The 57504-nt window shown below is 63.0% G+C and carries 45 protein-coding genes, 1 tRNA gene and 2 pseudogenes; 23 read left to right on the top strand and 25 right to left on the bottom strand.

Translation table 11 applies throughout. The annotated features are described in order from the left end of the window. Positions 1–250 (top strand): hypothetical protein (locus tag AC0L2K_RS30715; protein WP_473533170.1); only part of this gene is annotated, 250 nt, incomplete at its 5' end. Positions 251–342: 92 nt separating this feature from the next. On the opposite strand, the gene AC0L2K_RS30710 is transcribed toward AC0L2K_RS30715, so the two are convergent. Next, positions 343–1686, bottom strand: coding sequence for a DUF3422 family protein (locus tag AC0L2K_RS30710; RefSeq protein WP_287173163.1), 1344 nt, complete (start codon positions 1684–1686; stop codon positions 343–345). Positions 1687–1885: 199 nt separating this feature from the next. Between AC0L2K_RS30710 and AC0L2K_RS30705 the strand changes: the two genes are divergently transcribed. The 3 genes from AC0L2K_RS30705 to AC0L2K_RS30695 are packed head-to-tail and all read left to right on the top strand — an operon-like array spanning position 1886 to position 4684. Continuing rightward, on the top strand, positions 1886–2689 hold the full coding sequence (locus AC0L2K_RS30705; protein WP_127318954.1) for a FadR/GntR family transcriptional regulator: 804 nt from the start codon (positions 1886–1888) through the stop codon (positions 2687–2689). 49 nt (positions 2690–2738) lie between these two features. Then, positions 2739–3875 carry an alpha-hydroxy acid oxidase gene (locus AC0L2K_RS30700; protein WP_023800346.1) on the top strand — a complete coding sequence of 379 codons (1137 nt, stop codon included), beginning with the start codon at positions 2739–2741 and terminating at the stop codon, positions 3873–3875. A gap of 26 nt (positions 3876–3901) precedes the next feature. Further along, complete coding sequence (locus AC0L2K_RS30695; protein ID WP_051407863.1) at positions 3902–4684, top strand: metallophosphoesterase; 783 nt, start codon at positions 3902–3904, stop codon at positions 4682–4684. Between the two features lie 5 nt (positions 4685–4689). On the opposite strand, the gene AC0L2K_RS30690 is transcribed toward AC0L2K_RS30695, so the two are convergent. Further along, positions 4690–4821: a hypothetical protein gene (locus AC0L2K_RS30690; RefSeq protein ID WP_473511478.1), complete on the bottom strand. Its 132-nt coding sequence runs from the start codon at positions 4819–4821 to the stop codon at positions 4690–4692. 283 nt (positions 4822–5104) lie between these two features. After that, the gene (locus AC0L2K_RS30685; RefSeq protein ID WP_473533173.1) at positions 5105–5803 is read right to left on the bottom strand and encodes a type 1 glutamine amidotransferase; all 699 of its coding nucleotides are present in this window, start codon (positions 5801–5803) and stop codon (positions 5105–5107) included. Between the two features lie 87 nt (positions 5804–5890). Between AC0L2K_RS30685 and AC0L2K_RS30680 the strand changes: the two genes are divergently transcribed. The 4 genes from AC0L2K_RS30680 to AC0L2K_RS30665 all read left to right on the top strand — a co-directional run bounded on the left by AC0L2K_RS30680 (position 5891) and on the right by AC0L2K_RS30665 (position 9973). Continuing rightward, the gene (locus AC0L2K_RS30680; RefSeq protein WP_287173162.1) at positions 5891–6583 is read left to right on the top strand and encodes a hypothetical protein; all 693 of its coding nucleotides are present in this window, start codon (positions 5891–5893) and stop codon (positions 6581–6583) included. 31 nt (positions 6584–6614) lie between these two features. After that, positions 6615–7349: a 16S rRNA (uracil(1498)-N(3))-methyltransferase gene (locus AC0L2K_RS30675; RefSeq protein WP_023800341.1), complete on the top strand. Its 735-nt coding sequence runs from the start codon at positions 6615–6617 to the stop codon at positions 7347–7349. A gap of 248 nt (positions 7350–7597) precedes the next feature. Continuing rightward, the gene (locus tag AC0L2K_RS30670; protein ID WP_023800340.1) at positions 7598–8971 is read left to right on the top strand and encodes a glutamate--cysteine ligase; all 1374 of its coding nucleotides are present in this window, start codon (positions 7598–7600) and stop codon (positions 8969–8971) included. A gap of 114 nt (positions 8972–9085) precedes the next feature. Further along, on the top strand, positions 9086–9973 hold the full coding sequence (locus AC0L2K_RS30665; RefSeq protein WP_473533169.1) for a DUF937 domain-containing protein: 888 nt from the start codon (positions 9086–9088) through the stop codon (positions 9971–9973). A gap of 152 nt (positions 9974–10125) precedes the next feature. Here AC0L2K_RS30665 and AC0L2K_RS30660 read toward each other — a convergent pair whose 3' ends face one another. Continuing rightward, positions 10126–10416 carry a DUF1127 domain-containing protein gene (locus AC0L2K_RS30660; protein WP_023800338.1) on the bottom strand — a complete coding sequence of 97 codons (291 nt, stop codon included), beginning with the start codon at positions 10414–10416 and terminating at the stop codon, positions 10126–10128. A 176-nt stretch (positions 10417–10592) separates the two neighbouring features. Here AC0L2K_RS30660 and AC0L2K_RS30655 point away from each other — a divergent pair, with 176 nt between their 5' ends. Further along, positions 10593–11543 (top strand): LysR substrate-binding domain-containing protein, encoded by a 951-nt coding sequence (locus AC0L2K_RS30655; RefSeq protein ID WP_023800337.1) that lies wholly within the window; start codon positions 10593–10595, stop codon positions 11541–11543. 3 nt (positions 11544–11546) lie between these two features. Here AC0L2K_RS30655 and AC0L2K_RS30650 read toward each other — a convergent pair whose 3' ends face one another. Next, on the bottom strand, positions 11547–13760 hold the full coding sequence (locus tag AC0L2K_RS30650; RefSeq protein ID WP_473533168.1) for a putative bifunctional diguanylate cyclase/phosphodiesterase: 2214 nt from the start codon (positions 13758–13760) through the stop codon (positions 11547–11549). 115 nt (positions 13761–13875) lie between these two features. Here AC0L2K_RS30650 and xseA point away from each other — a divergent pair, with 115 nt between their 5' ends. Both xseA and AC0L2K_RS30640 read left to right on the top strand, forming a co-directional pair. Further along, the gene (gene xseA, locus AC0L2K_RS30645; protein ID WP_287173152.1) at positions 13876–15441 is read left to right on the top strand and encodes an exodeoxyribonuclease VII large subunit; all 1566 of its coding nucleotides are present in this window, start codon (positions 13876–13878) and stop codon (positions 15439–15441) included. Positions 15442–15450: 9 nt separating this feature from the next. Further along, positions 15451–16569, top strand: a pseudogene (locus tag AC0L2K_RS30640) (DmpA family aminopeptidase). A gap of 60 nt (positions 16570–16629) precedes the next feature. On the opposite strand, the gene AC0L2K_RS30635 reads toward AC0L2K_RS30640, so the two are convergent. From AC0L2K_RS30635 to AC0L2K_RS30615, 5 genes are all read right to left on the bottom strand, one after another. Then, a complete protein-coding gene (locus AC0L2K_RS30635; protein WP_287173149.1) occupies positions 16630–16884 on the bottom strand; it encodes a DUF768 domain-containing protein in 255 nt (84 codons plus the stop codon). Positions 16885–17375: 491 nt separating this feature from the next. Next, entirely contained in the window at positions 17376–18131 is a 756-nt protein-coding gene (locus tag AC0L2K_RS30630; RefSeq protein ID WP_128175238.1) for an ATP-binding cassette domain-containing protein, read from the bottom strand. After that, the gene (locus AC0L2K_RS30625) at positions 18124–19176 is read right to left on the bottom strand and encodes an ABC transporter permease subunit (protein WP_027156329.1); all 1053 of its coding nucleotides are present in this window, start codon (positions 19174–19176) and stop codon (positions 18124–18126) included. The genes AC0L2K_RS30630 and AC0L2K_RS30625 overlap by 8 nt, the downstream gene beginning before the upstream one ends. Positions 19177–19272: 96 nt before the next feature. Then, a complete protein-coding gene (locus AC0L2K_RS30620; protein WP_128175240.1) occupies positions 19273–20253 on the bottom strand; it encodes an ABC transporter substrate-binding protein in 981 nt (326 codons plus the stop codon). A 464-nt stretch (positions 20254–20717) separates the two neighbouring features. Beyond that, a complete protein-coding gene (locus AC0L2K_RS30615) occupies positions 20718–21623 on the bottom strand; it encodes a sugar-binding transcriptional regulator (RefSeq protein ID WP_023800329.1) in 906 nt (301 codons plus the stop codon). Positions 21624–21907: 284 nt separating this feature from the next. Here AC0L2K_RS30615 and AC0L2K_RS30610 point away from each other — a divergent pair, with 284 nt between their 5' ends. From AC0L2K_RS30610 to AC0L2K_RS30600, 3 genes are all read left to right on the top strand, one after another. Beyond that, complete coding sequence (locus tag AC0L2K_RS30610; protein WP_473533167.1) at positions 21908–22813, top strand: tagatose-bisphosphate aldolase; 906 nt, start codon at positions 21908–21910, stop codon at positions 22811–22813. Between the two features lie 268 nt (positions 22814–23081). After that, positions 23082–24566: an ROK family protein gene (locus AC0L2K_RS30605; protein WP_473533166.1), complete on the top strand. Its 1485-nt coding sequence runs from the start codon at positions 23082–23084 to the stop codon at positions 24564–24566. A gap of 231 nt (positions 24567–24797) precedes the next feature. Then, positions 24798–26705: a putative bifunctional diguanylate cyclase/phosphodiesterase gene (locus AC0L2K_RS30600; protein ID WP_473533165.1), complete on the top strand. Its 1908-nt coding sequence runs from the start codon at positions 24798–24800 to the stop codon at positions 26703–26705. A gap of 49 nt (positions 26706–26754) precedes the next feature. Here AC0L2K_RS30600 and AC0L2K_RS30595 read toward each other — a convergent pair whose 3' ends face one another. Further along, positions 26755–29070: an acetamidase/formamidase family protein gene (locus AC0L2K_RS30595; protein ID WP_473533164.1), complete on the bottom strand. Its 2316-nt coding sequence runs from the start codon at positions 29068–29070 to the stop codon at positions 26755–26757. A gap of 329 nt (positions 29071–29399) precedes the next feature. On the opposite strand from AC0L2K_RS30595, the gene AC0L2K_RS30590 reads away from it, so the two are divergent. Then, the gene (locus AC0L2K_RS30590) at positions 29400–30851 is read left to right on the top strand and encodes an acetamidase/formamidase family protein (protein WP_023800326.1); all 1452 of its coding nucleotides are present in this window, start codon (positions 29400–29402) and stop codon (positions 30849–30851) included. Positions 30852–31105: 254 nt separating this feature from the next. Here AC0L2K_RS30590 and AC0L2K_RS30585 read toward each other — a convergent pair. After that, positions 31106–31182: transfer RNA gene (locus AC0L2K_RS30585), tRNA-His, on the bottom strand. Positions 31183–31624: 442 nt separating this feature from the next. Next, the gene (locus AC0L2K_RS30580; protein ID WP_128166139.1) at positions 31625–32083 is read right to left on the bottom strand and encodes a phasin; all 459 of its coding nucleotides are present in this window, start codon (positions 32081–32083) and stop codon (positions 31625–31627) included. Positions 32084–32337: 254 nt separating this feature from the next. On the opposite strand from AC0L2K_RS30580, the gene AC0L2K_RS30575 reads away from it, so the two are divergent. Continuing rightward, entirely contained in the window at positions 32338–36012 is a 3675-nt protein-coding gene (locus AC0L2K_RS30575) for a PAS domain S-box protein (protein ID WP_473533163.1), read from the top strand. Between the two features lie 382 nt (positions 36013–36394). On the opposite strand, the gene AC0L2K_RS30570 is transcribed toward AC0L2K_RS30575, so the two are convergent. Further along, a complete protein-coding gene (locus AC0L2K_RS30570) occupies positions 36395–38377 on the bottom strand; it encodes an acetoacetate--CoA ligase (RefSeq protein ID WP_473533162.1) in 1983 nt (660 codons plus the stop codon). 279 nt (positions 38378–38656) lie between these two features. Between AC0L2K_RS30570 and AC0L2K_RS30565 the strand changes: the two genes are divergently transcribed. Continuing rightward, a complete protein-coding gene (locus tag AC0L2K_RS30565; RefSeq protein ID WP_473533161.1) occupies positions 38657–40507 on the top strand; it encodes an AsmA family protein in 1851 nt (616 codons plus the stop codon). A gap of 67 nt (positions 40508–40574) precedes the next feature. Here the strand turns inward: AC0L2K_RS30565 and AC0L2K_RS30560 are convergent, their stop codons facing one another. The 6 genes from AC0L2K_RS30560 to AC0L2K_RS30535 all read right to left on the bottom strand — a co-directional run bounded on the left by AC0L2K_RS30560 (position 40575) and on the right by AC0L2K_RS30535 (position 47599). Continuing rightward, entirely contained in the window at positions 40575–41393 is an 819-nt protein-coding gene (locus tag AC0L2K_RS30560) for an ABC transporter permease (protein ID WP_473533160.1), read from the bottom strand. Positions 41394–41397: 4 nt separating this feature from the next. After that, positions 41398–42372, bottom strand: a complete 975-nt coding sequence (locus AC0L2K_RS30555) for an ABC transporter permease subunit (protein ID WP_473533159.1) — start codon at positions 42370–42372, stop codon at positions 41398–41400. Between the two features lie 9 nt (positions 42373–42381). Beyond that, on the bottom strand, positions 42382–43521 hold the full coding sequence (locus AC0L2K_RS30550) for an ABC transporter ATP-binding protein (RefSeq protein ID WP_473533158.1): 1140 nt from the start codon (positions 43519–43521) through the stop codon (positions 42382–42384). Positions 43522–43595: 74 nt separating this feature from the next. Continuing rightward, positions 43596–44693, bottom strand: a complete 1098-nt coding sequence (locus AC0L2K_RS30545) for a polyamine ABC transporter substrate-binding protein (protein WP_473533157.1) — start codon at positions 44691–44693, stop codon at positions 43596–43598. Positions 44694–45051: 358 nt separating this feature from the next. After that, a complete protein-coding gene (locus tag AC0L2K_RS30540) occupies positions 45052–46002 on the bottom strand; it encodes a DMT family transporter (protein WP_287307789.1) in 951 nt (316 codons plus the stop codon). 148 nt (positions 46003–46150) lie between these two features. Further along, entirely contained in the window at positions 46151–47599 is a 1449-nt protein-coding gene (locus AC0L2K_RS30535) for a helix-turn-helix domain-containing protein (RefSeq protein WP_473533156.1), read from the bottom strand. A gap of 245 nt (positions 47600–47844) precedes the next feature. On the opposite strand from AC0L2K_RS30535, the gene aceA reads away from it, so the two are divergent. The 4 genes from aceA to AC0L2K_RS30515 all read left to right on the top strand — a co-directional run bounded on the left by aceA (position 47845) and on the right by AC0L2K_RS30515 (position 50772). Next, positions 47845–49134, top strand: a complete 1290-nt coding sequence (gene aceA, locus AC0L2K_RS30530) for an isocitrate lyase (protein WP_287246535.1) — start codon at positions 47845–47847, stop codon at positions 49132–49134. A gap of 64 nt (positions 49135–49198) precedes the next feature. Next, complete coding sequence (locus AC0L2K_RS30525; protein WP_027156310.1) at positions 49199–49441, top strand: SMc00767 family acetate metabolism repressor; 243 nt, start codon at positions 49199–49201, stop codon at positions 49439–49441. Positions 49442–49719: 278 nt separating this feature from the next. Next, positions 49720–50133 carry a response regulator gene (locus AC0L2K_RS30520; RefSeq protein WP_473533172.1) on the top strand — a complete coding sequence of 138 codons (414 nt, stop codon included), beginning with the start codon at positions 49720–49722 and terminating at the stop codon, positions 50131–50133. Between the two features lie 195 nt (positions 50134–50328). Further along, positions 50329–50772: a Fur family transcriptional regulator gene (locus AC0L2K_RS30515; RefSeq protein WP_287223349.1), complete on the top strand. Its 444-nt coding sequence runs from the start codon at positions 50329–50331 to the stop codon at positions 50770–50772. A 137-nt stretch (positions 50773–50909) separates the two neighbouring features. On the opposite strand, the gene AC0L2K_RS30510 is transcribed toward AC0L2K_RS30515, so the two are convergent. The 5 genes from AC0L2K_RS30510 to AC0L2K_RS30490 form a co-directional block, all read right to left on the bottom strand. Beyond that, positions 50910–51755, bottom strand: a complete 846-nt coding sequence (locus AC0L2K_RS30510; RefSeq protein ID WP_287307793.1) for a metal ABC transporter permease — start codon at positions 51753–51755, stop codon at positions 50910–50912. Further along, complete coding sequence (gene sitC, locus AC0L2K_RS30505; protein ID WP_473533155.1) at positions 51752–52609, bottom strand: iron/manganese ABC transporter permease subunit SitC; 858 nt, start codon at positions 52607–52609, stop codon at positions 51752–51754. The genes AC0L2K_RS30510 and sitC overlap by 4 nt, the downstream gene beginning before the upstream one ends. Beyond that, on the bottom strand, positions 52606–53511 hold the full coding sequence (locus tag AC0L2K_RS30500) for a manganese/iron ABC transporter ATP-binding protein (protein WP_473533154.1): 906 nt from the start codon (positions 53509–53511) through the stop codon (positions 52606–52608). The genes sitC and AC0L2K_RS30500 overlap by 4 nt, the downstream gene beginning before the upstream one ends. Continuing rightward, a complete protein-coding gene (locus tag AC0L2K_RS30495; protein WP_473533171.1) occupies positions 53508–54389 on the bottom strand; it encodes a metal ABC transporter substrate-binding protein in 882 nt (293 codons plus the stop codon). The genes AC0L2K_RS30500 and AC0L2K_RS30495 overlap by 4 nt, the downstream gene beginning before the upstream one ends. Positions 54390–54708: 319 nt before the next feature. Beyond that, complete coding sequence (locus AC0L2K_RS30490; protein ID WP_287238015.1) at positions 54709–55422, bottom strand: HAD family hydrolase; 714 nt, start codon at positions 55420–55422, stop codon at positions 54709–54711. Between the two features lie 148 nt (positions 55423–55570). Between AC0L2K_RS30490 and AC0L2K_RS30485 the strand changes: the two genes are divergently transcribed. Together AC0L2K_RS30485 and AC0L2K_RS30480 are read left to right on the top strand one after the other, a co-directional pair. Beyond that, positions 55571–57007 carry a glutamine synthetase family protein gene (locus AC0L2K_RS30485; protein ID WP_287377877.1) on the top strand — a complete coding sequence of 479 codons (1437 nt, stop codon included), beginning with the start codon at positions 55571–55573 and terminating at the stop codon, positions 57005–57007. A 53-nt stretch (positions 57008–57060) separates the two neighbouring features. Further along, positions 57061–57425, top strand: a pseudogene (locus tag AC0L2K_RS30480) (four helix bundle protein). Positions 57426–57504 lie beyond the last annotated feature (79 nt).

Here is a 57504-nt window from a genome sequence, read left to right as displayed (position 1 = left end):
TTCCCGATCCCGGTCCCGGGGGGGGGGGGGGGGGCGCCCGGGCGGGGGGGGGGGGGGGGGGGGGGGGGGTTTGGGGGGGGGGGGGCGGGGGGGGGGCGGGGCGCGCGGGGATATGATAGGGCCGGGGTTGGGATTGGGGTTTGGGGGGCCCCCGGGGGGGGTGGGGGGGGGGGGGGGGGGGGTGTGGTGTGTCAGCCCCCCCCCCCTGGGGGGGGGGGGCCCGCCCGCGCCCCCCGAGGGGGTCGTCTAACGCAAATCGCCAACGTCGTGTCCCGCCGCGAAACGAGGTTGGCGCTCTATGCGATACGACCCCCCTCTGGCCGCTTCGGCGACATTTCCCCCTCAAGGTGGGAGATTGCCTGACTGCTCGCCTGCCGGCTTGGCGGGTTCGGAGTGGAGGCGGCGCACTCGGCGCACGCCCCACCAGACCAGCAGGATGGCGAGCGGCACCGAGGCGGCGGTGACGACCTCGGGCGCGACGGCATGGCCGAAGACCGAGGCGCCCTTGGCGAGGTAGCCGATGAGCCCGACGACGTAGTAGGAGACGGCGGCGACCGAGAGACCCTCCACCGTCTGCTGCAGCCGCAACTGCAGGCGGGCGCGGTTGTTCATCGACGCCAGCAGATCGCGGTTCTGCTTCTCGACCTCGACGTCGACCCAGGTGCGCAGCAGCGTGGTGGCGCGGGTGAGCTTGGTCGACAGATTGGCCTGACGCTCCTCGACCGAACGGCAGGTGCGCATGGCGGGGGCGACGCGGCGCTGCAGGAAGCCGCCCCAGGTGTCGTAGCCGGGCACCGCCTCTTCCTCCAGCGCCTCCAGCCGTTCGCGGACGATGCCGTCATAGGCGCGGCTGGCGCCGAAGCGATAGAGGCTGGAGGCTGCATCGGCCTCCAGTTCGGCGGCAAGCTCGGTCAGGTCGGCAAGCAGCGTCTGGTTGTCGCGGGTTTCGGCGACCTTCATTTCCAATGTGGTCTGCGCCAGCCGGTCTTCGATGCGGCGCGCGCGACCGGACAGCATCAACGCCAGCGGCAGGCCAAGCATGGCCAGCGTGCGGTAGGTTTCGATATCGATCAGCCGCTGCGCCAGCGCGCCGGTGCGTGCCGGCGTCAGGCCGCGGTCGAGCACCAGCATGCGGGTCATGCCGTCACCGTCCTGGCGGAAATCGGTGACGATGGCGGCGTTGCCGCGCTCGACCAGCGAATAGCACAGGCTGGTCGGGTCGAAGCCGGCGATCAGCCTTTCGCTCGCCTGCGTCCATTTGCGGATTTCGAGCCTGATGCCGGAAATCACCGTTCCCGGCGGCGAAAAGCCGTTGCCGAAAGGCGAACCTTCCTGGCGCTGGCCGCTCTCCGAGAGCGGTCCTTCCCATAGATAGGTGGAGAATTCCGTATGCCGCTCCCAGCGCAGCGAGCCCTTGCCCCACTTCATCGCGTGGTGGCGGGCATGAGGGTCAGGCGCGGCGATGCCGAGGCGCCGCGACAGTTCGGAAAGCACTGCCTGGTCGACGCCGGAGCCGGCTTCGGTCATGAACGAAAGCTGCACCAGCACGCGCGGCTTCTCGACCAGCGGATGCGGACGGGCGTGAACCTCGCCGAGCGCGCCAGGCCGTCCCTCATGCGCGGGAAAGCCCATGACGCTGCCCTCGACGCGCGGCTGGAATTTTGGATTCGACGGGTCATCTGCCACGGCTGGCCCCCCGGGCCTGGTGCACTCGCGTCCCTCTAGAGCCTATTGCCGGGGCACGCAAACGACAAATTAGCCGAAAGCGATATGCCGGGACGACGTCGGACCCGGCCAAGTGGGCGAACTGGATAAATAATTTGACCAGTTGCCGACACAGGCTTTATCCTGCGCGACACCGGTTCAATCCCCCAGGCCATCCCCGTTGAGCGACATTTTCTCCAGGATCGAGCATTCCCGCACCGCCGACGAGGTGGTGCAGCAGATCGAGAGTCTGATCCTCGAAGGCGTTCTGCGCACCGGCGACAGGCTGCCGGGCGAGCGCGAGCTGGCGCGCCGGTTCGAGGTGTCGCGGCCGATCCTGCGCGATGCGCTGAAGGCGCTGGAGGGGCGCGGGCTTTTGACGACCCGGCCCGGCGGCGGCACCCATGTCGCCGATGTCATCGGCCAGCTGTTCACCAAGCCGGTGACGGACCTGATCTCCATGCATCGCAAGGCGGCGACCGACTATCTGGAATACCGCCGCGAGATCGAGGCGGTGGCGGCCGAGTACGCGGCGCGGCGCGCCACATCAGACGACCTGGCGCTGCTCGACCGCATCATGGCGCGCATGGACGAGGCGCACCGGACCGGCAATTTCGACGACGAGGCGGAAATCGACGTCGAGTTCCACCACGCGATCTGCGAATGCGCGCACAACATCATCCTGTTGCACACGCTGCGCTCGTGCTACCGGCTGCTGTCGGAGGGCGTGTTCCAGAACCGGCTCCTGGTGTTCAACGTGCCGGGCGCGCGCGAGGCGCTGCTTTCGCAGCACCGGGCGATCTACGCAGCGGTCAAGGCCGGCGATCCGGCGGCCGCACGGCAGGCGGCGATGGACCACATCACCCATGTCGAACGCACCATGGCCGAGGCCGAGCGCAGCGGCGACTGGCAACGCGTGTCGCGGCTGAGGCTGATGCAGCGCTCCGAAGCCGGCGACAGCGAGCCGGCACGGAAACGCTCGTGAGCGCCGGCCAAGAATTGCGACGAATTAGCGAACCATCAGCGGGAAGCCCATGAGCATGATCCTCACCATCGCCGATCTCAAGGACCTGGCGCGCCGCCGCGTGCCGAAGATGTTCTTCGACTATGCCGATTCCGGTGGATGGACCGAAAGCACCTACCGGGCCAATGAGGAGGATTTCCAAAAGATCAAGTTCCGCCAGCGCGTGCTGGTCGACATGAGCAACCGCTCGCTGGAATCGACCATGATCGGCGATAAGGTGGCGATGCCGGTGGCGCTGGCGCCGACCGGCATGACCGGCATGCAGCACCCCGACGGCGAGATGCTGGCGGCGCAGGCGGCGGAGGAATTCGGCGTGCCGTTCACGCTGTCGACGATGAGCATCTGCTCGATCGAGGATGTCGCATCGGTGACCAGGAAGCCGTTCTGGTTCCAGCTCTATGTGCTGCGCGACAAGGATTTCGTCCTCAGTCTCATCGACAGGGCGAAGGCGGCGAAGTGCTCGGCGCTGGTGCTGACGCTCGACCTGCAGATCCTCGGCCAGCGCCACAAGGACATCCGCAACGGGCTGTCGGCGCCGCCGCGCTTCACGCCGAAGCATGTCTGGCAGGTGGCGACCAGGCCGGGCTGGTGCCTTGGCATGGCCGGCACCAAGCGCCGGACTTTTCGCAACATCGTCGGCCACGCCAAGGGCGTCGGCGACCTCACCTCGCTGTCGTCGTGGACGACGGAGCAATTCGATCCGCATCTGTCGTGGAAGGACGTCGCCTGGATCAAAGAGCGCTGGGGCGGCAAGCTGATCCTGAAGGGCATCCTCGACAAGGAGGACGCGCTGATGGCGGCCAAGACCGGCGCGGACGCGATCATCGTCTCCAATCATGGCGGACGCCAGCTCGACGGCGCGCCGTCGTCGATTTCGGTGCTGGAAGAAATCGCCGACGCGGTCGGCGACACGATCGAAGTGCATATGGATGGCGGCATCCGCTCTGGCCAGGACGTGTTGAAGGCGCTGTGTCTCGGCGCCAAGGGCACCTATATCGGCCGGCCTTTCCTCTACGGCCTCGGCGCGCTCGGCAAGGATGGAGTCACCAAAGCCTTGGAAATCATCCGCAAGGAGATGGACATAACGCTGGCACTGTGCGGAAAGCGTCTGGTGACTGACATGGGCAAGGATCAGCTTCGGCGTTAGACTCCCGTGGCGGCATGATCACGGAGATGGAAGCATTGACTGCCCTCGGCATCCACTTTCTCGACGCGCGCGGACCGGAAGGCATGCGCATCTATGCGGTCGGCGACGTGCATGGCCGGCTCGACCTGCTCGCCGCCATGTACCGCCGGATTGCGGCCGAGATCAGCCAGGCGCGGCCGGTCGACTGGCGTGTCGTCCATCTCGGCGACTATGTCGACCGCGGCCCGGACTCCAAGGGCGTCATCGATTTCCTGATCGAAGTGCGAAAACGCGACCCGCGCCACCTGATGCTCGCCGGCAACCACGACATCGGCTTCCTCGACTTCCTCGACACTCCCGATGCGGACGGGCTTTTCATGCGCTACGGCGGCATCCAGACCGCGCAATCCTATGGCGTAGCGCTCAATGAAGGTGGCGGCGCGTGGTTCGGCAGGTCCGAGGCGGCACTGCGGCAAGGCCATGCAGCACTTGTCGAGGCCGTGCCGAAAAGCCATGTCGAGTTCCTGCAGTCGCTGCCGTTCTCACTGACCTTCGGCGACTTCTTCTTCTGCCATGCCGGCATCCGGCCGGGCATTGCGCTGGAAAGTCAGAGTGCGCAGGACCTGATCTGGATTCGCGATGTCTTCCACACTCATTCCGGCCTGCATCCAAAAATCGTGGTGCATGGCCACACGCCGGTGCCGGAGGCCGAGGTGATGGTCAACCGCGTCAATATCGACACGCTCGCCTACCAGACGGGAAACCTCAGCGCGCTCGTCGTCGACGGAGCCGACAAGCGTATCCTGGTGGTGTCAGGCGAGAGGGGTTAAAGCGCTTAGCGAAGCGCGGCGGTGACGCCGTAGCCGTCGACGGCGTTGTGGTTGTTGGCTGCGTCGCCGGCATAGGTGCCGAGGCCGCACAAGAAGATGGCCGACAACATGACAAAGGACAGAAGCGCTGCTTTCACGGACGTCATCTCTTGGTTAGGCTTTCTGCATCTGTGCACGGGGTGGGTTACGAATGGGTTGAAACGGAAAAGCGTCTCAAAGTTTCGACGATTTCGCTGCTTTTAGGCATGTTCTGTATCGGCGATGTGTCGCGCGGGTGACCCAAAAGGTTCATCGCGTTGCACGGATGATGCAGAGCGCGTGCCTTCTAGGGTGGCGGGCGGTCACAAGCCAAGCACGAAACATGCTGTCCACAGCGGATTTTTGCCGGCGTGCCAAATATGCAACGTCGGTACTGACTGATCAGATCGTCGCCACCCAGGCGCGGGCGATGGCCAGCCCGGCGGCGTCGGCAGCCGCTCCGTGGCGGGCCATTTCGTCATCGAGCCGATCGCTCCAGTCCGGGTGCCGCTCGGCAATGAGCGATGCGAAGGATGCGCTCCAGTCGCGGACCATCGGCCCGTCCGCCTCGAAATGGAACTGAAAGCCATAGACGGCACGGCCGATGCGAAACGCCTGGTTCTCGGCGACTTCGTTGCCGGCGAGCCGCACGGCATTTTCGGGCAAGACAAAGGTGTCGTCGTGCCATTCGAAGATCAGGAAATTTTCGGGCAGCGCTGCGAGCACCGGATCGGCCGTCGCCGCCGGCGTGAGCGAGACCTTGTGCCAGCCGAATTCCGAGGCGCCGCCGATCCGGTTCTCGCCGCCGAAGGCGCGCGCCACCAGTTGGCTGCCAAGGCAGATACCGAGCACGGCGCGATCCTTGCCGGCGAAATCGCGCGTCAGGTCGAGCAATTCAGGAAAATACGGGCAGATCTCGTCGTCCAGCGCATTCTGGGCGCCGCCGAGCACGACCATGGCGTCGTGCGCAGCGCTGTCCTGCGGCAGCATCTCGCCACCATAGGGCCGGCGCAGATCGATATCGGCGCCTGCCTCGACAAGCGCTGCGCCGATCTGGCCAAGGCCCTCGCTGTCGAAATTCTGGACCACCAGCACCCGCATCGAAAAACCTGCTGACATGAAAACGATGCGACGAGCGATATCATGCCGCCGTCATTCCGGCCAAGATACGTATTCGGGGAGAAAGCTATGCCACTGCAGAATCGGGTCGACCCGTTCGGCGTCATCCACGCCGTGCCGGAGCGCGGCCTGTTCATGGGCAATCGCGGCATCATCCATGACCCCGAAACGAAGACGCTGCTGAAAAAGCGCTGGGCGCTGCAGGCCTGGATCATCTGCGTATGCGGATTCCGCGATGTGCGGCGCGAACCGATGGGCCGCAACAGGCAAAGCGACGACCAATCGGTGGGCAAGGCCGGCTGGACCGAATTGTTTTTCCTGGACGAGGTGACCGCACTCTCGGCCGGGCATCGGCCCTGCTTCTTCTGCCGGCGCGAGCGGGCCAGGGACTTCGTCCGGCGCTTCGGCATGGCCTTCGGCATTGCCGCGCCGCGCGCACCGCAGGTCGACAAGCGGCTGCATAGGGAGCGGCCGGCGTCGGGTGGGCAGGCACCGGTCGTATCCGTAGAAGAGCTTGCCGGGTTGCCGGACGGCGCCATGGTTGCGGACGACGGCAATGCCTATGCGATGCGCGGCGGCAAGGCGCTGCGCTGGTCGTTCGCAGGCTATGGTGATCGTGTGGGGGGCGATCCGGTGGACGGCGATCCCGTGGGGTTCGGCGGTTTTGCCGACCGTCCAATCCGCCTGCTCACGCCGGCGACCACCGTTGCCGTGCTGAGGCAAGGCTATTTGCCAGTGTGGCATCCGTCGGCCGAGACTTGACGCCAAGAGCCGGCTCGCCCATTCCTCGGCGATGCGCGCCAATTACAAGATGCAGCGGCTGTTCGTGCCGGACGACCTCGGACCGGATATCGAGTTCGAGGCGAGCCCGCAGCAGGGCCATTACCTGATGCATGTGCTGCGGCTCGGCGAGGGCGCCGAAATCCTGTTGTTCAACGGCCGCGACGGCGAATGGTCGGCTTCTATCGCCGCCAGGTCCAAAAAGACGGTGCGGCTGAAGGTGCTGGCATTGCAGCGGCCGCAGCCTCCGCTGCCCGATCTCGTCTACTGCTTTGCGCCGCTTAAGCAGGGTCGGCTCGACTATCTGGTGCAGAAGGCGGTCGAGATGGGCGCCGGCGTCCTGCAGCCGGTCATTACCCAGCACACGCAGGTGGCAAAGCCCGGCATCGAACGGCTGCGCGCCAATGTCGTCGAGGCCGCCGAACAATGCGGCATCCTTGCGGTGCCGGAAGTGCGCGAAGCGGAAAAAATCGAGCGCCTGCTGGCCGGCTGGGACAAGGAGCGGCGGTTGATCTTCTGCGACGAGGATGCTTCCACCAACAATCCGCTGCCGGCGCTGCAGGCGGTGCGGGAGAAGAAGCTCGGGCTGCTGGTCGGCCCCGAGGGCGGATTTTCCGACGAGGAACGAAGGATGCTGCGGGAGCTGCCTTTCGTAACCGCGATTCCTCTCGGTCCGCGCATCCTGCGCGCCGATACGGCTGCTGTGGCGGCGCTGGCGGTGATACAGGCGACAATCGGAGACTGGTGAGGCACTTCCCTTCTCCCCTTGTGGGAGAAGGAAGAAGCAGCCAATCAATTCCAGTTACCCTGTGGCTCAGGATTTTTCGCTTGATCGCCTACTGACATTTCGTCCATCTAGCGCCGGCGGTCGTCCGACCACCTACAGCGCCGCGCGTCCTTTCGGACGCGCAAAGGACGCTGTAGCACTTGATTGGGCACATGATCCTTTCCGAAAATCGAAGCCGATTTTCGGGGTCATGTGCTAGAGGACTTGTAATGGCGCGCGACACAACCGATTTCCGGCCGATCGAAGGCGTCGACGAGCTTGTCGAGCACCTGGCTGAAGGCAACAAGCCGCGCGACAAATGGCGCATCGGCACCGAACACGAGAAATTTCCATTCTATGTCGACGGCAATGCGCCGGTGCCCTATGGCGGCGAGCACGGCATCCGCGCCATTCTTGAGGGCATGCAGGAAAAACTCGGCTGGGATCCGATCATGGATGCCGGCCGCATCATCGGCCTGGTCGAGCCGACCGGCCGGGGCGCGATTTCGCTGGAGCCCGGCGGCCAATTCGAACTGTCCGGCGCGCCGCTGGAAACGATCCACCAGACCTGCCGCGAGGGCAATGCGCATCTGGCGCAGGTGCGCGAGATCGCCGAGCCGATGGGCATCCGCTTCCTCGGGCTCGGCGGCAGCCCGAAATGGTCGCTGGCCGAGACGCCAAAAATGCCAAAGTCGCGCTACGAGATCATGACCCGCTACATGCCCAAGGTCGGCACCAAGGGCCTCGACATGATGTACCGCACCTGCACCATCCAGGTGAATCTCGACTTCGAGAGCGAGGCCGACATGCGCCGCAAGATGCAGGTGTCGCTGAAGCTGCAGCCGCTGTCGACGGCGCTATTCGCCAACTCGCCGTTCACTGAGGGCCGGCCCAACGGATTTCAGAGCTGGCGCGGCGACATCTGGCGCGACACCGACAATCAGCGCTCGGGACTGCTCGACTTCTGCTTCTCGCCCGATTTCGGCTTCGCCGACTATGTCGAATGGGCGCTCGACGTGCCGATGTACTTCGTCATCCGCGACGGCCACTACCACGACATGACGCACGTCTCCTTCCGCCAGTTCATGGCAGGTGCGGCCCGCAACGAGATTTCTGACGGGCTGCCGACGATGGGCGATTGGGCGAACCATTTGTCGACGCTGTTCCCCGACGTGCGACTGAAGCGTTTCCTTGAAATGCGCGGCGCCGATGGCGGACCATGGCGGCGCATCTGCGCGCTGCCGGCTTTTTGGGTCGGGCTGCTCTACGACGCGGCGGCGCTCGACGCGGCCGAGGCGCTGACCTCAAGCTGGAGCTATGAAGAGGTGCTGGCGATGCGCAACGCCGTGCCGGAACAGGGCATTTCGGCGCCGTTCCGCAATACGACACTGCGCGAGATCGCCCGCGACGTGCTCGTCATCTCGCGCATGGGGCTGAAGAACCGCGGCCGCAAGAACCGCGACGGCTACGACGAAACGTCGTTCCTCAGCACCCTGGACGAAGTCATCGCGCGCGGCACCACCAGCGCCGAGGAACTGCTCTCCGCCTATCATACGCGCTGGGGCGGCTCGATCGAGCCGGTGTTCATGGAGTATGCGTATTAGCCGTTTGCTATCGGCTTGGCTGACAGTTCGGGAAACGCGCTTTCCGAAATCGATTCCGATTTTCGGGCCGATGCGGTAGGCTCTTCTACGAGGATTTTCCCGAGGAGAAAACCAATGGCTTCCTTGTTCGACATTCTGGCGCAGGCGCAGAACGGTAACGGCATGCAGGCCCTGGCCCAACAGTTCGGCCTTTCGCAGCAGCAAGCGCAATCGGCGGTCGAGGCGCTGCTGCCGGCCTTTTCACAGGGGCTGAAGCGCAGCACCTCCGACCCGTACGGGCTCGGCGCGTTCATGACGGCAATGGCCAGCGGCCAGCACGCCAAATATTTCGAGGACGCAGGCCGGGCCTTCTCGCCGCAGGGCGTCGATGAAGGCAACGGCATTCTTGGCCATCTGTTCGGCTCGAAAGACCTGTCCCGCGCCGTTGCCAGCCAGGCAGCGCAGGCGAGCGGCGTCAGCCAGCAGATCTTGCAGCAGATGTTGCCGGTCGTGGCTTCGATGATGATGGGCGGCCTGTTCAAGCAGACCACAAATCAGATGCAGGCAGCAGGCGGATTCGGCGGCGGCAGCAATCCGCTCGGCGAGATCATCGAGCAGATGATGCGGCAGGCCGGTGGCGGCGCACCGGCGCCGCAACAGCGCCAGGCGCCGCAGCCCGGCCCGATGGACAATCCGTTCGGCAAGGTGCTGCAGGACATGTTCGATGGTGCGCAGCAGCCGCAGGGTCAGCCGCGGCAGGCGCCCAATCCCTACGGCGACAATCCGCTCGGCAAGGTGCTGCAGGACATGTTCGGCGGCGGCGCGCAGCAGCCGCAGCCGCGTCAGGCGCCGCAGCAGCGCGAAACGCCGCAGCCGCAGACCAATCCGAGCGGCAGGCCACGCAATCCGTTCGACGATTTGTTCGGCAAGATGTTCGAGGCAGGTGCGCAGCAGCGTGACGACTACCAGAAGGGCATGGAGTCGATCTTCGATCAGTTCAAGCGAGGCATGGACCGGCGGTAGCGTGAAGCTGGCCTTCGGCTGATTTCAAAAAGAAAAATGCCCGATCCTTGGGAGGACCGGGCAGTGCGCAGGCGGGCCGGCGGGGAAACCGGCAGGGAGTGGGAGCCTGCGAAATCCAAGCACCGCGCGCCCTAAGGGCACGCAACCATCGATCAGGTCACTTTGCGGGCAATATCCTCGATCGTGTCTGTGCGATCGGCTGCGATAATGCGAAGCCTCTCGGTTGGATCGCGGCCAAACGGCACGTCGATGGCGACGTGGAGATCGGCTCGCGTCAAGCCGATGTCGGCAAGTTCGGCGTCCGACATCTCGCCAAGGCGATAGAAGGCGCGGCGGTTTTTCCAGGCGCGATAGACGCTGGAGATGGTGTTGACCACGCGCGTCGCAATAGCCGGACGCGACGTGATGCGCGAAGTCTCGGTGGCGAAATCAAACGTAGCCATGTCAGTCTCCTTCATTCGAACGGACGAAGACGCGCGATCGGCGCTGGCAACAGCGGCCGTTCCGGTCCCGATTCACATGCTGTCATGTGGACAGTCGTAAATTTGCCATCGTTCGATTGATTAATCCAACGAATGTTTCTAATCTTTAACATCAACACTAGTGATGGATGGGACCGATGAAAGCGCCACTCGATCTCGATCAATTGCAGACCTTCGTCTCGATCGTCGACACCGGCAGCTTCACCCGCGCGGCGGAAGCGGTGCATCGGACCCAGTCGGCGGTGTCCATGCAGATGCGCCGGCTGGAGGAGCGGATCGGCAAGCCGCTGTTCGAAAAGGACGGGCGCACCAACAGGCTGACCGAGGAAGGCGACAGGCTGCTCTCCTACGCAAGACGGTTGCTGTTCCTCAATCGGGAAACGCTGGCCGCCTTCGACGACCGGCGGCTCGAAGGCACGATCCGAATCGGCACGCCGGACGACTATGCCGATCGCTTCCTGCCCGAGATCATGGCCCGCTTCGCCCGTTCCAACCCACGTGTCGAACTGACCGTGATCTGCGAGCCGACGCCGGGGCTGGTCGAGCATATCAAGCGTGGCAATCTCGATCTGGCACTGGTGACGCATAGTGACGCGCACGGCCAGTCGGAAGTGGTGCGGCGCGAACCGCTGCTGTGGGTGACTTCGGCCAACCATGCGACGCATGAACAGGACGTTCTGCCGATGGCCTTCGGCCGGCCGAACTGCATCTGGCGGCGGGCCGCGGTCGACGTGCTCGACCGGCAGAACCGCGACTACCGCATCCTGTTCACCAGCTTCTCGGCGACCGTCATCACCGCCGCGGTGCTTTCCGGCCTGGCGATCTCGGTGCTGCCGGAATGCGCGCTGCGCCCCGGCATGCGGGTGCTGGGCGACGCCGACGGATTCGGCGCCCTGCCCGATTGCCGCATCGGCATCATGCGCGGCCAGACGTCGCGGCCGGAGATCGTCGACGCGCTGGCCCGTCACATTTCGGAAAGCCTCGACAATATTTCCGTGCCGCTCGGCGAAGAGACGGGAAGCTTCGACTTCGCAGCCTTTTCGAAGATGAAGCGGGGCAAGCCGAACCAGATCGTGCCGGGCTGGTAAGGATCAGGCGGAAACTGCTGCCGGCGTGCTGTCCTTGCCAGGCAAAAGGCCGGCCAGCCGCAGCAATTGCGCCGGCTCCAGCGGCAGCGACAGCAGATGGCCCTGAAACTCTCGGCAGCCCATGGCGACGAGCAGCGCCTTTTGCTCCTCGGTCTCCACGCCTTCCGCGGTGACGCCGACGTTAAGAGCGTCGGCAAGATCGACAAGCGCCCTGACGATCGCCGCTGAACTCTCGTCGCGGCCGAGGAGGTTCACGAAGGAGCGGTCGATCTTGAGCTTGTCGATAGCGTGGCGGCGCAGATAGTTCAGCGACGAATAGCCGGTGCCGAAATCGTCGAGCACTATGGCGATCCCCGACCGGCGCAAGGCAGCCAGAGCCGTCCTGGTCGTATCGTTGTTGTCCAACAGCACGCCCTCGGTGATCTCGAGCTGCAGGCGCCCTGGCGCCAATCCGGTCTCGGCGAGAACCGCCGCAAGCTGCTCGGCGAAACCGGCGTCGCGCAGTTGCAGCGGCGACACGTTGACGGCCACCCAAGGCAATTCGGTGCCGACAGCGAAGCGGCAAGCCTCTTGCAGCACCCATTTGCCAAGCTGGCCGATCATGCCACGTTCTTCGGCGATGGCGATGAATTGTGCCGGCGGCAAGCCACCGTGGACCTCATGTCCCCAGCGGATCAGCGCCTCGGCACCGAGGATCGTGCTGCCGTCCGCCGCAAAGATCGGCTGATACGCCAGCTTGATCCCGGTTCCGCCATTCAGGGCATGGCGAAGCTCGCTCTCAACCTGGCGCTTGCGCAACAGCAGGTCGTCCATGTCGCCGGCAAAGACCTGGTAGCGGCCGCGGCCGTTCTTCTTGGCTTCATAAAGCGCGATATCGGCCTTGCGCAGCAAGTCGTCCGCATCGGCATCCGGACCGGTCGACAATGCTATGCCGATGCTGGCGCTGACAAAAACCTGGTCGTCGGCCAGCTTGAACGGCTCCTGCAGCTTTTGAAGCAGACCCTCCGAAACATCCTCGGCGCCTCGGATGTCGTCAACATCAATCAGCATCATGGCGAACTCATCACCGCCGAGCCGTGCCACCGTGTCGACCTCCCGGATTGCCTGCTGGAGCCTCGCGGCGGTCTGGCGGACAAGCTCGTCGCCGGCAGGATGGCCAAGCGTGTCGTTGACATGCTTGAAACGGTCGAGGTCGAGATAAAGAAGCGCCACTTTGGCTGTTTCGTGACTGGCCGTGAGCAAAGCGCGCCGGAGCCGGTCCTCGAACAGCGCCCGGTTGGGAAGGCCGGTGAGCGTGTCGTGGAAGGCGAGATACTGCGCCTCGGCCTGACTGGTCTGCAGCGCCGACGATGCACGGCGGAGGCGGCGCAGCAGGAATGCCAGGACACCTGCCGCGAGCAGCGCGCCACCGATCAGGGCCGGCCCTGCCTCGCGCACAAGCGCGCTGCCGGGCCGCTCCTGATCCCAGCCGGCATAAGCCAGGATGACGCCGTGTGAGTCGACCAGCGGAATGGCAGCCCCGCCGACCGGCTGCGACAACGGCAGCAGGCGGGCGCCCGCCAACAGATATTGCCCGGCGATCTTGGCCAGCAGCGCGTCGGTGATGAAGTCCACCGAGATATGAAGGTATTCGCTGCCAGGCGTCTGGATGACGCGGTCGGAACTCGGCACCAGCGGCATGATGCTGAGGATGGCAGGTTTTCCGTCAAGCTCCACCAGATCCCCTGCGGCCAATTTGACCGGACCGCCGGCCAGGTCTTCTTTCGCCGGCTCGCGGATCAACCGGCGCACCCTTTCGACCGTGGGCAACAGAACCGGCTCATCCTCGCTGTAACGCGCCGGCGCCAGCACGTTTCCTTCACGCATCGCATGGACCGGACGATCGGCGGCATCCAGTACATAGACCCGATCATGCCCATAGTAGGAATACATCCAGACGCTGATGTTATCGATCATCCAGTCCACGTTGCCGGCCTTGGCATTGATGACGGAATCGTCCCAGACTGCGATGCTTTCCTGCTCGCGATCCACCGCCGCCATCCGGTCCCGCATGCCGTTGGCGAAAAGGATTTTCTGCCGCTCGAGGGAGACGCTATCCGCCTGCACAGTGGCGTAAAAGCCAAAGCCGACGACCATGGCAAGCGCGAAAATGGCAAGCGCCATCACCGTCAGCGTGACCTGGAACGTTAATGGGCTGCGTTGAAGACGACGGCTCATGCGTCCTGGCCACTCTCTTTTCCACACAGTCATCAGATCGGGTTAAGATCGAGTTATGACATCGGCTACGAGCGACGGCCTTGACGCCGGCCAACAACCGCCCCCCAATCGGCTAATGAGCGACGCTGCATCCGAATCACGTACCAACGCCACCGAATACACGGTCAGCGAGATTTCCGGCGCGCTGAAGCGCACGGTCGAGGACGTCTTCGGCAATGTCCGGGTGCGCGGCGAAATATCAGGCTATCGCGGGCCGCACTCCTCCGGCCATGCCTATTTCTGCCTCAAGGACGACCGCGCACGGCTCGACGCCGTGGTCTGGAAGACCACAATGGGCCGGCTGAAATTCCGCCCTGAAGAAGGCATGGAGGTGATCGCCACCGGCCGGCTCACCACCTATCCCGGAAAGTCCACCTACCAGATCGTCATCGACAATCTGGAGCCCGCCGGCGCCGGGGCGCTGATGGCTCTGCTGGAAGAGCGCAAGCGCCGGCTGCAGTCCGAAGGCCTGTTCGATGCCGGCCGCAAGCGCTTGCTGCCGTTCATGCCGTGCGTCATCGGCGTCGTCACCTCGCCGACAGGCTCTGTCATCCGCGACATCATCCACCGGATCAAGGACCGGTTTCCGCTGCATGTGCTGGTCTGGCCGGTGCGAGTGCAGGGCGAAACGGCCGGCGCGGAAGTAACCGCCGCCGTCAACGGCTTCAACGGACTGGCGCAGGATGGCGTCATCCCGCAGCCCGACCTGCTGATCGTGGCGCGCGGCGGCGGCAGCCTCGAGGATCTTTGGGGGTTCAATGACGAGGCGCTGGCCCGCGCCGTCGCCGCCTCGCGCATTCCGGTGATTTCCGCCGTCGGCCATGAAACGGACTGGACGCTGATCGACTTGGCGGCGGATGTGCGGGCGCCGACACCGACGGGTGCCGCCGAAATCGCCGTGCCCGTACGCGCCGACCTCGAAGTGACGCTTGCCGGCCTTGGTGCGCGGCTCAAGGCCGCGGTGTCGCGCAATTTCGAGCGCAAGCGCCAGGCGGTGCGTGCCGCCACCCGGGCGCTGCCCTCGCCCGACCAGTTGCTGGCATTGCCGCGCCGACGTTTCGACGAGGCGACGAGCCGGCTTGGCCGAGCGCTGTCCGTCAGCGTCCAGCGCAAGCGAGCCAGGCTTCAGGCGCAGCGGCTGACGCCAGCCACCCTGTCGCGACGCATGAACGAGGCCCGCACACTGGCCGGCCGCGACCTTGGCCGCGCGCAAGCGGCGTTCTTCGCCATCGTGCGCGAGCGGCGAACGCGGTTTTCGCGCACCGCGGCGCGGCTGTCGCCGGCGCCGCTCGCAAGGCGGCAGAAATTGCAGGCAGATGCCCTGACGGCGCTGTCGCGGCGGCAGGACCGGGTGATTTCGGTGCGGCTCGAGCGTTTGCGCGGGAAACTGACCCAGGCCGACCGGCTGCTGGCGACGCTGTCGCACAAGGCGGTGCTGGCGCGCGGCTTCGCACTGGTGAAAGATGCCGACGGCGCAGTGATCAATCAAGCGGCGGAAGTGGCGCCGGGGATGGCACTTTCGCTGGAGTTCGCCGACGGAACCGCCGATGCGGTTGCGACCAGCGGCGCGGCACGGCCGAAAACTGTTGCAAAGCCGGCCCCCAAAGCCAAGGAGCCTGGCAGCCAAGGCTCGCTGTTTTGAGCGCCGATGATTTCCGGCAATCCACATCACCAGACGACGCCTTCCGGCAAGCAGCGCGCGCGAGCCTTCGGCATTCGTTTGACGGCACGCCCGGACCGTTCAACGCCATCACCGATGTGGCTGGCGTTGCGGTCGGTTATTCGACGCTGATTTCGGGCGAAGGTGCGCTGGTGGTCGGCGAGGGGCCGGTGCGCACCGGCGTGACCGCCATCCTGCCCAGACCGCGCGCCGAACTGGCCACGCCGGTGTTTGCCGGCATTTTCGGCCAGAACGGCAATGGCGAATTGACCGGCTCGCACATCATCGAGGAAACCGGTGCCTTCGATTTTCCGATCACCATCCTGCGGCGTTTCACGCGACGGAACGCTGCGCTGGATGCAGCGCGTGCTGCCGGCCGCGCTCGACAGCGGCTGGGGCCTGCCGGTGGCGGCGGAGACCTATGACGGCTTCCTGAACGACATCAATGGCCACCATCTCGGGTTTGAGCATGTCGCCGCGGCCCTCGATGGCGCGACCAGCGGATCGATCGAGGAAGGCAGCGTCGGCGGCGGCACCGGCATGATCGCCTTCGGTTTCAAGGCAGGCTCCGGCACGGCATCGCGCCTCGTCGAATGGTACGGCCGGCGCTACACGGTCGGCGCGTTCGTGCAGGCGAATTTCGGCACGCGGAGCAATTTTACCATTCGCGGCCTGCGCGCCGGGCCCGATCTCGTGGCACCGGCGATCCACGAAAGCACGCCGCGCGCCGAGAAGGGCTCGATCATCGGGATCGTCGCCACCGATGCGCCGTTGCTGCCGCATCAGATGAAGCGCTTGGCACGCCGGATGCCGCTCGGCGTCGCCATGACCGGCGGCTTCGGCTATCACAGCTCGGGCGATATTTTCCTGGCCTTTTCGACCGCCAACCGCGAGGCGGCGCTGGCGCCGCCAGGCCGCATCGCCAGCGCCGACTTTATCCCGGATACCGACATCGATCCGTTCTTCGACGCCGTGATCGGAAGTGTGGAGGAAGCGATCCTCAATGCGCTGGTCGCCAATGACGACATGACCGGGCGCGACGGCAATTTCGTGCCGGCGCTGCCAAAGGCATGGCTCAAGAGCAAATTCGGGGCTAGGCAGGGAAAGTAGAACTGTGTGGCGTGTCACGCGTCGTACAGGTGAATAGACGCCTTTTGCCGGGTCGGCATGTCACTCGGCAGGCTTGTCCGAATTCTTTTCGTCCTGGTCGGCCTCAGCCGCCTCTTCCAGCCTCGACGCGATAAGTTCCTGAATGTCGCCGACCTCTTCCTGGATATCCTCCAGCGGTATGCCGGCCTCAGCAGCCTTCGCCGCGCATTCCTTGGCGAGGGTCTCGGCCTGCTCCTCGATCCTGTCCAGCGAGGACTGGCAGTGGACCTTTTCGCCGATCCACTCCTGCAAGAACTCGATCGCGTGTTCGCTCATGCTGCTGTTCCCTGGCGGCTGCGCCGGTTGGTAATCATAAACGCCGGCATCCCCGAAAAGATGCACGCTCCTATTCCAACCGAGTCGCCGTCACCCGGCAAGCCGATCTTGCCCAAGCTCCACAGGGCTGACGGAAATCGAAGGTTCAAGGAGCACATTCTAATTCTGAAGGAGATTCTATTTTCCTGAGCAGACTGGCACCGTTGGCTGGGATCAGGTGCCGGATCGCGCCATTGTTTCTACTTGTTATTTTCCGGCAAACCAGTCAATTTGTATGACAATAGGTATCACATTACGCGGCACGTTTGCGGCGCCATTCGCTGCGCAACCCTAGGGTACGCGGCCAAAGCCGCCGCTATATAGTGACATCCTCAGGCAATGTCGACCCTGCTCGCCGTCCTGCTTCCTTCCGCCGCGCCGAGCGTATCTGGATGGCATTTTGTCACCGTCGGGGCGAGCATGTTTCGCCGGAAATCGGGCGGGCGCTCGGCCTATCCGCCAACCATAAGCTTGACGACTTCGTCATGATTAGTCTCCGAAATCTTGCGCTCGCCGGCCTGGATGCCGCGGCGCAGCACGACGATACGGTCGGAAACGGCGAAAATGTCCTGCAGATTGTGCGAGATGAAGATCACTCCCCGGCCTTGCGCCTTGAGCTGGTGGATGAGCGAGATGACCTTGCGCTGCTCCGGCACCCCGAGGGCCGCGGTCGGTTCGTCCATGATCAGGATCTGCGCATCCCAGTAGACGGCCCGGCCGATGGCAACGGCCTGCCGTTGACCGCCGGAGAAATTGCTGACCGGGGCGTCGAGCCGGCTGACATGGAAGTCCAGCCGTCCCATCGTCTGCTTGGCGGCGACGGCCATCGCCTTGCGATCGAGCACCGGCAAGAAACCGAAAGCCTTGCGCATGGGTTCACGCCCGAGGAAGATATTGGCGCCGATGGACAAATTGTCGGCGAGAGCGAGATCCTGATAAATGGTCTCGATGCCTTTTTCGCGCGCCTCCTGCGGCGTCGCGAAGGTGACCGGCTGCCCCCTCAGCAGAATTTCACCGCCGGTCGGCTGAAAGACGCCCGATATCGCCTTGATCAGCGTCGTCTTGCCGGCGCCGTTGTCGCCGGCCAGCGCCACCACTTCGCCCGGCCGCACGGCCATGGAGAAATCGTTCAGCGCCTGTACCGCGCCGAAATGCTTGGAAAGGTGCCGGACTTCGAGGAGGGGGGCGGTTTGTTCGGAACTATTCATCCTGGCGAGCTCCACTGAACCGGCGCTGCGCCTGGTCGATAAGGACGGAGATAATGATGACGAGGCCGACGGCGATGAACTGCCAGAACGGCTCGACATTGACGAAAACCAGCCCGTATTGAATGACCGCGATGACCAAGGCGCCGGCGACCGTCCCGAAGATGGTGCCTGAGCCACCGAACAGGCTGGCGCCGCCGATTACCACGGCTGCCACGCTGTCCAGCAGCAAGGGTTCGCCGGCCTGGGCGGCGCCCGCGGTGAAGCGCGCTGCATAGAGCGCGCCCCCGAGGCCGGCGCACATCGCCGAAAGCACGTAGAGGCGCAGGATGTGGCCCCTGATGTCGATGCCGGCGCGGCGCGCCGCCTGCACATTGGCGCCGATGGCGTAGTTATGCTGGCCGAACCGGGTCTGGCTCAGGATGTAGTGCATCACCACGACAAAGACGGCGGCAATGATGACGAGATAAGGCACCCCGTAGAACCTGCCGTTGCCAAGCAGCGCGAACCAGGAATTCTGGACCGGCACCGTCGTGCCGCCGGCCAGCAGGAACGCAGCGCCGCGCGCCACGCCAAACATGCCAAGCGTGCCGATAAAAGGGGGAATTCTGAGGCGCGAGATCAGCAAGCCATTGATGACGCCAGGCACGCCGGCGACGATCACGGCCGCCAGAATGCCCAACATCATGGCCAGAGGCACCGGCATGGCGACGCCAGCCATATTCGTAGCGTGGGCGGCGACGACGGCCGCGAGACCCATGATGAAACCCAGCGAGAGGTCGATGCCTCCCGAAATGATGACGAAGGTCTGCCCGGTCGCCAGCAGCAACGGCGCCACGGCGAATATCGCAATGGACTGCACGTTGAACGGGTTGAGCACGAAGGTCGCGCCGAAGGAGAGCCTCGACCAGACCTCGAAACAGATGATCAGGCCCGCAAGGAACAGCCAGGCGCGCCCTTCGGCGATGCGTGCGAGCCAGCTCCTGGCCGGATCACCGTGATCCGCCTGAGGAGCGACATGCGTTTCGGTTGGTGATGTTGAAGTCATGGATGGTTCCGATCCGCAGAGCGGCCTCCGACAAACAGGGTCAAAGCGACCCGGCGCAGGTCTCCTTCCGGCAGGCCGGAAGGAGACTGGCTGGACTTATTCGGAATAGAGGTATTTCGAGATGTTCGGGTCGGCGATGTTGGCCTTGTCCATGATCGTAAAGCCGGTGCCGATCGCAACCGGGATCGACTGGCCGGTCAGATGGGCATAGGCCGACACGACGCCGAAATAGCCGATTTCCGCGGGATGCTGGGCAATCGCGACGTCGACAAGGCCAGAGTTGATGTTGTCGGCAATGCTGGTCGGCGCGTCGAACGCCACGACCTTGACGGTGCCGGTCTGCCCGGCCTGCTGGACGCCATTCGCCGCGCCAAGCGCCGAGAACAGGTTTGCGCCGAACACCCCGACGAGATCGGGATTGCGCGCGAACACAGCCTGCAGCTGCGAGGCGGCCTTGTTGGCGTCATTGTCGTTGAACTGGGTTTCGAGAACGGTGATGCCGGTATGGTTGGCCGCCATCTCCTTCTTGAAGCCCTCTTCACGCTGGTCGGTGGTCGAAATGCCGGGCTTGACGTTCGAAACGTAGACCTTGCCCTTGTCGCCTATGGCCTTGGCCAATGCCCGCGCGGCGATCTCGCCGCCCAGAATGTTGTCGGAGGCAATATAGGACAGTGGGAAATCCGCCTCGCCGGCGCCGGTCTGGTAGACGCCGCTGCCGATGAAGGTGTCGACGGTGATCACCGGAATGCCGGCGTCATGGGCCTTGCGCAGGGGTTCGACCAATTGAACCTTGTCGGTCGGCGCGATCAGGATGGCATCCGGCTTCTTGGCGATGACCGCGTCAAGCACGGGGACTTGCGTTACCGGATTGAAATCCGGGGCGCCCTGGAAAACCAGGGTCACACCAAGGGCATCGGCTGCCGCCTGGGCTCCCTTGCGCATGGTGATGTAAAAGCCGTCGGTGGTAAGACCCGGAATGAGCGCAATGGTGTATTTTTTGTCCTGCGCCAATGCGGGCGTGACCAGCGCCGCTGCGCAGATGGCGAGAGCCGCCAGAGCGGCAACAATCTTCTTCATAACATCCTCCTCCTAATGTTGGCAGATTTTGCCGTTGCGAGTCGTCCCGGCTCTGTGAAGTGCTGGCGGCGAGAAGCGGGTTTCGCCTGCTTGCTGTTATGGGGCAGCCTCCTCCCAAGCGCCCCAGTCATTAAATCGACCGTCGAAACCGACCACCCTGCTGCGCAGTCCCGTTACGAGCCTCCGCAAGGTGCAGGAAAATGCGCCGGTCGGCGCGCATGCTTGCCTAGCTGCTATGTTGTAACACTTTGCTGAAAGAAATTGCAACCGCATTTCCGGGTCGAAACGCTTTCAAACCGGACACCATCTGTCTGCTCCGCAGAGCCCCTCCCGCAGACTATTGCCCCAACGCCTTGACGACACAACTGATGATTTCGCGGCGATGATTTCGCGGCTGCGGGTTGGGTGTCGATCGGTCTGGAATCGATCAGCCGTGCCGATGTCACGTATCGGCGTGCCCAGCATTATCGGGGCAAGAGAGCCTCGAGAATGGCCTGGGCCGTCTTCGTGTCCGTCACCAGAGCATTGATGAGCCTGGCGCGGACGGCACCTATGATCGCCTTCGCCTTCTCCGGCGAGGCGGCAACGCCGATCACCAGCGGGACGGCTCGAAGCTGGGCCGGCGACATTGCGATCATCCGGCCCTCCCCCTCCCACGGGATGAGCTTGCCTTCGGCGTCGAAGTAGTGGCGGATGACGTCTCCCGCCGCATGAAACAAGGCCTGTTCGCTCAGCGTGGCCGCGCTCGCTTCGGGCGGATTGATGGCATGGGGCAGGCCGATGCCGACGATCGCAACGTCGGTCCGGTCCCAAAGCGCGACGCTGTCGCGGATGGCCGCATCGCCGAGGAAGACCTCACGCAATTCGGACGACGGCAGATAGGGCGCATGGATGAAATGCGGCGTCCCGCCCAGCTCTTCTGCGGCCAGCCGCACAAACTCGTTGATCTGAAAATGCGCCGCCTGCTGCTGCATGCCGCCGGTGGCAGCGACGGTAAGAACGCCGGGAATGCGCGGCAGGCCTGCCTGGATCACCTCGCGAATGGCTCGCCCCCAGCCGATGGCGACGACCTTGCCGGCCGTCAGTCCCGCTTGCTTGAGCAAGGCGCCGAGCGGCGCAGCGAGCGCCGCCAGCGCACCGGCTGACGGCGTTTCGATGACCGCCGCGTCACGCAGCCCGAGTGCCTCAACCAGTTGCGTGGTGATGCCTTCGGGGGTTGCAAGATCGAGAACTTCGATCCGCACGATGCCCTCCGCTCTCGCCCGCTGCAGGAGGCGCGATATTGTCGCGGTGGAGACGCCAAGCCGCCGCGCGATATCGACCTGCGACATGTCCGCCTCATAGTGCAGTTTGGCGACCGTATGCAGCATCGTCCGCGATGCGGCTGCATCTTGTGCGGGAGGTGCAGACAGCTTGCAATTCCTTTCAGCAATGTGTTACAGACCCATCGACCGATGGGAGTTATCGCGCAAATCCGGCTGACTCGCAACGTGGGCTGGTTTCCACGGCAGATTGCGGCCAAGGCCGAATTTCTCGGTCCGATAGCGCAGCAAAGCGGCAAAACCTCCTGTCGGGAGGCAGGTAAAACTGAACCTTTCTTGTTTCCACTGATCTGCGCCCCGGTGAATGGGCGCCAACATCGGACAGAAGACCCATGACAAAGATGACGACCGCAGAGTTGCGCGGCTACCAGCAGATATGCGGCAAGGACGGGGCGATGATGGCCATCGCCTGTGACCAGCGCGGCGGCATGCGGAGCTTGCTTGCGGCGGACCCTGAAGAACAGGCCAAGATCACCGACGACATGCTGGGCGACACCAAGTCGGACATCACGCGATACCTCGCCAGCCAGGCATCCTGCGTGCTGCTCGACCCGCTCTGCGCGGTGCCGCGGGTTGTCGATGACGGGGTGCTGAGCCGCGATACGGCTCTGCTCATCGGCCTCGACGCTTCGGGCTTCGACGTCTCGCCTGCCGGCTACCGCCTGTCGCGTCTCGTTCCCGGCATCGGCGCGCGCCGCGTGCGCGAGCTCGGCGGCACCGGCGGCAAGATCATGGTCTATCTCAGGCCCGACAGGCCTGAGGCGAACGAGCATAATGTCGCCATTCTGCGCCAATGCATCGCCGATTTCGCGCAAGAGGACCTCCTGCTCGTCGTCGAGTTCCTGACCTATCAGCTCGAAGCGGAAAGCCTTGAAGAGTATACGGCCAAGATCCCCTGGCTCGTCGAAGAGGGCACCCGTATTTCGCTGGAATGCGGGGCAAAGGTGCTCAAGCTTCCTTATCCCGGAACGCCGGAAGCCTGCGCCAGGATCAGCAGCATGGCCGGCGAGGTGCCTTGGGCGGTCCTCTCCGCCGGCGTCAACCACGCAACCTTCCTGGGCCAGGTCGAGATCGCGATGCGGAACGGCGCGTCAGGCGTCATCGCCGGCCGGTCGCTGTGGAAGGACTGCATCTCGCTCGACCGTGACATTCAGCGTGAAAGGCTCAGGACTATCGCGGTGTCGAGATTGCGCGAGCTTCAGGCGGTGATCGGAAACTACCGGCAGCAAGCCGCTTAGCAGATGACCCCGAACCGAAGGTCCGCGGATGCAAAATCGAAGTCGATCTTCGAAAAGGATCATGCGCAAATCAAAGTACTATAGCGTCCTGTGCGCACCAGGATGCGCGGCGCTGTAGCTATCCGACGTTCACACCAGGCACGCACGGGACGTCATGCCTCTGACCATGATCCCGAAAAGTGGGGACCGGTTTTCGGAGAAGATCATGGTCAAACAGCAAGATAGAGCCCCATTTCGATTTAGTCGAAATGGAACAGGCTCTGGTTCGATGGCCATAGGAATCGATATCGGCGGCACCAATCTGCGCGCCGCCCGTGTTTCCGGCACGGGCGAAATCCTCGAGCGCATTTCCGAGAAAAGCGCGCCGGACCCCGAGCTCGTGCTCTCCCGGATCGCCGAAATGGTGCGCCGGCTCGATTGTCCCGAAGTTGCGGCCATCGGCATCGGCGTCCCCGGCCGCGTCGATGCGCGGCTTGGCGCGGTCTTGTCAGGGGGCTATGTCAACCTCGCCTCGGTCTCCCCTGCGCAACGACTGGAAAGCCTGGCGGGCAAGCCCGTGGTGATCGACAATGACTGCAACATGGCACTGGTCGCGGAAATGGCCCTCGGCGCTGCCAGAGGCCATGAAAGCATCGTCATGTTCACGATCGGGACCGGCATTGGCGGTGCCGTGGTCCAGGACCGGCGGATCGTCCGCGGCAAAGGGACGGCGGGGCAGCTCGGCCATATCACCGTCGACCTATCAGGCGAAGCGTGCATCTGCGGCCGGCGCGGCTGCGTTGAAACCACCAGCTCAGGCACGGCGCTTGGCCGTCACATCGCGCGGGCAGGCCTCGGTCCGGACGTTTCGGTCGATCAGCTTTTTGCCCGGGATGCGGGCGGCGATCCCTTGGCGCGCGGTATACTGGAAGCCTGGGCCGGGCCGCTGCGTGCGGCAATCGATACGACCGTGGCCATGTTCGACCCCGACCTGGTGCTGCTCGGCGGCGGACTTGGCCTGGCGGCCCATCGGGCGCTTGCCAGGGCTCCTGCCCTGGCGCCCTGGTACCAATGCCCGGTGGAAGCGGCGCAACTGGGTGACGACGCCGGGGTCATCGGCGCCGGTCTGCAAGCGCTCGCCGAGCAACCGGCAGTTGCACAATCAGAAGTTGGAGAAGCCTCGCCAGTATCCTTGCCGACCGCCCGGCTCGATCGCACCAGGCGCGCCGTGTCCGGCCGGCGCGCCGTGCTCGTCAACGGCATCCCCGCCAGCGGCAAAAGCACGGTCTCGCGCGGCATCGCCGCGCACATGGGCTGGCCATTGCTGGCACTCGATACGATCAAGAACCCGTTCCTGGAAGTGCTCGGCGGCGGCGATCGCGAATTCAACCGTATACTCGGCCGCGCCAGTTACCAGGCCATCTGGTCGGTCGTCGGCGAGGCCCCGGCGGGCGCCATATTTGTCATCGACGCCTGGTTCGGCTTCCAACCGCGCCAGGTGCTCGAGGATCACCTGCGCAGCGCCGGCGTCGAGCAGACCGCCGAGATCTGGTGCCATGCGCCCGGCGAGGTTCTGGCCGAGCGCTATCGCGCACGGCTCGACCAGCGTCCCGCCGGCCATCCCGGCGCGGCCTACATCCCCGAACTGATCGAACTGGCCAAGCGCGCCGAGCCGCTGCGGCGCGGACCGCTGCTTGACGTCGACACGACCAGACCGATCGCTTTCGACGCCATCACGCAATGGCTGCAGGCGACGATTGCGGCTGACAGGTAGGCAGCGCGGCCCCTAAGCACGTCGCGTTTGAACGGATGCATGCGACGCGCCTTAAGTTATTCCCGAGCGTCAGGATGCTGCCGATCCATGTTCTCTATCACCGCACAAATGAGGAGGATTCATACAAAGGCCTCGCAGAAGGCTGATACAAGCTGAGTAGTTAACCCGTCCTTCAGTGGGCTTGCATAAGCTTACGTTGCGAATCGGCATGGGAAGCGAACCGACTGGTCTATGGCCCTAAAGAAAGAAAACGCGCTGGAGGCCAGAATCCTTCAGGATCAGCTTGCTGATCTGAAGGCCGGTCTCTTCGTATCGATGCCGATAAGCACTATGCTATCAGGCCTGATTTTGACGGTGCAGGCCTTTTCTGGCGGAGGCTTTGCCGCCGCAATCTGGTTCCTGGTTATCAATGCGATAAATGCCGCCCGCCTCGGACTCGCCCGTTATCAGCTAAACGAGACGGGGGATCAGGGCGATTTAACAGGGATTTCGCAGCGGCTTCGCTGGTTTGGCATCCTTGCTCTTCTGTCAGGGTTTGCCTGGTCCTTTCTTGCCGTCCTTACCGTTGGCTACACAACGCCGCAAGCGCCGCTGCATCTGATTATTCTGGCGGGCATCTCAGCTGGTGCGGTTACATACGGCAGTTCATATGCCGCGGCCGCGATCAACTTCATTACGCCGCCGCTTGTGATCGCGATGGGTTGCCTGTTGGCGAAAGGCAACTTTGAAGATTACATTCTGGCCTTTGCCGTTCTGCTCTTCGTGGGCGGCTTGGTTCGAGGCTCGTTTGTAGGGCAAGCCCGCTTCCGCGAAGCAAGCCGCCTGAGACATGAGGCCGAGCGGCTTGCGGCGGAAATGGAGCGCAATTCCAGGGAGGACCACCTAACGGCCCTTCTCAACAGACGGGGCCTCGAACACGCGATCAATCAGCTCGAGAATACGGACGGCCCGTTCGTTGCAATGCTGATTGATCTGGACGGCTTCAAATCTGTCAACGATACCTACGGTCACAGGACCGGTGATGAACTGCTCATCATGATCGCCCGCCGCATCGAGCAGGCAGCGCCGGCAGGCTCAACGCTCGCCCGTATCGGCGGCGATGAGTTCGTGCTGTTTTTTCCCTCATTCAGGAGTTCGCTTTCTCCCAGTACCCTCGCATCCAATATCATAGCCAAAGTCGCCAGCCCCTATCGTGAGGTCGCGTCCGTCCGGATCGGTGCATCGATCGGAATATACCTGGCTGAAAGGCCGGGGCTGACGGAAATGTTGCTGCGGGCGGATGTCGCCCTCTACACGGCCAAGCGTCGTGGCAGGAACGAATTTCGCCTGTTCGATGCCGAACTCGACAGGGAATTGCAACGTCGCCAGTCCATCGAACGCGACCTTCATTCAGCGATAGAGGCGAGAAGGGTGGCACCTTGGTTCCAGCCCATCGTGAGACTCGATACCGAGGCCGTGATCGGTTTTGAAGCCTTGCTGAGGTGGTCCCATCCGATCCATGGTTCCATCTCTCCACCCGAAATCATGACAGCCGCACGCGAAACCGGAATGCTTCAACTGTTAACGCAAACGGTATTCTCCGACTGTTGTGCTCTTATCGACGGCTTGGTGAAAGCTGACCGTCGAGATGTTCGTGTGGCAATGAATGTTTCACCGCGCGAATTGGAAGCCGGCGATATCGACGACATGGTTCTGAATGGTCTGGCGGCAAAAGACCTTCCGGCAACGATGTTCGAAATCGAGATTACCGAAGAATCTCCAGTGGACCCGGAAAGACTGGATGAAAAGCTCGGACGGCTTTCACATGCCGGAATTTCCATCGCGCTCGATGACTTCGGCACCGGCTTTTCCACGTTGGCGTCGCTCAAGGACAGTCGGATACGCAAGGTGAAAATAGACCAAGGCTTCATCCGCGGCTTGGCCAAGTCTCGGGAGGACCGGCTGCTTGTCAAAACGGTGATCGATCTTGGTCGGGCGCTCGGGATCGATGTCATGGCCGAGGGCGTCGAAACAGAGGCGGACCGGCAAATTCTGTACAAGCTCGGCTGCAGAACTGCTCAGGGCTTCCTATTCTCCAAGGCGGTGCCGCTAAGCCAGGCGCTTGAGGTGACACTAAAAGAGCACGCCACGGAGTTGTGAGGGCACACGCCACCAATGAAACCGCTGCGTGATCTCTGATCATGGGGGGTCAGGGGCGAGCGGTACGCTGGCTGTGCTGTCGCTCGCCGAACACGGCCTTGGTGATCGTGGCGTGCACGCCGAAATTTCCGTCGGCGACTTGCGTAATGCCGAAGTCGGCGGCAAGCGACATGATGCTCAACACCTCGTCCTCCGTGAGATCGTATGTCTGCATGATGAATCGGCGCGTCTGGCGGAAGGCGTTGCGCAGCGCCAACTCGATGGTGGATGTCTTGTAGACGTCCGACTGCGCGTTGCTGCCGAGGTCCCTGAGGTAGTTGGGATGGCTAAAACTCTGTATCACCCAGCTGTGCTCGGTTTCGATGAGCGGCGAGTTGAGACCGCGCAGGAAAGCCGGGCACACTTCGCCCGCCTTGTGCAGCTTGATGATGATGTCGCCGGTCAGCGAACACTCAAGACCCGTGCCGTTGATCTCGCCGTCCGCCTGCGCGAAATGCCCATCGCCGAGCGAGAGCAGTGCGCCCTGAACCGCAACGGGCAAATAAAGCTTCGCGCCGGCTCCGATCCTCCAATTGTCGATATTGCCGCCGAAATAGCCCGGCGGGATGGAATCGACCAGGTCGGCCTCGCGCGGAGCCACCGCGATGCACCCGAAATGCAGGCGCGCCGGTATGCGCACGCCGCTACCACTCAAGTCGCGATGCGAAACCTTGCTGTGGTCGACGGGTATGCCAGGATAGTCGATCGTCGCGTGGACAACGCCGAAGGGGTCGGTCTGCGGCTGCCATTCGTAGCTGTACAGCGGCCGCGCTGCGGCCGGGCACCGCATGTCGATCTCGAAGATAGTCACCGTTTCGCGTTTGGCATCCCGGTCCAGAAGGTCGTGATACTGATACCCCCACCACGCCGATACGTTCGATGCGAAGGCCTTGCCGGGAAAGGCAGCGCTCGGCCGTGGCCGAATTTCGACGAACTCGATCTCGAGCACGTCGCCGGGCTCGGCGCCGCGCACATAGATCGGGCCAGTCATAATGTGAACGCCGAACCCCTCGCCAGCGCCGCGCCCGAAGATGGAAGCGTTTGCCGGACCGGCCCCGCGACGGTCGACGCGCTTGTGTTCGGGTGACCAATCGAACACGCTTTCAGCCCCGCTGTCACCCGCCACCATCCGCTGCCAGTCGTCGCCCGCGTGCTGAGTGAGTGTCTCAACGGTGACTGAATCGCCCGGATCGACGCGCAACACCGGAGGCAGCGAGCGGCTGAAAAAGCCCCAATGCACGGTCTCCGCTGTTGCTGGCAAATGCCAATGGTCCGTGCGTTCGCGGGCTCTTGCCGTTGGTGGGCGATCCACAGCGGCCCGCAGCATCGGGGCCGGCCGCGCCGCCGCCGACTTGCGGCCGTCCGGTTTGCCTCGCAGCGGATAAGCTTCCTCCGTCTGCAACCTAGCGCGCCTCACCTGCCTGGGACTCATTCCAAACGTCGCGCCGAAAGTGCGGCTGAAATGCGATTGATCGCGAAAGCCCCAGCGCTGTCCGATCGCGGCCACGCTTTCATGTGCATGGTTGGGATCCGCCAGGTCGATGCGGCAATGTTCGAGGCGCTGCTGGCGCACATATTCGGAGAAGCTTTCGCCGCGCCCCTCGAACAGTTTTTGCGCGTAGCGTATGGAAAGCCCTTCCAGTCTCGCGATCAGGGCCAAGGCCAGATCCGGGTCCGACAGCCGGGCGTCAATCGTCGCCGCGACGCGCCTGAAATGCGCCGTTTGCACCCCGGTCAGGCTGCCAGCGGGCTCGCGTACCTCGCCAAGCAGGGCGCTTGCCACGAGTTCCGTCAAAGCCACTTCGGCGGCTGTCAGATCGGCCGCACCGGAAGTCTCGAGATTGGAGCCCAGCGTTCGCAATGCGGATTTCGCAACCGCAGCGACGACGGTGCTGCCTAGCACCTTCGGCAAGCGGATGCCGCTGCGGCCCAGCCGTGCTCCCAGCGGACCGGCGGCCGCCTGAAGTATGAACGCGCGGAAGTCACTGCGAAAGGTCATAGACCAGTCGTCGGCCGTGCCGAGCACCATCATGTCGCCGTCAGCGAGATCGAACGCCTGGTGCGGGGCGACAAGACGCCCGCGCCCAGCAACGATGAGAGCGAATAGAATCCCGTGGTCCCGGCGCATCGGCACGATGCGCTGGGGTGTACCAGAGACGTCGGCGAGGCGCGTGGTGGCGTTCGCTGCCCGCAGGTGCATGGTGCCTCTCGGGATCGGCTGGTCGTCGACAGACGCGGAAAGCGAAAGCTCCTCAAACCAGTCGAGCCACGCCTTGTCGCGGTGTTCGAGGGGCAGATGGTCGATCGATCGCAGAGCCGCAACCATAAGAGAAGAGGGTCCTTGTTGCATACTGCAGCGGCCTTTCCGGGGCGCGTTACGTCCATCAGGCGACCCGCCCGCCGAGATTCACTTTAGCGCGACGCCGGCGACAGTATTTGTGCGCATGCGAACAATCTCTTGACTTTACCCTGTCACCAGGCGGAGCTCAAGCTCGCCGGTCTTGCCGGCGTGAGCGTAAGCCATTGAATTGACCCGTATTTATTTAGGCAACAGCGCGATGCATTGATTTCGCGGCCGGCTGGCTGGATTGCCGATGGCGCGCGTGATGCATAAAATCGCGCACATTCCTTCCAACAAAAACAAGGGGACTGTTCATGTGCAAAGGCGATGATATCAGCTGTCCGCATTTCGAGCTTCACTATAACAAGTTGAAGCAAGATCTAAATGCCGAGCGACGCGGCTTTCTGAAGGGGGGCCTGTTCGCGGCCAGCGGTCTGGCCACGCTGGGCGCCGGTGGCATCTCGCTGGTCACACCCGCACTGGCGCAGGCCACGTCATCGAAGCTGCCTGCACAACGCGCCTATCATTATTTGCCGGCCAACGCCGAGACCGTGCATTGGGGCTACTTCAGCAAATCACTGAAGCCGCGCATCGAGGTCAATTCCGGCGACATCGTCACGATCGAGTCGCTCACCCACCATGCGGGCGATGACCTGGAGCGCATGGTTGACGGCGACGAGGGTGCAGAGAGCGTCTATCTCTGGACGAAAGAGAAGAAGGGCGTCGACCGCCGCGGTGCCGGCCCTACCGACCCGGCCAAGTACAAGAAAGGTTCTGGTGAGGGGCAGGGCGTGCACATCATGACCGGCCCGGTCTATGTCCGCAACGCGGAGCCGGGCGACATATTAGAGGTGCGGATTCTCGATTGCGGGCCGCGTCCCTCTGGCAATCCCAAGTTCAGCGGCAAATCATATGGCTCCAACGCGGCGGCCAATTGGGGCTTCCACTACAATGACCTGCTTGACGGCACCAAGCGCGAGGTCGTCACCATCTACGAGGTCGACGTTGCCGGCGGCAAAAGCTGGGCTGAAGCGGTCTACAATTTCCAATGGGTGCCGCAGACTGACCCGTTTGGCGTCAGGCATGACACGATCGACTATCCCGGGGTTCCGGTCGACCACAGCCTGACCAAACGAAACTACGATGTGCTGAAGGGCGTGAGACTGCCCATTCGCCCGCATTTTGGCACGATCGGACTGGCACCGAAAGAAGCGGACGTCGTAGACACCATCCCGCCGAGCTACACCGGCGGCAACATCGATAACTGGCGCATCGGCAAGGGCGCCACGATGTATTATCCGGTCTCCGTCGACGGCGCGCTGCTCTCGGTCGGTGATCCCCATGCCAGCCAAGGCGACAGCGAATTATGCGGGACGGCGATCGAATGCTCGCTCACCGGCACGTTCCAGCTCATCTTGCACAAGAAAGCGGACCTAGCCGGCACACCGCTCGAGGAGCTCAATTACCCCATGCTCGAGACGCAAACGGACTGGCTGGTGCATGGGTTTTCCTACGCCAACTATCTTGAGGAACTGGGACCGAGCGCTCAGAGCGACATCTATTCGAAGTCGTCTGTCGACAGAGCGCTGCGCGATGCGTTCCGGAAGATGCGCCACTTCCTCATGACAACCAAAGGATTGACAGAGGACGAGGCGATTTCCCTGATGTCGATCGGAGTAGACTTCGGCATCACCCAGGTCGTCGATGGAAACTGGGGGGTGCATGCGGTGGTGAAGAAGGACATCTTCGCCGCACGTGTCGCCTGAGATGGTGGGTAACTAAATCTCGCATCACTTCGCCGTTACTCGGAAGCTCGACAAAGGCTAAAGCGCGTCGCGTTTGAAGGAATTCATGCGACGCGCTTTACGCTGCGCACCCTCGGGTCAGGCCCGAGGGCATGCTTTTGCGCAACATGCATCAGGAATCCGAACCAAGCGGGGCACCGACCGGTCCCTCCGTAAGAACGGACATCTGTAGCCAAGAGAAGCGACCGAAACCGAAGAAGGCGACCGTGCACCAATGGTACCGTTGGCTGGGATCGAACCAGCGACCTCCGGATCCACAATCCGGCGCTCTAACCATCTGAGCTACAACGGCACGTTCGCCTGAGCGGGATGGAACGTTCATCCTCCGAGACCCGCTCTGTCGTTCGGCGATGCGTCCATACGGGCTATCGGAGTTTAATTCAAGGCTTTTGGCCGCGCATGGCCCGGAAAATCAGAATCGATTTCGCTGGGGATCATGCGCAAAATCCCAGGGTTCCGCGGCGTGCTTTGCGCGTCCAGGAAGGCGCCCGGCGCTGTAGGCAAAGGGTGCTCCGGCACCGACATCATATTCGCCGGGCAAAGAAAAAGGCCGGCGGGAGGAGGTGCCGGCCTTTTCCTGTTCCGAGCCAGCGGGAGGAGGTGCTGGCTGGTCATCCCGGAGAGCAGAGGGAGGAGGTTCCACCCGCCGGGTATTCGCTTGGACCACTATATCTCACATAATCCTGTTCGAAGAAATGCGACCTTTTGTTGCATCTTCGAACTCTGCGCAAATATTAGGCGATCTTAACTTCCTTCATCGCCTTCTCGAAGGCGGTCTTGATCGGCTTGGAGACGTCCTCGGCCGCCTTGGAGGCGACGGTCTGGAAATCCTTTGCCTGCTCGACAGTCATCTCGACCTGCTTGCGCAGGAATGCGGTCTGCAGTTCGACGACTTCCGACAGCGACTTGGCGCCGATCAGAGCTTCGAAATGCGACAAGCCGGCTTCAGTATTGGCGCGCAGAGCGGCAATGGTCTTGAGCGACAGGTCGTTGGAAACGGTCTTGGCGGTCTCAAAGGTGGACTCAAGGGCCTTCTGGGTCTCTTCGGCGCCGGTCTTCAGCTTGGCATAGGCCTCTTTCGACTGCTCGACGCCCTTTTCGGCGAAAGCACGGATCTGGTCGGTGGCCTTGGAAGCGTCGAAGCTCGGGAATTCAACGTTTTCGATAGTATCAGCGGTCTTGGTCCTGGACAATTTTCCATCCTTTGCAGTGGTAGCGGCTTCGATAAGAAAGCCGTCTCGTTCATGTATGATGGCAATATAAAGGCAAATCTTGTGCATTGCAATATCTTTGTTGCAGCGCACCATAAATTTTCTCTCCCAGCGTTAACCACGCGCCCAGAGATTCCGGCGGTTGCACGCTATGGCTTGTGGACCTTCGCACCGTCGGCTTTTATTAACAAAGCGTTAACTGCAAACCGCCCGCTTCGTAAGGGTTCCCAAAGCGCATGCCGTCTGAAAACTACTCCTTCCTCGGCGTCGCCGTGCTCGACGCGGTCCGCCAGCGCTTTGCCGCCGGCGACGCGATCGCCCTTTTGTCGGCAGACCTCGAACAGGTGATCTGGGCCAACGGACCAGGGGCAGCGGTGTTCGGCTACCCCGACATCGAGGCGATCATCGGCGCCTCGGCCGGCTTGCCGCCGATCGCCAGGCGCCAGATCATGGCGACAAGCGGTTTTCCACAGATCGGCCGCGACCGCGCCATCACGGTGCGGCTGGCAACCGGGCTGACCAGCCGCGCGGTTGGCTTTCTGGCCAGCGCGGTGACAATGCCTGACGGCGAAAACGCCATCATGCTGGCGGTGCCGGCGACGCAGACCGGCTCGCGCAGCGCCGCCGAGCTTGCCGCTCGGGCCATCGGCGGCTTTACCGAAGACGGTCATTTCATCGCCTTCGTCGATGCCAACGGCAACATAGAGGCCGCTTCCGATGGTTTTTCGGCACTCGGCATCCTGCCCGAAACGCTGACAGCGCTTGTCGCCGATGTTGCGAACGAGAGCGGTCGCGTCGTCAAACGCCTCGTTCCTGGCGGCACCGCTTCCTACCCGGCCGGCCTCGCCCGGCTGACTGACGAGCGGCACCTGCTGGTGGTGATCGACGAGAACCAGCTGGACTCCGAAGCAGCCCCTGCTGGCGTGCTCAGCGCAGGGGCGGCGGCCGATGCCGCAGTCCCGCCAAAAGCACAACAGGACAACCCGCCGGCAACAGTCGCGAAAACGGCTGCGGCAGTGCAGACAGTTGCGGCAGCCGACGAAGACACTTCGCTGTCGGCGGAGCATGATGTTCCCGATTCCAGTGGGCCCGATTCCACTGGGCTCGATTCGACCGGATCTCATTCAACTGCGCCTGATTCAACCGAGCAGGGTCCGGAAGCGGCCGGCGGGATACCTCCACAGCATGACCATTGGTATTTCAGCGCCAGCGAGGAGGAGGCGCAAAAGCCGGGACCGGATGCATCCGGTCCTGTCGAGGCGGATGCTTCGGCGGAAAGCTTCGCACAAAATGCCGTCAGGGCCGCCTCCCCGGTCAAAAATGCCATCCCCTCGATCGACCGCGCGGCGGCGCCCCTGCGTTTCGTCTGGCGCACCGACGCCGAGGGCAGATTCAGTGCGCTGTCGCCGGAATTCGCGGAACTCGTCGGCAAGCCTGCCGCCGATGTGATCGGCCGGCGCTTCAGGGACGTCGCGGCCACCTTCGACCTCGATGCGAGCGGCGACATCGCCGGCCTGCTCGACCGACGCGATACCTGGTCCGGCCGCTCGGTGCTGTGGCCGGTCGCCGGCACCGATTTCAAGATACCCGTCGACCTGGCGGCGCTGCCCGTCTACGGCCGCAGCCGTGCCTTCGAAGGCTTTCGCGGTTTCGGCGTTGCTCGCACCGGCGATGCGGTGGTCGATCCGGAAGCGATCGGCATGGCGCTTGTCGCCAATGCCGACGTCCCCGTGGCCGTCGAGCCGGAACTCGCCAAAACGCCTGACGAAACCGACCCGTTCCAAGGCGAGGTGCCGGCGCTGACCATCGTGCCGAAGCCGGAGCGGCGCTTAGCCGACAAGGTGATCCGGTTGGCGGAGCACAGGCAGCCGGCCAACGACAAAGGCCTGTCGACGCTGGAACGCAGTGCATTCCGTGAGATCGGCGAGCGGCTCAAGAAGGACAATCCCCCGACCGAACAGCCCGCTGCCGCAATTGCGGCAGAGCCGGCTGCGGCGGAACCGACCGAAACCGATGTCGAAGACGAGAAGGATGTCGCAAGGCTCGACGGTGAGGAGCCGCAAACAACCGTGTCCGACCTCTCAGGCTCGCTGCTCGACTATGCCGACCGGGACCATGTCGCCGACGATGGCGACGGTGCGCCGGTCTCCGAGCCGGGCAAACCGGCGCAGGAGATCGCTGAGCCCACCGACGCCGCCAGTCGATCGATCGCCGAAGACGCCGACAGCATGACGGCCGCCGATTTCCGCGATGCAGAAGACAGCGAGGACTGGGCGCGGCCTGATGACGGCGAAACCGGTTCGCCAACCGATGGCATCGGCGATGCCGGCGACGTCGAGCCGGCGACGGTCGAGCGGCCGCGCCTGCCGGTGCCGCCGCTCAAGCTCGAAGGGTTCGTGCCGTCGGCTTTTTCGACCGCGGACGACAACAAGGCTCCGGACATTTCGATCCTCGGCAAGCTGCCGGTGCCGCTGCTGATCCATTCCGGCGACGATCTTCACTATGCGAACGAGGAATTCCTCAGCCTGACCGGCTATGACACGCTCGACCAGTTGGAGGATGCCGGTGGCCTCGACGCGCTGTTTGCCGATCCTTACGACGGCAGCGCCTCCGATGGAACCGACCACGCGCTGCGGTTGAAGACGCGTGACAGTCAGGAGTTCCCGATCGAGGCCATTTTGAGCTCGGTGCCATGGCGTGGCGGCAAGGCGCTGATGCTGGTCGTGCGCCGTTCCGGCGACGACGAGGCAGCAGGTGCCGCCGACGACCAGACGCAGCCGGACACTTCGGAGCTCAAGGCGCGCATTGCCGAGATGCGCACCATCATCGACACCGCGACCGACGGCGTCGTGCTGATCGGCCGAGACGGAACGATCCGCTCGATCAGCCGACCGGCGGAGGCGCTGTTCGGTTTCGACAGCGACGAGGTGACCGGAAAAGCCTTCGTCTCGCTGTTCGCGATCGAAAGCCAGCGCGCCGCGCGAGACTATCTCGACGGATTGTCCGAGCCCGGCGTGGCGAGCGTGCTCAACGACGGCCGCGAGGTGATCGGACGCGAGGCGCAGGGGCGCTTCATTCCGCTGTTCATGACCATCGGCAGGCTGCCCAACGACAGCGGTTTCTGCGCGGTGGTGCGCGACATCACCCAGTGGAAGCGGGCCGAAGAGGATCTGACCCAGGCGCGCGCCGTGGCCGAGCGCGCTTCCTCGCAGAAGACCGACTTCCTCGCCCGCATCAGCCACGAAATCCGCACGCCGCTCAACGCCATCATCGGCTTCTCCGAACTGATGGTCGACGAGAAATTCGGACCGGTCGCCAATGACCGCTACCGCGACTATCTGCGCGACATCAACCGGTCGGGCAACCATGTGCTCGACCTGGTCAACGATCTGCTCGATATTTCGAAAATCGAGGCCGGCCAGCAGGAGATGGCCTATGAGGCAGTGTCGCTCAACGACACGCTGGCCGAGACGGTGGCGATGATGCAGCCGCAAGCCAACCGCGAACGTGTCATCATCCGCTCCAGCTTCGCCTCCCGGCTGCCGGAAGTGGTGGCCGATCTGCGCAGCGTGCGCCAGATCGCGCTGAACATCCTGTCGAATGCCATCCGCTACACGCAGGCCGGCGGCCAGGTGATTGTATCGACAGCCTACGAGAACTCCGGCGACGTCGTGATGCGCGTGCGCGACACCGGTATCGGCATGAGCCAGTCCGAGATCGAGCAGGCGCTCAAGCCGTTCAAGCAACTCAACGCGCTTAAGCGCGGGCGCGGCGACGGCACCGGTCTCGGGCTGCCGCTGACCAAGGCCATGGTCGAGGCGAACCGGGCCCGGTTCACCATCAACTCGACGCCCGGCGAGGGCACTCTGGTCGAAGTCGCTTTCCCGTCGACCCGCGTGCTGGCGGATTAGGGCAGCGGACTTTCGGCCCGTCCGTGTCGCCGCTCTATCTCTTTGTTTGAGCACCGGATTTCCCAAAACCGGTGTCCACTTTTGGCTCATGCTCGGCACACAAAAAGAAAGGCGTCCAACAGGACGCCTTGAATGATCGATTGCTGTACATCGGGGGCTTGAGCGAATTCAGATCCTCTGGGGATTTAGAGGAACGGGATTTCTCCCTCAAGTTACGCACGACTATCGATGTCGGCCCTTAACAAAACCTTACCGGCACCGCGAATAATTTACCAATGTGTACCACTCATGAAATCTAGGTAAATTCGAGCGAGATATTTCGTTAACCGTGCTCGGCTCCGTTTGAACGCCTGACGGTTCTCATGTCCTGGACCTCGAGAAACTAATCGGCCAGCTGCGGCAGGTCGCGGAACAGCTCGAGCGCTTCGGGATTGGCCAGCGCCTCCTTGTTCTTGACGGCACGGCCATGCACCACGTCGCGCACCGCAAGCTCGGTGATCTTGCCCGATTTGGTGCGTGGAATGTCGGCGACGGCGACGATTTTAGCCGGCACGTGGCGCGGGCTCGCGCCGCTGCGGATTTTCGCCCGGATGCGTTTTTCCAGCTCGGCGTCGAGTTCAACGCCGGCCGCCAGCCGCACGAACAGCACGACGCGCACGTCGTTGTCGAAGTCCTGGCCGATGCACAGCGCTTCCAGGATTTCCGGCATTTGCTCGACCTGATTGTAGATTTCCGCCGTGCCGATCCGCACACCGCCAGGGTTGAGCGTCGCGTCGGAGCGGCCGTGGATGATCAGGCCGCCATGGGCGGTCCATTCGGCGAAGTCACCGTGGCACCAGACATTGTCGAAGCGCTCGAAATAGGCGGCGTGGTATTTCTTGCCTTCGGGATCGTTCCAGAAGCCGATCGGCATCGCAGGGAACGCTCTCGTACAGACGAGCTCACCCTTTTCCTGCCTGAGCGGCTGGCCGTCGTCGTCCCAGACATCGACGGCGAGGCCGAGGCCAGGTCCCTGGATCTCTCCGATCCACACCGGTTCGATCGGCACGCCGAGCACGAAGCAGGAGACGATGTCGGTGCCGCCGGAGATGGAGGCGAGATGCACGTCTTTCTTGATGCCGTCATAGACGAAGCGGAAATCTTCCGGCGACAGTGGCGAGCCGGTGGAGGAGATCGTGCGCACGCTGGAAAGATCGTGCGTGTTGATCGGCCTGAGGCCGGCCTTGCGCACGGAATCGATGAATTTGGCCGAGGTGCCGAAATAGGTCATCTTCTCGGCGTCGGCGAAGTCGAACAGCACGTTGCCGTCGGGGTAGAAGGGCGACCCGTCATAAAGCAGAAGGGTTGCGCCCGACGCCAGGCCTGAGACCAGCCAGTTCCACATCATCCAGCCGCAGGTGGTGAAATAAAAGAAGCGGTCGCCGTCGAGCAGGCCGGCGTGGAGCCGTTCTTCCTTGACATGCTGGATCAGCGTTCCGCCGGCCGAATGGACAATGCATTTGGGGATGCCGGTCGTTCCGGAAGAAAACAGGATGTAGAGCGGATGCGCGAACGGCAACCGTTCGAAGGTGACCGACTTGGCAGCGAAGGATGAGAGCGCCTCGTCCAGCGCAGTCGCCTTCTCGATGGTCGCCGCCACGTCGGTCGACGTGCCGAGATAGTCGACGATCAGGATCTTGCGGACGGTGACGAGCTTTGCCGCAACGGCGGCGATCTTGTCGGCAACCTCGATCGCCTTGCCATTGTACCAGTAACCGTCGGGCGCGATGAAGACGACAGGCTCGATCTGACCGAACCGGTCCAGAACGCCCTGCTCGCCGAAATCGGGAGAGCAGGACGACCACACGGCCCCGATCGAGGCTGTCGCCAGCATTGCCGCGACCGTCTCCGGCATGTTGGGCATCATGGCAGCGATGCGGTCGCCCTTTTTTACCCCGAGCGACAGGAAAAGCTGCTGCAGCCGCGAGGTCAGCGCATGCAACTCGTTCCAGGAGAGCCGGCGCTCGACCTTGTCCTCGCCGCGAAAGACGATGGCGTCACCGAGCCCGGTTTTTTTCAACAGGTTCTCGGCGAAGTTAAGCTTGGCGTCGGGAAAGAAGGCGGCACCGGGCATCGTCTCGCCGCCAACGAGCACGTGCTCGCCGCCACTGATCCCCCCGCTGGCGCCCTTGTCGCCGACGATCCCGCAAAAGTCCCAGACCAGGCTCCAGAACGCCTCGCGATCGTCGATCGACCAACGATGAAGATCGCCGTAGGAGGGAAAAAACCTGCCGGTTGCGGCCGCCGCGGCCTGCATGAAGGCGGTCATCGGCGCCGCGTCGATCTGGTCTTTGGTCGGTATCCAGAGCGGTGCGTCGCCAGCCATGATCGTTCCTCCTTAAAGCACGTTACGCTTGAAGAGATTCACGCGACGCGCTTTAGACTTTTGTTATTATCATGTCGTTATCCAAAAACGTTGCGCATTTTGGCGACATGCATTGGCATCGCTTATGCATATCGCAGCGCAGCAGAGCAAGATTTTGTTCGGCCGAGCGACGCGGATGTGCGCAAATGCCATCGCTGGGCCATAAAGACTTGAAATGCGTCAGCCGTGGGTTACACCCGTCGGGCGATTTTTTGTCGGAACGGAAGCATACGGGGCGAGATGCCATCACCTTTGATCCGGCGCGGAATATGGGCGATCGGCGTTGCCGTGCTGGTCATCGCGCTGGCCGTTGCCGCCCTGCCGCTCGTCGCCTCGACCCGTATCGTGCGCGACCGCATCGCCTGGGAAATGAGTGCGTGGAGCGGTTTCAGGGTCACCATCGACGGCGCGCCACGGATCGAGGTCTGGCCGAATTTCCGTGCCATCCTGGCCGACGTGACGCTTTCGCAATGGACAGAGACCGACGCGCCGCCGGTGATCGAGGCTGAACGGGTCGAGGTCAATCTCTCCGCCATGGCGGCGTTGCGTGGCAATGTGGTGTTCTCGACGGCGCGGCTGATCCGGCCGACGATCAGGGTTCAACGCGCAGCACATGGATTTTTCCTGCCCGCCCTGCCTTCGGGCGGGCGCATCACCCGGTCCATCGACGTCGCTCGCGCCGTTGTCAGCGCCAATCCAGCCAAGCCGGACCTGGGCAAGCTGCCGACTGATCCGTTCGGCACCGTGGAGTTCAGGAACGGCCGCGTGGTGACATCCGTCGATGGCAAGGACGCTGAGATACTGAGCAGCCTGAGCGGCCAGGCGAACTGGGCCGCAATGAACAGCAATGCGACGCTGTCGGCGACCGGGATCTGGCGCGGCGAAAGCGTCGCCGTGGATGCCGCGTCGTCAAACCCGCTGGTGCTGTTTGGCGGAGGTGCGGCGCCGATGACGCTTTCCTTCAAGGCGGCCCCTGCCAGTTTTTCGTTCGACGGCGTGGCCAGCATGTCCGAGAATGCCTATTTCGACGGCCAGGCAAAATTTGCCGCACCCTCGCTCAGGCGAGCGCTCGAATGGTCGCGGGCCGGCATCGCGCCGGGCGCAGCAATTGGCTCGGTTTCCGTTTCCAGCAAGCTCACGGCGACCTCCGGCCGCATTAAATTCGAAAACACCGAGATCGCCCTGGACGACAATCCGGGAATGGGTGCGCTGGATTTCTCCTTTGGCGAGGCGCGCCCGGTGGTCTCCGGTACGCTCGCCTTCGAGACGCTCGACCTGCGGTCGTTTCTCTCCGCCTTCACGCCCTTGGCGCCCGCGAACGGCGCTGGCCCCGGCGAAATCGACATAAGCGTCGCCGACCGCATCGATCTCGATCTCAGAGTGTCGGCAGCGCAGGCCACCGCAGGCGCCATCCAGCTTGCCGACGTCGCCGCCGCTGCCCAGGTCAAGAACGGTCTTGCCGTCTTCGATATTTCCGATGCATCGGCCTTTGGCGGCAACATCCAGAGCAGCCTTCGTTTTGACCGCAAGCCGGAAGGCACGCAGGTCGAAATCAGGCTGCTCGCCTCCGACATCGACGGCGGCGCTTTTGGCACCGCAGCCGGAATGACGCGGCTGGTGCCGATCGGCACGGGAACCGTTTCGGTCATCCTCAAGGGGCCGGGCAGAACCTGGGATTCCATTTTCGAAAACGCCGACGGCTCGGTTTCGGCGAAATTCGGTCAGGGCGCGTTGAGCCGGTTCAATTTGCCGGCGTTTCTCAAACACAACGAACAGGGCGGGTTCTTCGCGCTCGACGATGTCTCCGACGGAACGCTGCCGATCGACGGGGCCGAACTCAAGGCGAGCATTTCGAACGGTGTGGCGAAGATCGACAAGGCCGAAGCGAATTCGGCGAAGTACAAGATCTGGCTTTCCGGTATCGCCTCCTATGCCGGGCGCGGACTGGCGCTGTCCGGCGGCATCATTCAGGCGGACCAGCCAGCCACGCAGACAAATAGCCAAAGTCCCAACCAGTCTTCGTTCTTCATCGGCGGAACGTGGAGCACGCCGTTCATTTCGCCGATAAGCCGCGGGGTATCCGGCGAGTAGGCAACGAAGCTGCTGCGGTCGTCGTCAGAAGTACTTCCTGCCGGCTTTGCTGGCGCCGCCCCTTTCGTCACCCCCGCTGAGCGGCCTGCTCATCGCGTTGGCGCTGGACCTCGCGCCGCTTGTTGGCGAGCGAAGCGATGATGACGCCAACCGCCACAACCGCGATCAGGATGGTGCAGGCGGCGTTGATCTCCGGCGTCACACCGAGACGAACCTGGCTGTAGATCTTCATCGGCAGCGTGGTGGCGCCAGGCCCTGAGGTGAAGCTGGCGATGACCAGATCGTCGAGCGACAGTGTGAACGCCAGCATCCAGCCGGACACGATCGCCGGCATGATGACCGGCAGCGTGATCTGGAAGAAGGTCTTCACCGGCGGCGCGCCAAGATCCATCGCGGCTTCTTCGAGCGAGCGGTCGAACGTGATCAGGCGCGACTGCACGACGACGGCGACGAAGCACATGGTCAGGGTGATGTGGGCAAGTGTGACGGTGACAAAACCGCGGTCGAGACCGACGGCGACAAAGAGCAGCAGCAGCGACAGGCCGGTAATGACTTCCGGCATGACCAGCGGCGCAAAGACCATGCCGGAAAACAGCGTCCGGCCCTTGAAGCGCGTGTAGCGCGTCAAGGTGAGAGCCGCCAGCGTGCCGAGCACGGTCGCCACGGTGGCCGAGATGACGGCGACACGGGCCGTGACCCAGGTGGCGTCCATGAGACCCTGGTTGTGGAACAGCGAGACGTACCATTTGGTCGAGAAGCCGCCCCAGACGGTGACCAGTTTCGATTCGTTGAAAGAGAAGACGACGAGCAGGACGATCGGCAGGTAAAGAAAGGCAAAGCCGAGCACGATCGAAGCGATGTTGAAGCGGCTCCAGGTCGGGTTCATGGGTCTACCGATCCTGCTCCTGGGCGCGGGCCTGGGCCCTCTGGAAGAGCATGATCGGCACGATCAGCAGCAACAGCAGGATGACGGCGACGGCCGAAGACACCGGCCAGTCACGATTGGCGAAGAACTCGTTCCACAGCGTCTTGCCGATCATCAGCGTCTGTGAGCCGCCGAGCAGGTCGGGAATGACGAATTCGCCGACGGCGGGGATGAACACCAGCAGGCAGCCGGCGATGACGCCGGGTAGCGACAGCGGAAAGGTGATCTTCCAGAAGGCGCTGGTCGGCGGGCAGCCGAGATCCTTGGCTGCCTCGATCAGCGAATAATCCATCTTCTCGAGGGCGGAATAGAGCGGCAGCACCATGAACGGCAGGTAGGAATAGACGATGCCGATGAAGATCGCCGTATAGGTGTTGAGAATGATCAGCGGCTGGCTGATGACGCCGGTGGCGAGCAGTAGCTGGTTGAGCAGCCCCTCGGGCTTGAGGATGCCGATCCAGGCGTAGACCCGGATCAGGAACGAGGTCCAGAACGGCAGGATCACCAGCATCAGCAAAGTCGGGCGCAGCATCGCCGGGGCGCGCGCCATGCCGTAGGCGATCGGGTAGCCGACAAGCAATGTCAGCACCGTCGAGATGGCGGCGACGATGACGCTGGTTACATAGGCGTTGACGTAGAGCGCGTCCTGCGTCAGCCATGTGTAGTTGTCGATGCTGAGTTCATTCAGCTGGGCGAAGAAACCGGCAAGGCCGTCGCCGAAGCCGAGCACCGGCGTGTAGGGCGGTATGGCGATCGCGGTCTGCGACAGCGAGATCTTGAAGACGATGACGAACGGAATGAGGAAGAAGAAGACCAGCCAGAGATACGGAATGAGGATGACAAGACGGCCAACGAAGGCCTCTCCCGTTCTGGCCAGGGCGGATTTGCCGGCAGCGGTGGCTCGAGAGCTTGTTGCAGCGGTGACAGCGGCATTCGACATGGCCGCCCCCTATCGCGTCAGCACGACGCCGGCATCCGGCCGGAACGACACCCAGGCACGGTCGTTCCAGCTCAGCGGATCCTCGGTGATGCGGGCCGCGTTCATCGTGCTCGCTCGCACCACCTGGCCGTCGTCCAGCCTGACGTGATAGACGGTCATGTCGCCGAGATAGGCGATATCATAGACCTCACCCTCGATGGCGTTGACAGCGCCGGCCGGTCTCGTAGACGATATCCTGATCTTCTCCGGCCTGATGGCGAAGGCGACGGCCGCGCCAGTTGCGGCATCGCCGGCATTCTCGGTCCGGATGGTGATGCCGTTGCCGGCATCGATGCTGGCCGCACCCGCCTCGCCGTTCGCAATCTTGCCTTCGAACATGTTGACGTTGCCGACAAAGCCGGCGACGAAACGGGAACCTGGCGCCTCGTAGACTTCCGCCGGCGTTGCGACCTGCATCACCTCGCCCTTGTCGATGATGGCGATGCGGTCGGCCATGGTCATCGCCTCTTCCTGGTCGTGAGTGACGACGACGAAGGTGAGGCCGAGTGACTGCTGCAGATCCATCAGCTCGAACTGCGTTTCCTCGCGCAGCTTCTTGTCCAGCGCGCCCAACGGCTCGTCGAGCAGCAGCACCTTCGGCCGCTTGGCGACCGAGCGGGCAAGCGCGACGCGCTGGCGCTGGCCGCCGGACAATTGGTGCGGCTTGCGCTTGGCGAACTGCTCGAGCTTGACCAGCTTCAGCATCTCTCCAACGCGCGCCGCGATCTCGGGCTTCGGCATGCCGTCCTGCTTGAGGCCGAAGCCAATGTTGTTCTCGACCGTCATATGCGGGAACAGCGCATAGGACTGGAACATCATGTTGACCGGCCGCCGGTATGGCGGGATGCCGCGCAGATCCTGGCCGTCGAGCAGGATGCGGCCGGCGGTCGGCTCCTCGAAACCGGCGAGCATCCGCAGAAGCGTCGACTTTCCGCAGCCGGATGCGCCGAGCAGGGCAAAGAACTCGCGCTCGAATATCGTCAGCGACAAATTGTTGACGGCGGTGAAGTCACCGAACTTCTTGGTGACCTTGTCGAACTGGATGTACGGCTTGGCGTTCGGATCGTTCCATGGCGCGAAATCCCTGCGGATGCTGCCAAGCGATTTCATGTCCCACTCCGTGCTCGCGTTCTATCCCCAGAAGACTTGACCCCGGCAGCACCTGCCGGGGTCGTTGATGTCGCTTACTGCCCGGTGACGATCCTGGTCCAGGTGCGGGTGACGACGCGCTGGGTCTTGGAATCGTAGGGGGTGATGGTGAACAGTTTCGCCAGCGTCGCCTCGTCCGGGTAGATCGCCGGATCCTCGAGGATCTCCTTGTCGATGAACTGCTGCGACGCCTTGTTGCCATTGGCGTAGAAGACGAAATTGCTCGCCTTGGCGATGACTTCCGGCTTCATTATGTAGTTCAGGAATTCATGCGCCTCGGCGACATGCGGCGCGTCGGCCGGGATCGCCATCTGGTCGAACCACATTTCGGCGCCTTCCTTCGGCACGGAATAGGCGATCTCAACCCCCTGGTTTGCTTCCGTCGCACGGTCGCGGGCCTGGAACACGTCGCCCGACCAGCCAACGGCCAGGCAGATGTCGCCATTGGCCAGCGCGTTGATATATTCCGACGAGTGGAACTTGCGGATGTAAGGCCTGATCTTCAGCATCACTTCTTCGGCCTTGGCGAAATCGTCCGGCGACGTGGTCTCAGGATCGATGCCCAGATATTTGAAGGCGTTCGGCAGGATGTCGCTCGGAGAATCGAGGACATAGACGCCGCAATCCTTCAGCTTGGCCAGCTTTTCCGGGTTGAAGAACACGTCCCAGCTGTCGATCTTGTCGGTGCCGAGCGCTTCCTGCACTTTCTTGACGTTATAGCCGAGGCCGACCGTGCCCCACATGTAGTTGATCGAATATTCGTTGCCGGGATCGTACTTGGTCGTGCGCTCCGAGACGACGTCCCACATGTTGGAAATGTTGGGCAGCTTCGACTTGTCGAGCTTCTGGAACACCCCTGCCTGGATCTGGCGTGCGAGGAAATTGGCGGTCGGCACGACAACGTCGTAGCCGCTGCCGCCGGCAAGCAGTTTCGTCTCAAGCAGCTCGTTGGAATCGAAGGTATCGTAGGTGACCTTGATGCCCGTTTCCTTGGTGAAGTCTTCGATGATCGAACTGTCGATGTAATCCGACCAGTTATAGACGTTGACGACGCGGTCCTGGGCATGAGCGCCGAGGGTGAAAAGCGCCAGAAATGCCGAGGTCGCCGAAAGCCAGAATGCTTTGCGGATCATGCGTCTCTCCTTTGATGAGTGTTCCATCGCCAGCACGTCGCGGGGCTGCGCGGCTGGGCGTTTTGCTTCAGATTATTGAGCTTTCCGACAAGCGACAAGCGCGAACCGTCAACACGACAGCGGTTCGATGCGCAACGGCCGAGCCCCCGGTTCCTTTGTCGTGATCCAGGTGGCATTCCGGCGCCGTCAAAGGCTCTCGCCACGGCGCGGGCAGGGATACGACGATGTTGTCCGGTCTCGGTCGGGCCGGAGGGGAGACTTGGCAAGATGAGCCTGTCTTGTTGTTGCCGTATTTGCAGCCTGCCCGCGCGGCTGCGCCATTGTCAATGGCTCATCTCGCTTTGGCGCGTGCGCTGCATCAGTTAGGCGACGGCATGCCGGTGACACCCGGCCGCACCGGCCGCGCCTGACGCTTGAATTCGAGCCCGATATGGACGAGCAGCGCCGTGACCACGACCGTGCCGCCAAGGATGGTGCGTCCCGACGGCACCTCGGAATGGATGAGCCACACCCAGATCGGGCCGAGGATCGGCTCGAAAGTGCCGAGCAGTGCTGCGACAGCAGCCGGAACGAGCCGGGCGCCGGTGGCGAAAAAGGCAAGGCCGAGACCGAGATTGACCACGCCGAATGCAAACAGGAAGCCCATGTCACTGCTGGACACGCCGAATTGCGATGCCTGCGACGCCGCGAATGCGGCGGCAATCATCGTGCCGAGGCAGGTCGCCGGCGTCATGCGCACATGGGCAAAGCGTCGCGTGATGACGGTGGCGATCGAAAACATCACGGCGATGAGCAGCGCCAGGCCGTCGCCGATGGGCGACACCGCGCCATCGAGCGATTCCGATACCATGATGGCAACGCCGGCAATGACGGCGGCAATCGCCACCCAGGTCGCCAACGCCACCCGTTCGCGAAACAGCACCCAGGCAAACAGCGCCGCCAGGAGCGGCACGCCGGCCTGCATCAAAAGGATGTTGGCGACGGTGGTGTAGGCAAGCGCCACGACGAATGAGGTCGATGCGGTGGCGAAGCAGAACGCCACCGCAAGGCCGGACAGGCCCATGCCGCGGAACAACCTCACCGTGCCGTGCCAGCCGTCGCGCCAGACCATGAAGCAGATGAGGAAGGCGGCGGCCCAGACGGAGCGCCAGAACACCACCGTCCAGCTGTCTCCGGCGTCGATGAAACGGGCGATGGCGCCACCGAAACTCCACATCAGCGCCGACAGGAATATCAACAGGAAGCCGACACGCTCGTCACGCGGCGAGACGACAGGCGAAACGGCTAACGGTGATGATGTATCGGTCATGATGGCGACTGTCGGCGGTTTCGAGGCAACACGATGCATAGCGGACGACAGAAACGTGCCACATTCGCGTAGCGTAAAGGCAGCGGCGGAGCGTGGTCCACCGGGCATCGACGGTTGTGGCAAAGACGGCAGCTCGCCTGCCGGAACCTCACTGGAAATCGAACGCGCTTAGTCCGGTCACCATCTCGTCGAGGCCGAGCGGACGCGTCACCGGCGGCTCGGCGCGGGCGAGGCAGCCGATGCGTTCGCACAGCCGGCAGGCCGGGCCAACCGGCGTGGTTGTGCCCTGTCCGGCTTTTCCGGCCGCAGCGGCAGCCGGCCCCGGCAGTGCTGCGCCATAGACGATCTCATCACGAAAGCCGATGTCGCAGCCGAGCAGAAGCGCGGTACGGCGCGGGCGCTCGGCAAACGAGCCTTGCGGCCCCTCAAGTGTGCGGGCGACGCAGAGGAATTCGGCGCCGTCGGGCATTTCCACCGCCTCGACGAAGATCTGGCCGGGCTGGGTAAAGGCGGCATGCACGGGAAGCTTTGGACAGCCGCCGCCGAAGCGGCTCTGCGGAAAACCCTGGCTGCCAGCCTTGCGGAAGCGGTTGCCGGCATTGTCGACCTCGAGCATGAAGAACGGCACGCCCGGCGTGCCCGGCCGCTGCAGCGTGGTCAACCGGTTCGCCGCCTGCTCGAAGGAGACGCCGAAGCGCGAGCGCAGCACGTCGATGTCGTAGCGCGCGCGTGTGGCGGCTGCGTGAAAGGAATGATAGGGCATCATCAGCGCGTGGGCAGCGTAGCGGCCAAGCTCGAAGCGGGCGAGCCGGCGGGCCTCATCCGTGGTCAGCTTCAGCGCCTGGATCTCGCTTGCCACGGCGACCGTCATGCGGATCAGGCAGGCCTCCATCGCCACCTCGCGCAACTGGTCGAACGGCGACAGGCGCTCGGACAGGAACAGACGCTGCGAATGGCGGTCGTAGCGGCGGCGCCAGTTCGGCATGGTGGCGACCGGCAGCACCTTGACGACGATGCCGTATTCGCGCTTCAGCCAAGCCTTCAGCGCATCGAGCAGATCGTCGCCGGGATCGAGCACCGAAATGAATGCCTCGGCCTCCTCTTCCAGCGCGGCAAAATGGTTCGGACGGCGCTCGAAAATCTCGTGCAACTCGTCGATCGGCAAGCGGGCGCCGGACAGTGCCGTCGCTTTGCCCTCACGCGCCAGGAGTTCGTTCAGGTCAGAAAGGCGCTCGGCCTGCTCGCGATAAGCGCGAAACAGTTTTATCACCGCGGCGGAAGCGTTGGGCGCCGCCTCGGCAAGCTCGATCAGCTCCTGGTCGCCAGGCAATTCGCCGACCAGCAGCGGATCGGAAAACACTTCCTTCAAGGCGGTGACCGACCCCCTCGCCTCGCCCTGCAATTCATGCGGGTCGACCTTGTAGACAGATGCCAGCTTGAGGATCAGCTGAACCGTGAGCGGCCGCTGGTTGCGCTCGATGAGATTGAGGTAGGACGGCGAGATGCCAAGCCCTTCGGCCATCGCCGTCTGGGTCAGGCCCTTGGCACTGCGAATGCGGCGGATGCGCGGCCCGGCGAAGATTTTCTGATCGGCCACTCGGCTGTCCTTGACAGAATTTACATGACTCCCGCGCGGCGCTGCCATGCCGGCCTTTTACAATCATGACAGATTTACAGCGCCTGACTGTCAAACGCAACACAGGTTTTCTCTTATTTTCCAGCCAATCCTCTGGTTTTCCTCGCCTGGCGCGCGCCAAAATGTAAATGCTGTCATACCGAAACGGCGCCGAAATCTTCATGAGGCGACGTTTCTATCCCAGCAACGATCTGTCGGAGCGACCAATGACTGATTTTTACAACCTCGTCCCCTCGGCGCCGGAAGGCCGCTTCGACGGCATCGAGCGGCCCTACTCGCCGGACGATGTGAAGCGGCTGCGCGGTTCGGTCCAGATCCGGCAGAGCCTCGCCGAAATGGGCGCCAACCGGCTCTGGAAGCTCATCCACGAAGAGGACTTCGTCAACGCGCTCGGCGCCATGTCGGGCAACCAGGCGATGCAGCAGGTCCGGGCCGGACTGAAGGCGATCTACCTGTCTGGATGGCAGGTCGCGGCCGATGCCAACACCGCATCCGCCATGTATCCGGACCAGTCGCTTTATCCCGCCAATGCAGCGCCCGAACTGGTCAAGCGCATCAACCGCACCCTGCAGCGCGCCGACCAGATCGAGACCTCCGAAGGCAAGGGGCTTTCGGTCGACACCTGGTTCGCGCCTATTGTCGCCGATGCGGAAGCCGGCTTCGGCGGACCGCTCAACGCCTTCGAGATCATGAAGGCCTTCATCGAGGCGGGTGCCGCCGGCGTCCACTACGAGGACCAGCTGGCGTCGGAGAAGAAGTGCGGCCATCTCGGCGGCAAGGTGCTGATCCCGACCGCCGCACACATCCGCAACCTCAACGCCGCGCGGCTTGCCGCCGACGTCATGGGCACGCCGACGCTGGTCATCGCGCGCACCGACGCGGAAGCGGCAAAGCTGCTCACCTCCGACATCGACGAGCGCGACCAGCCCTTCGTCGACTATGGCGCCGGCCGTACGGTGGAGGGCTTCTATCAAGTCAGGAACGGCATCGAGCCCTGCATCGCACGGGCCGTCGCCTACGCGCCCCACGCCGACCTGATCTGGTGCGAAACCTCCAAGCCCGATCTGGCGCAGGCCAAGAAGTTCGCCGAGGGCGTGCAAAGGCAGCATCCAGGCAAGCTTCTCGCCTATAATTGCTCGCCGTCGTTCAACTGGAAGAAGAACCTCGACGATGCCACCATCGCCAGGTTCCAGAAGGAACTCGGCGCCATGGGCTACAAGTTCCAGTTCATCACGCTGGCCGGTTTTCACCAGCTCAATTTCGGCATGTTCGAACTCGCCCGCGGCTACAAGGCGCGTCAGATGGCGGCTTATTCCGAACTGCAGGAGGCTGAATTCGCGGCGGAAGCCCACGGCTACACCGCGACCAAGCACCAGCGCGAAGTCGGCACCGGCTATTTCGACGCCGTGTCGATGGCGATCACCGGTGGCCGGTCTTCGACCACGGCGATGCATGAATCGACCGAGCACGCCCAGTTCAAACCGGCGGCGGAATAGCACGAACGCAACAAAATAGAGGCAACGCCCCAAAAGGGGTAAAAAATACGCAAGGAGAATACCAATGGCATCGATAAGCCGCGTCAAGGAACGAGCCGAAGAACAGGCCACCACCATGACCGTCGACCAGCAGGCGACCATCCGCATGCTGGCCAACGACCTGCACAGGCTCAACCAGTCGGTGATGAAGGCGGTCGAGGCCGGTGTGTCGGTAGAACTCGTGCGCTCGGCACGGCACCATGGCGGCGACGGCAACTGGGGCGACCTGCTGATCCCGGTCATCGTCACGCAGCGGAGCGTCGGCTGACCGAAATCCGACCAAACCCTGCTGGCGGATCCGGCATCACCTGCGCAGTTCTCTGCGCAGGTGATTGCACTTGCACAACCAGTTTGCATGCACGGCCAGAAAAGAACTTGCTTTAAATTTTAACCTTTCTTGCGATGTTCTCGGCGCCGGCCATTTCAGCTTGACATAGGCAGCGATCTCACGGCAATTGTTCACAAAGTACAACCCTGCATTGAAACCAACGAGTGCCCGCCCTGCTCATGCGCCCCTTGAATCCCACTGTGAACCAGTTGAGTTTGATGAGCCGGAATGTGGACCCCGAAATGCTCACCGACTTCACCCGCGTGCTCGTCGTCGGAAATTCGCCGGTCAACCGGGTGGTGGTGTCGAAAATCGTCGAACGGTCCGGGCTCAAACCAATCTCGCAATCGCCCGAAACGGCAGCTACGACGCTGCGCTCGTTGATTCCCGGAGCGATCGTCCTCGATGGCGGAGCCGACAACAAGGACTGCGACGCACTGATGTCGCGTATCGACGCGCTTCGACGCATCTCGGGCAGATCGCGTCCCTCGGTGATCCTGCTCTCGACCAAGAGCGGCACACCGGAGAGCCTCGGCCTGTCGAGCGTCGTCGATGCGGTGGTCGTCAAACCGATCACGACCGAACGGCTGCAGCCGGTGATCGACCATTTGATCGGGCTCGGACGCAGCTAGCCGGCGTCCTATCCGGCTCCTTCCTCGCTTCTTGCGATCGGATCTGAATCTCTTATGTCAGTGTGTGACCGCCTGACAGCGAACCCAGTCCGATGTCCTTTTGCAATTGCGACGCATCTGGGATAGCACCTTCGAACAAATCCGCAGGCATGTTCCGACTTCGCGACATGGCTGTCGATATTGGCGGATCATGACATGTCCTCAGAACAGACCATCGCCGCGCTTTGCAGGGAACTCGGACTGCGCATCACCGGTCCGCGCCGCGTCATCATGCGCGTTCTATCCGAATCCAGCGACCATCCGGATGTGGTGGAACTCCATCGCCGTGTTGTCGCAATCGAGCCGACGATCGCGCTCGCCACTGTCTATCGCACCGTCAGCCTTCTGCGCGAAAAGGGCATTCTGGAGCGGCACACCTTTGGCGATCGGCGCGCCAGATACGAAACCGTCCCCCGCGAGCATCACGATCATCTCATCAACATCGAGACGGGAGATGTCATCGAGTTCCAGTCGGCGGAGATCGAGCGGCTCCAAGAGGAAATCGCTCGACAGCACGGATTCACGATCATCAGCCACAGGCTGGAGATCTACGTGAAGCCGATCCAGAAACCGCGACGCTCTCGCCAAACCAGAGAATGACCGCCGGTCTCCAAAGCGCGTCGCGTCTGAAGGGATTCATGCGACGCGCTTAAGTTCTTGTTTTATGCATGTCGTTATCCCAAAACCGCTGCGCACCCGCGGGTCAGGCCCGAGGGCATGCTTTTGGGCGACATGCATTAGCCCTCCTCGCCAAGCTCCATTCGGCCCGCCTTGAGCGTGGTGACGACGAAGGCAGCGATGAAGGCGGCAGACAGCATGAGAACGATGGTCGGCGCCGGTGCGCTGTCGATGAAGAAGGATAGATAGACGCCTAGAAACGATGCGGCGACCGCGATCGCCACCGACAGGATCAGCATGGCGCTGAACTTCCTTGTCAGCAGGAAGGCGATGGCGCCGGGCGCGATCAGCATGGCGATGGCCATGATGATGCCGACCGCCTTCAGCGCGCCGACGACGGTGAGCGAGATCAGGCAAAGCAGGCCGTAATGGAGCAGGTTGACCCGAAGTCCGACCGCGCGCGCCTGAGCCGGGTCGAAGGCGTGCAGCAGGAAGTCGCGCCATTTGATGCCGATGATGCCGGCCGTGATCGCAGCAATGAGCCCCGTTTCGACGATGTCGCGCAGGCCGATGCCCAGAACGTCGCCGAACAATATGTGGTCGAGATGCACGTCGGACTGAATTTTTACATAGAGCACCAGGCCGAAGCCGAACATGCCGGAGAAGACGATGCCCATGACCGTGTCCTGCTTGATGCGGCTATTGTCCTTGAGGAAGCCGGTGGCGAGAGCGCAGACCATCCCGGCGGCGAAGGCGCCGATCGAATAGGGGAATCCGAGGATGTAAGCGATGACCACGCCGGGAAAGACGGCGTGGCTGATGGCGTCGCCCATCAGCGACCAGCCCTTGAGAACGAGAAAGCAGGAGAGCAGCGCCGTCGGCACGGCGACCAGCACCGAAGCAATCAGCGCATTGACCATGAAGCCGAACTGGAAGGGGGTAAGCAGTGTATCGAGGATGCTCATAGGCTGGCCTCCAAGGCCCTCGCCGAGCGGCGGCGGGCTGCCAGCATTCCATGCTTGGGAGCGAAGAAGAAGGCGGCGAGAAAGATCAGCGTCTGCAGCACGACGATGATGCCGCCGGTGGCGCCGTCGAGGAAATAGCTGACATAGGCGCCGGTGAAACTCGTCGCCGCGCCGATGATGACCGCGATGACCAGCAGGCGCGGAAAGCGGTCCGTCAGAAGATAGGCGGTCGCGCCGGGGGTCACCACCATGCAGATGACCAGGAAGGCGCCGACGGTCTGGAGCGCGGCGACGGTGGAGGCCGATAGCAGCATGAAGAACATGATCTTGAGCGCGCTCGGGTTGAGGCCGATCGAGCGGGCATGGCTCTCGTCGAAGAAGACCACCATCAGATCCTTCCATTTCACCAGCAGGACGGCGAGCGAGACGAAGCCTATGATGGCGAGCTGAAGCGTGTCTTCCGGAGTGATGGCCAGGATGTTGCCGAGCACGATCGTCTGGATATTCACCGAGGTCGGCGACAGCGACACCATGAACAAGCCGAGGCCGAAGAAGGAGGAGAAGATCAGGCCGATGATGGCGTCTTCCTTCAGCTTGGTGCGCTGGTTGAGGAAGAGCATCGCCGCAGCGGCGAGCCCGCCGGAGAAGAAGGCGCCGATCGAGAAGGGAAGGCCCAGCATATAGGCGCCGGCGACGCCCGGCACGATCGAATGCGAGAGCGCGTCACCGATCAGCGACCAGCCTTTCAGCATCAGATAGCAGGACAGGAAGGCGCAGACACCACCGACCAGGGCCGACACCCACATCGCGTTGAGCATGTATTCGTAGCCGAACGGCTCGAGCAGGACACTCATTCGTCCGGTTCCCGCATCTTGTGCTGCATGGCTCCGTTCTCTCCGTAGAAGACCAGTGGCCGCTCGTCGTCGGTGATGACGGCAAGGCGGCGCCTGTCGTCGTCCTCATGCAGCCCGGCTCCGCCCAGCACGAAATGACGCAAGGCGCCGCCGAAAGCCTTTTCCAGGTTCGCCTGCGTGAAGGTCTGGCCTGTCGGGCCGTAGGCAAGGACCGTGTTCCGGAGCAGCACGGCACGGTCGCAGAACTCCGGCACGCTACCCAGATTATGCGTCGAGACCAGCATCACCCGGCCTTCGTCCCGGAGCGCGCGCAGCAGTTCGATGATAGCGTCCTCGGTCCTGACGTCGACGCCAGTGAAGGGCTCGTCGAGCAGGATGACGCGCCCGTCCTGCGCCAGCGCCCGAGCGAGAAAGACGCGCTTCTTCTGCCCGCCCGAAAGCTCGCCGATCTGGCGCTTGCGGAAATCGCTCATGCCGACACGCGCAAGCGCCGATGTAACCGCCTCGCGATCAGCAGCCTTCGGAATGCGCATCATGCCCATATGGCCGTAACGCCCCATCATGACGACGTCCTCGACCAGTACTGGAAAGTCCCAGTCGACCTCCTCGGCCTGCGGCACATAGGCGACGACGTTCTTCCTCAGCGCGGCCGCGGCCGGCCATCCGAGAACAAGAATCTCTCCCTTTGCCAGCCGCACGAAGCCCATGATGGCTTTGAACAGCGTCGACTTGCCCGAGCCGTTGACACCGACAAGTGCCGTGATCGTGCCTGTCGGAATTTCAAAGCTCGCATCGCGCAGCGCCGTGAGGCCGTTGCGGTAGGTGACGGTCGCGCCGCGCACGGCGAGACCGCCTCCCGCATCCTCGGACGCGGCGGCAAGAGGCGGAACGGCTTCGTTCATTGCGACAGCCCTGCGGCGAGGCCTTTCTGAATTGTATCCGATGTCACACGCAGCAGGTCGATATAGGTCGGCACCGGGCCGTCCGCCTCGCTGAGGGAATCGACGTAGAGCACGCCACCGTAATGGACCCCCGTCTCGCGCGCGACCTGCCGGGCCGGCTTGTCCGACACGGTGCTTTCACTGAAGACGGCGACGATCTTGTTGTCCCTGACGGCGTCGATCACCTTGCGAACCTGCTGCGGGGTGCCTTGCTGGTCAGCGTTGATCGGCCACAAATAAAGCTCCTTCAGCGCGAAATCGCGTGCGAGGTAGGAGAAAGCGCCTTCGCTCGACACCAGCCAGCGCCTGTCCTGCGGGATCGAGGCAAGCTTATCGCGGATCGGCGCGACGGCCGCCTCTATCTTTGCCTTGTAGGCTTCCGCATTGGCCTTGTAGGTCTCGGCATGCGCCGGATCGTGCTCGACGAAGGCGTCGCGGATGTTGTCGACGTAGATCAGCGCGTTTGTCGGCGACATCCAGGCATGCGGATTCGGTTTGCCGGTATAGGGTCCCTCGGCGATGCTCATCGGCTGGACGCCCTCGGAGACGATGGCGCCGGGGACGTCGCTGAGGTTCTGGAAGAATTTTTCGAACCAGACTTCGAGGTGGAGCCCGTTCCACAGAATGAGCTTTGCGCCCTGAGCCCGCTGAATGTCGCCCGGCGTCGGCGCGTAATTGTGGATCTCCGCCCCCGGCTTGGTGATCGATTCCACGATCGCTGCGTCGCCCGCCACGTTCTTCGCCATGTCGGCGATGACGGTGAAGGTCGTCACGGCCTTGAATTTTTCCTGCGCTTTCGCTGGGCTTGAAGCCACTGCCGCAGCGAAAACCGCAGCCATCAACCCGACGGCAACCCATCGCCCGTATTTCTCGATCATCAAAATCTCCTGTCGCGATTACTCGCATGCCGCGCGGGCGCTGTGACGCCGCGCTTGTCGCATATTCTGCAATTGCGACTGATTTGCAAGTAGAAAACGATTTTACAGCATCGATTGTTCAAGAGCCGCGCGATGGAGGGGCCGCGCGATGGAGGGGCCGCACGATGGAGGGTCAGCCACAGCGCGGCTCTTTGGCGGAGTGAACAACAAGGATTGCGACGCGCTATGTCGGCATCGATACGCCTGCCGCACACGTCCGGTTCGACGCCGAGACATGCGATCAGCCGGCTTTCCCGATGCTTTCGACCAGCCGGGGCAATTCCGAGAGATCGGCTATCTGGCGGAAGCGAGGCGCGGTGACCGGCGTCTCGACATGTTCCAGCGCCCAGGTCAGCTCATGCGGCACGTGGATGCCCCAACTGCCGGCCTCGATCGCCGGCACCACGTCCGACTTGAGCGAATTGCCGACCATCATGCTTTTTTCGGCGCCATCGCCGTGGCGGCTGAAGATGCTGATATAAGTAGCGGGGCTCTTGTCGCTGACGATCTCGACGGCATCGAACAGGTCACCGAGGCCCGATTGCGCCAGCTTGCGTTCCTGATCGAAAAGGTCGCCCTTGGTGATCAGCACCAGGCGATAGGCATCCGCCAGTTTTTCAACCGTTTCGCGCGCATGAGGCAGCGCCTCGATCGGATGGCCAAGCATCTCGCGGCCCGCGGCGAGAATTTCGGCGATGACCGAGGCCGGCGCGCGGCCCTCGGTAATCTCGATCGCCGTTTCGATCATCGACAGGGTAAACCCCTTGATGCCGAAGCCGTAAACGGCGAGGTTGCGCTTCTCGGCCTCCAGCAATCTTGCCGAGATGTGCTCCTCCTCGGCATGATCGGCGAGCAGCGCGGCAAAGCGCTTTTCGGTGATGCGGAAGAACTGCTCGTTCTGCCAGAGCGTGTCATCGGCATCGAAGCCGATCGTGGTCAATTCATGGTTCCGCATTCGACGTCTTCAAACGAGGTCATTGAACTTGCGTCGAACCTAGCCTGCTTGGGGCGATTTTCAACTGGCGGCGAAGGCAGGGCCGGCTCCCCTTCCCTTCCATCACCGGCCCCGGCTATACTCCCAAATCCGCAACCCAATCTGGTGAATGATGCCGCCTGCAAAAAAGGAAGTCCGTCCGTCGAGCCGCGGAGGACGTATCCGCACGCCTGCCTTCGTGAAAAATCAACGTGGTGTGAAAAACTGGAAGGAAGTCGGCGCTTGGCTGGCGTGGCGCGGCATCGAGGATATCGAATGCATCACGCCCGACCAGGCCGGCGTTGCGCGCGGCAAGATGATGCCGTCGAAGAAATTCACCTCCAACACCTCGCTGGCGCTGCCTTCGGCGGTGTTCATGACGACGATCTCCGGCGGCTACCCCGAGAACGGCAACGGCTTCAACTATCCGGAAGACGACGGCGACCTCAAGCTGATGCCGGACCTTTCGACGCTGACCGTGGTGCCGTGGGAAGAGGACCCGACGGCGGCGGTCATCTGCGACCTCGTCCACCAGGACGGCCGCTCGGTCGAGTTCACGCCGCGCAACGTGCTGAAGCGTGTGCTTGCCGCTTACGACAAGCGCGGGCTGAAGCCGGTGGTGGCGCCCGAGATCGAGTTCTACCTGGTGCGCAAGAATCCCGATCCGGACTACCCGCTGACCCCGCCGGTCGGGCGTTCGGGACGGGCGATCGGCGGTGGCGCCGGCTATTCAATCGCTGGCGTCAACGAGTTCGACGAACTGATCGACGACATCTACCATTTCTCCGAAAGCCAGGGCCTGGAGATCGACACGCTGATCCACGAGGAAGGCGCCGGCCAGCTCGAGATCAATCTGCGCCACGGCGATCCGATCGAACTGGCCGACCAGGTGTTCATGTTCAAGCGCACCATCCGCGAGGCGGCGCTGAAGCATGAGATCTATGCCACCTTCATGGCCAAGCCGATCCAGGGGCAGCCCGGGTCGGCCATGCATATCCACCAATCGATCCTCGACAAGAAGACCGGCAGGAACGTCTTTTCTGCCGAGGACGGCTCGGAAACCGAAGCTTTTTTCCATTTCCTCGGCGGCATGCAGAAACATGTGCCGAACGCGCTGGTGATGTTTGCGCCTTACGTCAATTCCTATCGCCGGCTGACGCAGTCGGCTTCGGCGCCGGTCAACAACAAATGGGGCTACGACAACCGCACGACCGCCTTCCGCGTCCCGCGCTCCGACCCGGCAGCCAGGCGCGTCGAGAACCGCATCCCCTCCTCCGACGCCAATCCCTATCTGGCGATGGCCGCATCGCTCGCCTGCGGGCTGATCGGCATGACCAACAAGATCAAGGCCGAACCGCCGGTTCTCACCACCGCCAACGCGGCCGAGATCGACCTGCCGCGCAGCCTGCTCGAGGCGGTCGACCTGTTCGAAGCCGACGAGGAACTCTGCGCGCTGCTCGGCAAGTCGTTCGCCGCCACCTATGCGGCGATCAAGCGGGCGGAATTCGAGACCTTCATGGAAGTGATCAGCCCGTGGGAGCGGGAGTATCTGTTGTTGAATGTTTAGGGGAGTAGGGCAGTACGGCAGTAGGGCAGTAGGGCAGTAGGGGGCGGCACGTAATGGCGAAAATCGAGTCCTACAGGGATCTGATCGTCTGGCAGCAGGCAATGGACCTGGCAGTATCCATCTATGAAGTGACACGAGCTTGGCCGAAAGACGAGATCTATGGAATGACAGGTCAGGTGCGTCGGGCAGCTACCTCAGTGCCTGCCAACATCGCTGAGGGTTACGGCCGAGAGAGTCGAGCTTCCTATCAGCAATTTCTCAGGATCGCCCAAGGATCACTCAAAGAATTGAAGACGCATCTTATGATTGCGCACCGTGTCGGAATCGCCTCGCACGAGGCGGTCGAATCTTTGATGAATCGCAGCGAGAGCGTAGGGACGCTACGCGCCTTCTGATCCGCAAATTGTCACCTGAATAGCTCCTACTGCCCTACTGCCCTACTGCCCTACTGCCCTACTGCCCTACTGCCCTACTGCCCTACTGCCCTACTGCCCTAC

This window comes from Mesorhizobium sp. WSM4817 (assembly GCF_055811135.1).
This window is presented reverse-complemented; position numbering and strand designations above follow the sequence as displayed.

Excerpts from the sequence above, each read along its gene's own strand:
- AC0L2K_RS30700 (WP_023800346.1), top strand. The coding sequence starts at position 2,739 with ATGAGCATGATCCTCACCATCGCCGATCTCAAGGACCTGGCGCGCCGC.
- AC0L2K_RS30695 (WP_051407863.1), top strand. The coding sequence starts at position 3,902 with ATGGAAGCATTGACTGCCCTCGGCATCCACTTTCTCGACGCGCGCGGA.
- AC0L2K_RS30685 (WP_473533173.1), bottom strand. The coding sequence starts at position 5,803 with ATGCGGGTGCTGGTGGTCCAGAATTTCGACAGCGAGGGCCTTGGCCAG.
- AC0L2K_RS30680 (WP_287173162.1), top strand. The coding sequence starts at position 5,891 with ATGCCACTGCAGAATCGGGTCGACCCGTTCGGCGTCATCCACGCCGTG.
- AC0L2K_RS30675 (WP_023800341.1), top strand. The coding sequence starts at position 6,615 with ATGCGCGCCAATTACAAGATGCAGCGGCTGTTCGTGCCGGACGACCTC.
- AC0L2K_RS30670 (WP_023800340.1), top strand. The coding sequence starts at position 7,598 with ATGGCGCGCGACACAACCGATTTCCGGCCGATCGAAGGCGTCGACGAG.
- AC0L2K_RS30665 (WP_473533169.1), top strand. The coding sequence starts at position 9,086 with ATGGCTTCCTTGTTCGACATTCTGGCGCAGGCGCAGAACGGTAACGGC.
- AC0L2K_RS30660 (WP_023800338.1), bottom strand. The coding sequence starts at position 10,416 with ATGGCTACGTTTGATTTCGCCACCGAGACTTCGCGCATCACGTCGCGT.
- AC0L2K_RS30655 (WP_023800337.1), top strand. The coding sequence starts at position 10,593 with ATGAAAGCGCCACTCGATCTCGATCAATTGCAGACCTTCGTCTCGATC.
- AC0L2K_RS30650 (WP_473533168.1), bottom strand. The coding sequence starts at position 13,760 with ATGAGCCGTCGTCTTCAACGCAGCCCATTAACGTTCCAGGTCACGCTG.
- xseA (WP_287173152.1), top strand. The coding sequence starts at position 13,876 with ATGAGCGACGCTGCATCCGAATCACGTACCAACGCCACCGAATACACG.
- AC0L2K_RS30635 (WP_287173149.1), bottom strand. The coding sequence starts at position 16,884 with ATGAGCGAACACGCGATCGAGTTCTTGCAGGAGTGGATCGGCGAAAAG.
- AC0L2K_RS30630 (WP_128175238.1), bottom strand. The coding sequence starts at position 18,131 with ATGAATAGTTCCGAACAAACCGCCCCCCTCCTCGAAGTCCGGCACCTT.
- AC0L2K_RS30625 (WP_027156329.1), bottom strand. The coding sequence starts at position 19,176 with ATGACTTCAACATCACCAACCGAAACGCATGTCGCTCCTCAGGCGGAT.
- AC0L2K_RS30620 (WP_128175240.1), bottom strand. The coding sequence starts at position 20,253 with ATGAAGAAGATTGTTGCCGCTCTGGCGGCTCTCGCCATCTGCGCAGCG.
- AC0L2K_RS30615 (WP_023800329.1), bottom strand. The coding sequence starts at position 21,623 with ATGCTGCATACGGTCGCCAAACTGCACTATGAGGCGGACATGTCGCAG.
- AC0L2K_RS30610 (WP_473533167.1), top strand. The coding sequence starts at position 21,908 with ATGACAAAGATGACGACCGCAGAGTTGCGCGGCTACCAGCAGATATGC.
- AC0L2K_RS30605 (WP_473533166.1), top strand. The coding sequence starts at position 23,082 with ATGGCCATAGGAATCGATATCGGCGGCACCAATCTGCGCGCCGCCCGT.
- AC0L2K_RS30600 (WP_473533165.1), top strand. The coding sequence starts at position 24,798 with ATGGCCCTAAAGAAAGAAAACGCGCTGGAGGCCAGAATCCTTCAGGAT.
- AC0L2K_RS30595 (WP_473533164.1), bottom strand. The coding sequence starts at position 29,070 with ATGGTTGCGGCTCTGCGATCGATCGACCATCTGCCCCTCGAACACCGC.
- AC0L2K_RS30590 (WP_023800326.1), top strand. The coding sequence starts at position 29,400 with ATGTGCAAAGGCGATGATATCAGCTGTCCGCATTTCGAGCTTCACTAT.
- AC0L2K_RS30575 (WP_473533163.1), top strand. The coding sequence starts at position 32,338 with ATGCCGTCTGAAAACTACTCCTTCCTCGGCGTCGCCGTGCTCGACGCG.
- AC0L2K_RS30570 (WP_473533162.1), bottom strand. The coding sequence starts at position 38,377 with ATGGCTGGCGACGCACCGCTCTGGATACCGACCAAAGACCAGATCGAC.
- AC0L2K_RS30565 (WP_473533161.1), top strand. The coding sequence starts at position 38,657 with ATGCCATCACCTTTGATCCGGCGCGGAATATGGGCGATCGGCGTTGCC.
- AC0L2K_RS30560 (WP_473533160.1), bottom strand. The coding sequence starts at position 41,393 with ATGAACCCGACCTGGAGCCGCTTCAACATCGCTTCGATCGTGCTCGGC.
- AC0L2K_RS30555 (WP_473533159.1), bottom strand. The coding sequence starts at position 42,372 with ATGTCGAATGCCGCTGTCACCGCTGCAACAAGCTCTCGAGCCACCGCT.
- AC0L2K_RS30550 (WP_473533158.1), bottom strand. The coding sequence starts at position 43,521 with ATGAAATCGCTTGGCAGCATCCGCAGGGATTTCGCGCCATGGAACGAT.
- AC0L2K_RS30545 (WP_473533157.1), bottom strand. The coding sequence starts at position 44,693 with ATGATCCGCAAAGCATTCTGGCTTTCGGCGACCTCGGCATTTCTGGCG.
- AC0L2K_RS30540 (WP_287307789.1), bottom strand. The coding sequence starts at position 46,002 with ATGACCGATACATCATCACCGTTAGCCGTTTCGCCTGTCGTCTCGCCG.
- aceA (WP_287246535.1), top strand. The coding sequence starts at position 47,845 with ATGACTGATTTTTACAACCTCGTCCCCTCGGCGCCGGAAGGCCGCTTC.
- AC0L2K_RS30525 (WP_027156310.1), top strand. The coding sequence starts at position 49,199 with ATGGCATCGATAAGCCGCGTCAAGGAACGAGCCGAAGAACAGGCCACC.
- AC0L2K_RS30520 (WP_473533172.1), top strand. The coding sequence starts at position 49,720 with ATGAGCCGGAATGTGGACCCCGAAATGCTCACCGACTTCACCCGCGTG.
- AC0L2K_RS30515 (WP_287223349.1), top strand. The coding sequence starts at position 50,329 with ATGTCCTCAGAACAGACCATCGCCGCGCTTTGCAGGGAACTCGGACTG.
- AC0L2K_RS30510 (WP_287307793.1), bottom strand. The coding sequence starts at position 51,755 with ATGAGCATCCTCGATACACTGCTTACCCCCTTCCAGTTCGGCTTCATG.
- sitC (WP_473533155.1), bottom strand. The coding sequence starts at position 52,609 with ATGAGTGTCCTGCTCGAGCCGTTCGGCTACGAATACATGCTCAACGCG.
- AC0L2K_RS30500 (WP_473533154.1), bottom strand. The coding sequence starts at position 53,511 with ATGAACGAAGCCGTTCCGCCTCTTGCCGCCGCGTCCGAGGATGCGGGA.
- AC0L2K_RS30495 (WP_473533171.1), bottom strand. The coding sequence starts at position 54,389 with ATGGCTGCGGTTTTCGCTGCGGCAGTGGCTTCAAGCCCAGCGAAAGCG.
- AC0L2K_RS30490 (WP_287238015.1), bottom strand. The coding sequence starts at position 55,422 with ATGCGGAACCATGAATTGACCACGATCGGCTTCGATGCCGATGACACG.
- AC0L2K_RS30485 (WP_287377877.1), top strand. The coding sequence starts at position 55,571 with ATGATGCCGCCTGCAAAAAAGGAAGTCCGTCCGTCGAGCCGCGGAGGA.